The organism is Halomicrobium sp. HArcht3-1, assembly GCF_058933345.1.
The window spans coordinates 113,809-169,249 of the sequence record NZ_JBZYDM010000006.1 but is presented as its reverse complement, the minus strand read 5'-3'; the positions used below and the strand labels follow the sequence as shown (position 1 = coordinate 169,249).

Here is a 55,441-nt window from a genome sequence, read left to right as displayed (position 1 = left end):
CGGAGCGTCTCGTTCTCGCGGTTGCGCACGTGGAGCGTCACGATCTCGGTGTTGCCAGCGGGGACGGTCGTGTTCACGCCCGTGAGGGCGAACTCGTCACGCTGTGGCCCGATCGCGATCGGGGCGTCGATGTCGTCGGTCACCTGCACCTGCTGGTCCTGTCCGCGGTATCGGACCTGCACCGTCAACAGGCGCCGGCCCGGTTCTGCGTCGGCGGTCACGTCGAAACGGAACTCGAACGGTGCCCGGTCGCCGGGTTCGAGTTGTCCGACCGCGAACTCCCGTTCGCGGGGAATCAGTGTCGTCCCCGTCTCTTGGACCGCGACGACGACGCTCTCGGCGACGATATCGCCCGTGTTGACGATCGTTCCCCCGACCAGTCCGGTGTCGTCGACCCGGAGCGTACTCGTCGTGTTCTGGAGTGCGAACGTCTGTTCGGCGGCCACGGCCGTCTGGACTGACAGCGGCCCGCTGGTCCGCGTCTCGTCGTCGCGGCCCTGATACTGGACGACGAACGGGAGCGAACGGCGGCCCGGATCGGCTTCTCTGGGGATGTCGAAACTGTACGACACCCGCGCCGACTCGCCGGGAGCGAGCGTGCCGGCGGCCGACTCGGGCGCCAGTGGCACCAGTCCCTCGCCGGTGTACAGGAGTCGCACGTCGTCGACGGTTCGGTTCCCGGTGTTGCGCAGCGTCAGGTCGACTCGACCGCGTTCGCCGGCCCGCAGCGTCGACGCCACGTCGTCGATGGCAAAGGACTGTTCGCGTTCGATGTCGACCCGGGCGCTGAGCGGATCGCTAGTCCGAACTTCGTCGTCGGCATCACGGTAGTTGACTCTGAAGACGAGCGGTCGCGACCCCGTATCGGCCGTTCGGGGCACGTCCGCGGTCACGGAGAGGGGCGCGGACTCGCCGGGTTCGAGCGTCCCGACGGCGACCTCGCGGGTCCGTGGCTGGATCGCCGTCGCGTTGGTCGCGAACACCACGACGGCGTCGGTGACGGTCTGGTTCCCGGTGTTGACGACGGTGGCGTCGATCGTCCCGGACTCGCCCGCCTGCAGTGTGCCCGTCACGTTACGGATCGAGAACGACTGTTCCGGCCCGATCTGTACGGTCGCGTCGATGGGGTCGCTCTGGCGGATCTGGTCGTCGCCACCGCGATACCGGACCCGGAAGGTGACGAACTGCGGGCCGGCGTCGACGGCCGAGGACACGTCCGCCGGGAACTGGAACTGTGATTCGTCGCCGGGGTCGAGCGTCCCGACGGGGTAGCGCGTCTCTCGGGGCTGGACGGTACCGTCGCTCTCGAAGACGACGACGGCATCGGTGACGGTTCGAGTGCCCGTGTTGACGACCTGCCCGACCAGCGTCCCGCTCGCGCCGACCTGAAAGTCACTCCCGACTGACCGGACCGCGAAGGTCTGTTCGGTGTCGAGCGTGATCGGTGCGTCGACCGCACTGCTGGTGCGAATCTCGTCGTCGGGATTGCGGTACCGAACGGTGAAGGGCAGGACTCGCGGCCCGGCACCCGACTCGTTGGTCGCGTCGACGGTGAACTCGAACGAGGCGTTCGCGCCCGGTCCGAGGGTGCCGACGGCATACTCCGACGCCCGTGGGCGCAGACTGGTCGCGTTTCGCGGGAACAGGACCACCGCGTTCGAGACCGTCTGCCCGCCGGTGTTGACGACGGTCCCGCTGATCGTGCCACGCTGGCCGACCTGTAGCGTGTCGGTCACGTTCGTCATGGCGAATTCCTGCTCGCTGCCGACCGGAACCGACACCGACACCGGTCGGGACTGTGCCGAGATGCCACCGGCCGTCTGGTAGTCGACCGATGCCGTGAGCGGGTACGCACCCGGTGGAATCGTCGCCGGTGCGCCGAGGCGAACCGAGACCGAACTGGACGCGCCGGGTTCGAGACGGTCGAGTGCGACCTGTGCCGAACGACCGTCTCCGGGTCCCGAGAAGGACAGCGGGCTGTCGCCGGCCGCCAGCGTGAGGGTGGCGTTGCTCGCGACATCACCCCCTACATTGGTGATCGTGAACGACCGAACCGTGGTGTCGCCAGCCGTGACGACCGGGCCGGAACTGCTCACTTCGAACCGTGGCTGGTCCCTGACGACGACGGTGAGCCGGCGGGTCTCCCGACGTTGCGTGTCCACGTACACCGGCTCACGGAGGTCGCTGTACTCGACGAACCGGGTGTAGTCATACGAGAGTTCGACAGGAATCTCGTAGGTGCCCGGTTCGACGCCCTCGTCGAACTCCAGTCTGAGCGGAAACGGGCCGGCCGTGCCCTGTGGGACCGATCCGACGGGGACTGTCCCGGTCAGTACGTCGACGTTGCCGGCGAGTCCGTCCGGTAGCTCCTCGGTCAGTACCTCGAAGCGGACGTTGCGTGCCGTCGTGACCCGCTGCTCGTACTGTGCGGGTCCCGGCCGCGTGATCTGGCCGGCGTTGGAGAGAAACACCTCTAAAGACGTTTCTTCACCGCCGACGACGCGATTGTCCGGTGCGTAGAGTTCGATCTGTGGCCGGCCGACGACGACGCCTTCAGCCGCGAGTGCGGGGCCGACGGCCCCGATCAGTGGCACACCGACGACGAGACAGACGAGGGCGACTCGCGCGGCCGTGCCGACCGGACGACCGGAAGACATGTCCGCTGTCCTACGGTTCCTGTCAGAATAAACAGTCGCTCCTTGTACCGACATTGCTGTCGATAACGACGACTTATACCCGTCGTGCGGCCGCACGGATCGATGACAGCCCAGCCGTCGAAGGACGGTGCAATGGCACCCGTCCCGTCGCTATGCCCCTCCTTACCGCTCGAATCGATCGTCCAGAAACTGCCCGAGGGCCGTGTTGAACGCCGCTGGACGTTCGACCATCGCCAGATGCGCCGCGTCGGAGATTACCTCGGTACGCGCGTCGCGAATCTCCTCGGCGAGGAATTCGTGGAACGCTGGCGGCGTCAGGCGGTCGTGTTCGCCACAGACGGCGAGGGTGGGAACGGTGATCTCGTCGAGTCGGTCACGGACGTCGAACCGATGGCACGTCTCGAAATCGCGGCACGTCACCGATTGGCCGACGGCACGCATCGTCTCGATGGACTGCTCGCGCACGCGAGCAGGCGGGTCGTGAAACAGCATGTCGGGTTCGTGGAGCCGGTCGACGGCAGCCTCGAAATCCGTCGCTAGCTGTTCACGCAAGGCTTCGTGGACCGATAGCTTCGCACCGGTCCCGGTCAGGACGAGCGCGTCGGGCGTCAGCTTTCCGTCGAGAACGCCCTGCAGGACGACGGCACCGCCCAGCGAGTTCCCGACCAGCACGTCGGCTCCCGTCTCGTCGGCGACCGCTGCCACGTCGGCGACGTACGCGTCGAGCGTCGCCGGGCCGGCCGCCGTCGCCACGTCGTCGCTCTCGCCGTGGCCGCTCAGATCGAGCACCACTGCCGACCGCGACGGGCGGTCTGGGCCGTACTGTGCGCTCCACAGTCGGTGGGTCCCGCCACTGCCGTGGACGTAGAGTGGCGTCGGACCATCTCCATCCTCGACGAGCAGGGAGGCCGTCGCTCTCCCATCGTGGGCCACGGTGTCCATGACTGTCCAGACGGGAACCATTCGTATAGTACTACGCCCGCACGAGATGTGAACCGCAATTGTACCACTAATTGCTAATCGGAACGCCCTATGGTGTTTTTCAGGGAAAAGTTTATATAGTTGTCTCACTAACTCATAGTTAGCATGACGAGTGAACAGCAGCTCTTCGGCGACGCACCGATGTCCCGCTTCGAGTACGACGACGCCGTCGTTCTGGCGGCGGATCTGGGCGTCGCCGGTGACGCTTCGGTCGATATCGTCGATGGCACGGCCATCGTCGTCGTCGACGACGAACAGTACGACATCGAGGTGCCCGCCGGGGACGCACGAGCGTTTATCCGAAACGGGGTTCTCACTATCGAAATGACCAGCGAGGTGCCCCAGGAATGAAACTCTCTGTCAAACCACTCAAGCAGAAAGACGCCGGTCGCGGACTCGCAGCGGTCGACCGATCGGCCATGGAAGAGATGGACCTCGAAAACGGTGATTACATCGTTATCGAGGGGGACGGTTCTCGGGCCGTCGCGCGTGTCTGGCCGGGCTACCCGGAAGACAGCGGCAAGAACGTCGTTCGGATCGACGGCCAGCTTCGACAGGAGGCCAACGTTGGGATCGACGACCGCGTCATCGTCGAGAAGGCCGACGTGTCCGTCGCAAAGCAGGTCACCGTGGCCCTGCCCCAGAACCTCCGGGTCCGGGGCAACGTCGGCCCGATGATCCGCAACAACCTCAGCGGACAGGCGGTCACGCAGGGCCAGACGGTCCCCGTGAGCTTCGGTCTCGGGCCGCTGTCGAGCATGAGCGGCCAGAAGATCCCGCTGCGGATCGCCGAGACCGACCCCTCGGGGACGGTCGTGGTGACCGACCAGACCGACATCGAGGTCAGCGAGAAACCCGCCGAACAGATCACCGGGGCGGCCCCCGGCGAGAGTGCGGGCGGCGAGGCGACCCCCGACGTGACCTACGAAGACATCGGCGGTCTCGACGGCGAACTCGAACAGGTCCGCGAGATGATCGAACTGCCGATGCGCCACCCAGAGCTGTTCCAGCAGCTTGGCATCGAACCGCCGAAAGGCGTCCTGCTCCACGGGCCGCCGGGCACCGGCAAGACCCTGATGGCCAAGGCCGTCGCCAACGAGATCGACGCCTACTTCACGACGATCAGCGGCCCGGAGATCATGTCGAAGTACTACGGCGAGAGCGAGGAGCAACTCCGTGAGGTCTTCGAAGAGGCAGAAGAGAACGCCCCGGCGATCGTCTTCATCGACGAGATCGACTCCATCGCCCCCAAGCGCGGCGAGACGCAGGGTGACGTAGAGCGACGTGTCGTCGCCCAGTTGCTGAGCCTGATGGACGGACTGGACGAGCGCGGTGACGTGATCGTCATCGGCGCGACCAACCGCGTCGACGCCATCGACCCTGCGCTCCGGCGTGGTGGTCGCTTCGACCGCGAGATCGAGATCGGCGTCCCGGACAAGGAGGGCCGCAAGGAGATCCTGCAGGTCCACACCCGCGGGATGCCGCTGGCCGACGACATCGATCTCGAAGCCTACGCGGAGAACACTCACGGCTTCGTCGGTGCCGACCTCGCGCAACTGACCAAGGAGAGCGCGATGAACGCGCTCCGGCGCATCCGTCCGGACATCGACCTCGAAGCCGACGAGATCGACGCCGAGGTACTCGAATCGCTGGAGATCCAGAAGAACGACTTCAAACAGGCGCTCAAAGGCATCGAACCAAGCGCCCTGCGCGAGGTGTTCGTCGAAGTCCCCGACATCTCGTGGGAGGACGTCGGCGGGCTGGACGACACCAAAGAGCGTCTGCGCGAGACGATCCAGTGGCCCCTCGAATACCCCGACGTGTTCGAGCAGATGGACTTACAGGCCGCCAAAGGCGTCCTGCTGTACGGGCCACCGGGCACCGGGAAGACGCTGCTCGCCAAGGCCGTCGCCAATCAGGCCGAGTCGAACTTCATCTCGATCAAAGGCCCCGAACTGCTGAACAAGTTCGTCGGCGAGTCCGAGAAGGGCGTCCGCGAAGTGTTCAGCAAGGCCCGCGAGAACGCCCCGACCGTGGTGTTCTTCGACGAGATCGACTCCATCGCGGCCGAACGTGGCTCACAGTCCACCGACTCCGGTGTCGGCGAACGCGTCGTGTCCCAGCTCCTGACGGAACTCGACGGGCTGGAGGCGATGGAAGACGTGGTCGTCATCGCGACCACCAACCGCCCGGATCTCATCGACTCGGCGCTGGTCCGCCCCGGTCGACTCGACCGACACGTCCACGTGCCGGTGCCCGACGAGGAAGCACGCCGCGCCATCTTCGCGGTCCACACCCGCGACAAGCCACTGGCCGATGGCGTCGACCTCGACCAGCTGGCCCGCCGGACGGAAGGCTACGTCGGTGCCGACATCGAAGCCGTCGCCCGCGAGGCCTCGATGGCCGCGACCCGGGAGTTCATCAACAGCGTCGACCCCGACGAGATCGGTGACTCCGTGGGCAACGTCGTCGTGACGATGGACCACTTCGAGCAGGCCCTCGACGAGGTCGGGGCCAGCGTCGACGACGAGGTGCGCGAGCGCTACGAGGAGATGGAAGAACGCATCGAACACAAGGAAGCCGGACTGGATCGGGACGACACCGTCTCCCGAACCTTCCAGTAGTACCTTTTTACTGCGTCGGGTTCGAGTCGCGCCTTCGGCGCGCTCGAACCACTCCTTGCAAAAATCTACGCTAAAAACGACCTCCGAGTCGCCGCTTCGCGGCGCTCGGAGCGAACCGCGGCGCGAAGCGCCGCGGATGCCCACGGTGATCAGTACAGCCGAACCACCTTTTTCCGCTGCGGGTGCGCCGGAGGCGCACCACTCGCGCAAAAACGTGGGCGAAAAAGCCCGGCCCTCACTTCGATCGGGCCGGTGAACCGGGCGACCTACCGGGTCCTGACGGACCACTCGGTCGCCCGGATGCCCGTCGGTCAGTACAGAGAAGAGACCTGTCGTTTGAGGCGATAGTATTACGGATTGCGGAAGTTATCATAACACAACAATAATAGTTCTACTTTCTCGAAGCTCAGTATGACTGTGTTGTTCTGGACGCCGCAGAAGAATCTCCCTCCGACGAGTGTGCTGAAATATTATCTCTACAAGTCGACAAAGGCTGTCGAATTTTATCGGCCGGTCATGTATCTCTTCTTTCTCGCGCAAGGCCTCGATTTTACGCAAATCGCTATTCTTGAGGCCATCTACAACCTGACAACGCTGGTCGGTGAGATCCCGACCGGTTACATTGGTGACCGTGTCGGACGTCGTAATAGTCTGCTCATCGGCACAACGCTCATCTCAGTCACGCTTCTCGGCATCGGGCTGTCACATTCGTTCTTGCCGTTAGCTTTTTTGTACGTCTGTTGGTCGATGGGCTACAACTTCCGGTCGGGAAGTGAAGATGCCTGGCTGTACGATACGCTCACGGATGACCTCTCCGAAGATCAGTTCGCACACGTCCGTGGCCGAGGTGAATCCGTCTCATTGGCGATCGGCGCAGGCGCGGCGATTGTCGGTGGCTATCTCGGGAGTATCGACCTTTCGTACCCGTGGTTCGTCGCTGCGGCAGTCACGGCACTCGGTGTTTTCGTCCTCCTCACGGTCGACGAACCGGAGACCTACGAACAAGCCGACACTTCGGAGTTGCACTTTCGTCGTACGGTTTCCATCGTCAGAAAGGCCCTCTCACGACGTGACATCCGGGCATTCGTCCTCTATTACTACGTCCTCTACGCGTCAGTAACGTACCTTGTGTTCGTGTTCCTCCAGCCGATTTTCGAGTCGGTCGTCCTCGATCTCGGTGTGTCCGAGAGCCAAGTAAAATCACTGCTCGGGTGGTTCTACGCGGCGTACAGCCTCTTCGGAGCGGGACTAAGTTACTACACTGGTGCGATACGCACTCGTCTCGGACTACAAACGTGGTTTCTCGTCTTGCCCTTCGTCGTCGGCGGAGCACTGGTGGGAATGTATTTCGTTCCGATTCTCGCTCTTCCGACGTTCCTGTTGATCCGAGGATTGTCCGATGTGACACGGTCATTCGCCGGCCAGTACATCAACGACCATATCGAGACAATGGGACGAGCAACTGTTCTCAGCGCGATGGCCATGATCAGTGGACTCGCAGTCGTCCCGTTCCAACTCGGGAGCGGTGTCATCTCCGACATTGTCACCCCGTCGTTCGCACTCGCCGTGGGCGGTGTCATACTTATTATCAGCTCCATTGGAATCCTGATGTGGGAGTCCCCTGTCAAGCAATAGTGGTCAATACGCACATGCACTGAACACGCAATTCAAACAGTCCACCGAACCAACAACACTCCCCGTCTGAAGCAAAACACATAGAATCCAACGAACAGGGGTTTCGAACCGCAATTTGAAACCGAAGACGGTGTTTTCTCGAAACAATACAGTCGTCCTTAAGGAATATTCTCACGTACGCTCGACATTAGGGAAACGTGTTTTAGTCCCCTCCCCATGTGTACTGCTAACATGGTAGAATGTGACAACTGTAGCAACCACGTACGCGAGGTGTGGCGACATCGTCGCCACGGCGAATCGATGACCCATCGCACTATCGAGTGGCTCTGTCCCGACTGTCATCCGGAGCTTCCGGTGTCACCTGCGGAGCCACCGACGGCCGAGCGGGCCATCGCCGACGGTGGCCGGCCGGCGAACGCGTGCCCGATCTGTTCGGCGGCGACGGCGAACGGACAGGGTCTCTGTGCCTGCACCGAGTGTGGCTGGACCGGGACGCTCTGATTCGCTTCGTCGGCCGACCGCTGTCACTGTCATGGCTCGTGGCCCGCCTTTCGAAGGGCCGCACGGTAACTCCCGCCCCAGTTGGGACGGACCACGTCGGCGACGGTCCAGGGGGTTGCCACCGACGCTTCTCGCAGTCGCTCCGGACTGAACAGCCGAAAGTGAAGAATCTCGCCCGTTTCGCCCTCGTACTCGAAGGTCAGCACGCGGTGTGCCAGTCCGGGCGTCGGATCCGGCCGGTAGCCGACGAGGTCCGCGACGGATTCGACGGTCGGATCGTAGCTGTGGACGACGGCGGTCGCATCCGGCGTCGTCACGTGGGCGAGGTCGGCGAGAAACGACCGGAGACCGTCCATCGAGCCGGCGAGACAGAGCTGGGTGCCGATTGCGAGCGCCGACTGAAAGCGGTCGCGCTCGAACTGCTCGCGGAGCGTGAACATGTCCCCGCGGCGGGCGTCTGTGACGCCACGCTCGCGCATCGTCTCGACGAGTGCATCGCTGACCTCGATGGCGACAGTCTCGAACTGGTCCTGAAAGGACAGTGCGTGTCGCCCAGCGCCAGCGCCGAGGTCGAGCAACGGCCCGTCCAGCCACGATTCGAGCCACTCGCCGTGGTCGGTCGGCTCGAAGTTCTCGAAGTAGAACGACTCGATGGGATGCTCGTCAGTCTCCTCGCCGTCCCGAAGGAGCAGTGGGTTCGCGCGCTCGTTTCGCTGGTGGTCACGGATCGCTCGACCGAAGGGGTCCGACATAGGTAGTGATTGTCGGATTCCAGTAAAGTGTGTTATTGTGACGTGGCAACAAGAGACAATTCAGTCGGAAAGTGGTTTGCACAACAGCCAAACCGATAGCACCAGACCCTGAGATATGGAACTCACTGCCGTCACGGACCACCGTGGCTACGTCGACGATCTGGTCGACTGCTACCGGACCCACGACTGGTGGGCCGGCCGTTCGAGTGACGAGGTCGAACGAGCCGTCGAGAACTCCGACGTGTTCGTCGGGCTAGTCGACAGCACCGACCGCCTCGTCGCGACGGGGCGCGTGCTGACGGACTTCGTCTACTACGGGAAGATATACGATGTCGTCGTCCACGAGGACGTACGTGACGAATCGGTCGGGCGGCGACTCCTCGACGAAATCACCGATCACCCGGATCTGGCCGACGTGGACGTACTCTATCTCTCCTGTGAGGACGACCTCGTCGAGTTCTACGAGTCCTGTGGCTTCGAGAAGCAAGACGCCGCTTCGGAGATGGCGTCGATGCGCTACGAGGGGTGACTACCGGCGGGTCCCCGAGACCTCACGCGAGGTCGTCGAGGATCTCCTCGGCGTGGTCCTCCGGCGACACGCCTTCGTAGACGGACTCGATACGCCCATCCGCGCCGATCACGTACGTGTTGCGAAAGACGCCATCGAACGTGTTGCCGAACATCTGCTTCTCGCCGTAGGAGTCGTACGCGCTGGCGACGCGGCCGTCCTCGTCCGACAGCAAGTGAAAGGGCAGGTCGTACTTCGCGGCGAAGTCGTCGAGGTCCTCGACGGGATCGTCACTGACGCCCAACACCGCAATATCCCGACCCTCGAAGCGATCCCACTCGTCGCGGAATCCCTCGGCTTCGATCGTACACCCTTCCGTGTCGGCCCGCGGGTAGAAGTACAGCACCACGCGCTGGCCGTCGTACTCCGAGAGGGCGACCGTCTCACCGTGCTGATCTGGCAGTTCGAAACCGGGTGCGTCCTCGCCAACGTCGAGCATACCGCCATCTCCTCGCGGCCGGGGCAAAGCACTGGCGCTCCGAGAGCGCAATTCGTTTGTCCGTTCGCTCTAACTGCTCGCCTATGGAACGACTGGTGCGGGAACGGATCGGGGTCGTGACGGCGCTGTTGACGATCGTCTCGCTGGCGCTCGTGTTCGGGGCGGTCCTTCGGGTCGGGCCGTTGACTGCACTCCCTGCCGCGCCTGACGCCGTGCTTGCGGCGATTCCCCACATCAACGCGCTCGTCAGCGCCACAGCAATCGCGACCATCGTCGTCGGCATTCGTGCGGTCAAGCGTGGCGATATTCGACGCCACCAGCGTCTGATGGTGACGACGTTCGGTCTGTTCGTGGCGTTCCTCGCACTGTACCTCTATCGTGTCTCCCTGCTGGGACCGACGGGATTCCCCGAGACTGCGCCGACGTGGATCGAGAGCTACGTCTACTTCCCGATCCTCGGGATCCACATCCTGCTTGCGATCGTCTGTATCCCGCTCGTCTACTACGTCCTGCTGCTGGCCTACAGCCACTCCATCGCCGAACTCCCGAACACGGCACACCCCCGCGTCGGCAAGGCGGCCGCGGGACTGTGGCTCATCTCCTTTACGCTCGGCATCGTCGTCTACGCGATGCTGTACTGGCTGTTCTGACGAATAAAAGAGAAAACGGCGTCAGTCGTCGGCTTGGAGCGTCTGGTCGCCGATGGCCGGCCGATCCACGTCGCGGTCGGTCTCCTCGCCCTCGATGTCGTAGGGGTACTGCCCCGTGACACAGCCGAGACAGAGTTCGTCGTGACCCTTCTCTAAGGTTTCGGCGATGGCGTCGACCGAGAGATAGGACAGCGAGTCCGATTCGATCTCGTCGCGGATCTCTTCGACCGACTTGTCGGCCGCGATCAGTTCCTCGCGTGTCGCCATGTCGATTCCCATGTAACACGGCGAGATGATCGCGGGCGCGCCGATGCGGACGTGGACTGCCTCCGCGCCGGCGTCTTTCAGGAGTTCGATCAACTGCGTCGAGGTCGTCCCGCGGACGATCGAGTCGTCGATGATCGTGACGGTCTTGCCCTCGATGGTCGACTTGATCGGGTTCAGTTTCAGCCGCACCGCCCGCTCGCGCTCGTCCTGCGTCGGCATGATGAACGTCCGGCCGACGTACCGGTTTTTCATCAGTCCCTCTGCGAACTCGATGTCCGCGCCGTCCTCCTGTGCGGCCTCGGCGTAGCCCGAGGCAAAGGCCCGCCCGGAGTCGGGCACGGGGAGGACCACGTCGCTCTGGACGCCGGATTCCTCCCAGAGTTTGCGCCCGAGGTCGCGGCGGACCTCGTAGACCAGATGGTCGTCGATCGTCGAGTCCGGTCGCGCGAAGTACACGTGCTCGAAGAAGCAATGGGCCGTGTTCTCTTTCTCGACGAGCTGATAGGTGTCGAAGCCGGTGCCGTCGTCGTGAAGGACGACGAGTTCGCCCGGTCGAACGTCGCGGACGAGTTCGCCATCCAGCGTATCGATGGCCGCAGATTCGGAGGCCAGCACGTACCCGTCGTCGAGCTTACCGATACACAGCGGGCGATTCCCTTCGGGATCGCGCACACCCATCACGGTCTCGTCGTGCATGATCGTCAGTGCGTACGAGCCGTGAATGCGCGACATCGTCCGCTTGACTGCGCGGACGAGGTCGGCTTCGAGGAGATTCCGCGCCAGATCGTGGGCGATCACTTCGGTGTCGCCGTCGCTGGTGAAGGCGTGGCCGAGGTTCGCCAGTTCGTCGCGGATCTCGCCGGCGTTGACGAGGTTGCCGTTGTGAGAGAGACCGAGCGAACCGGACTTGAACGACACCGAGAACGGCTGTGCACAGCAGGAGTCGACGCTACCGGCCGTCGGGTAGCGGACGTGGCCGATCCCGTTCGGTCCGTTCAGCGATTCGAGATCGTCCTGATCGAAGGCGTCGCCGACCAGCCCCATCTCGACGTGGCTGTGTTGCTGGAAGCCGTCGTGTGTGACGATGCCGGCCGACTCCTGGCCGCGGTGCTGGAGGGCATACAGAGAGTAGTAAAGCGGGCGGGCGGCGTCACGGTCTTCGAGTGCGATACCTACAACGCCGCACTTTTCGTGCATGTTCAGTTTATTCGCCGGATTTGCTCTGCCACTCGTAGCCGCGACGTTTGGCCGATTTACCGAAGCCACACGCCGAACAGACCTTCTTCTTGGTATGATAGGACTTTTCTCCGCAACGACGGCACTTCGTGTGTGTCGTCGTGTTCTTCTTGCCCTGGCTTGGGGTTCCTGCGCCAGTCATGGACTAATCGACACGACGTTATCGCCGCGTATAATCGTTGTGTCTTCGTCCTCGATGACGAGGTTCATGTGCTGGTCGTACCCAGAAAGCTCTCCCTCGTACAGTTCGCCGCCTTTGAGCTGTACGGTGACGGTTTCGCCCAGTGACGCTTCGAGCACGTCGAGCGGTCGTCCACTCATACCCCAAGGGGCTGGCGACGGCTGCTTAAACGTACCGCTTGCGTACGCCTCCTCGTCGATTGGTGAAACTACAGGTCGACGCGGAATGGTGCGAACGAGTCCGCACGCACCGCGAAGCCGGCCAGCAGGTCGGCCAGCGCGTCCAGATCGACCGGATCGATCACTTCGACCGGCGTGTGCATGTAGCGATTCGGCAGGCCGACATTGAGCGACGGGATGCCCCCACGTGTCGTGTAGAAGGCGTCGGCGTCGGTGCCGGTCCTGATGCCCGTGGCCTGTAGCTGTACGTCGATCTCTTCCGCTCCGGCGGTCTCGCGGACGGCATCGACCAGCACGGGGTGGTTCGCGCTCCCACGCGCGACGACCGGACCGTCACCCAGCGCGACGCCGCTGGATTTCTTGCCCGGCGAATCCGGCTGATCGGTCGCGTGTGTCACGTCGACTGCGATGGCGGCGTCCGGGTCGAGGTCGAACCCGACCATCTTCGCGCCCTGCACGCCGACCTCCTCCTGCACGGTCGAGACCGCATAGACGGTCGCGTCAGTCCCTCGCTCTGCGGCCCGTCGCAGCCCCTCGGCGGCGGCCCAGATGCCGATACGGTTGTCCATCCCTCGCGCCGAGAGGAGGCCGTTCGCGAGTTCGCTGATCTGCTGGTCGAACGTGATCGGGTCGCCCCGGTCGATCAGTTCGGCTGCTTCGTCGCCGTCTTCTGCCCCGATGTCGACGTGTTGCTCGCTCACGTCGGGAACCTCGTCACCGTCCGGGTCACGAAGGTGGATCGCCGTCTGACCCACGACGCCGTCGACGGTCCCGTCGGCGGTGTGGATGGTCACGTGCTGACCGCGCGAGACGGTGCTGTCCGAACCACCGATGCGCTCGATCCGCAGGAAGCCGTCGTCGGTGATGTCCCGGACGATAAATCCGATCTCGTCACCGTGGCCCGCCAGTGCGATTTCGGTGTCGCCACTCCCTTCGAGGACGGCCACTGCATTGCCGTAGTCGTCGGTCCGCACCTCGTCCGCGAACTCGCTGACGTAGTCGATCCACACTCGCTGGCCCGCCGTCTCGTACCCAGAGGGGGTGGCAGTCGCGAGCAGTTCGTCGAGAAACGCACGTCGTTGCTCGTCCATGGCACGCCTTTTGACGCCACCCGTGATGAACGTTTGTCTCACATCACCTGACCGAATTCATAAGTGGCGACCCGGTGAAACACGTGTATGTCGAAATTCACGTTCCTGGAACTCCACCTCGACGACGCGACGATCACGAACAACGCGCCCTACAGCGGGGCGGAGCCGACGGAAGAGTCGGCCGACGAGACTGTCGAGGACGACGGTGGCAGCGCTTCGATCCCGGTTCTGGCAGTCCTCGCGCTCGTTCTCTCCGTGGTGGCGGCCCTCGTCGCACGGGCCGTGCTCGGCTGTGACCAGCCCGTGGACCTGATCGACCAGTAGCAGGGAGTGATGGGGCCGGCGACTCGATACGATCCAGTTTGGGTGCGCCATTAAGTAGTAGGCTGACATACACGTCAGTGTGAGCCAAACAGATTCCCCCGAGGAACGGATCGACGAAACGACGACGTGGCCGGAGCTGGCGATCAGCCTCTACGACCGCCTCACCGGCCGAAACGCCGAGATCACCTACGAGTTCGAGGACATGGAAGTCGACGTGCCAAGCGGGACCGGCGAGGACGCGGAACACGCACACTGGCGTCTCGACGGCACGATTCGCGTGACGACCCGTGAAAACGAGTGAGTCGTCGGCGCAGGCACCGCTCGCCATCGACGCGGACCTCACGCTGACACGAGACGATCACGAGTACCGGATCACGGGGACGGGCGACACCGTCACGCTCGATGCGCCCTCACTCGGCGCGGCCGTCTCCTTGTTCCGGTCGCTGCCGACGGACCACCTCGACCGACTCGGGCCGCTTCTGGAGACGACCGGCGTGAGTGTCGTCGTCGCGGTGGACGGGCGGCGCATCGCCACACTCGAACCCACACCTGCGTGGGAGTCCGGCGGTGTCGGGGAGTTCGAAGTCCGGTCCGTCGATGTCCACCCACAGGGTGTCGCGGTGTCGGTCGTCCGAGAGCTTGGTCGCCATCCGGTCGCCGTGGTCGGTGTCGCACTGGTGATCGTCTGGCTGGTGCGACGCCTGCGACAGCGTCGACGTAGCCCGTCGGCACAATCCTGACGACCATCGCCGGAGGGAGAAGGCCTATCCCCTCGCCCCCACTTGTTCGTGTATGGGATTGTATCGCAGTGTACAGGCCGTCGCCGGTGCGTCCGGTGACGGACCGATCGACTGGACCGCCGTCGCCGAGGCGGCCAAGAGTTCGACAGATCCCGGATCGCTGGCGCTGACGGATCGACAGGAGCGAGCCTACGCGACGGACGTGCGCGATGCCCGCGACCGGGTTCGCGAGGTGGCCGACGTTGGGTTCGACCTCCCCGACACCGTCGAGATCCAGAACCGACATCACTGGATCGACGCAAACATCGAGACGTTCGAGCGGGTGATGCGCCCCATCGAGCAACAGGCCGAGATCATGCCCGGCGTGGCACGGATCGCCAACACCGGGTCGATGGCCTTCGCGCTCTCCTTTCTCGGCCGGAACGTCCTCGGACAGTACGACCCGCTCTTGCTGGCCGACGGCGACGAGCACGCGCTGTACTTCGTCCATCCGAACATCGAAAAGGTCGCGGACATGCTCGTGGTCGACGCGGACCGCTTCCGGCGCTGGATCGCCTTCCACGAAGTCGCCCACGCGGCGGAGTTCGGTGCGGCACCGTGGCTCTCGGCACACATGGAGTCGAACATGGAGGAGGCCATCGAGGCCCTGACCGAGGGGTCGATCGACCGCACGTCGCTTGGCGCACTCGACACGACGATGACGGCCGTCGAGGGGTACGCCGAACTCGTGATGGACCGTGCGTTCGACGACGAATACGACGACCTCCGACGGAAGCTCGACGAGCGCCGCGGCGGGCAGGGACCAGTGGCGAAACTGGTCCGTCGCCTGCTGGGACTGGGCATGAAGCGGCGCCAGTACGAACGGGGCAAAGCCTTCTTCGACGCCGTCGCCGACGAGCGCGGCGTCGCGGGCGCGAGCAAAGTCTGGGAACGGCCGGAGAACCTCCCCACCGACGACGAACTCGACGACCCGGCCGCGTGGCTCCACCGAGTCGATCCCTGATCGGAACGGCACAGTCGGGGACGGCGAGGGCCGAGACCGTCCACGGGCCAGCAGGCATATATCGACGGGGGTAAATCCCCGACTATGCGAAAAGCTGCACTTCTACTGACAGTCGCCGTCGTCGCGACGACGGCTGGCTGTGGCTTCATCACCGGAGACCAGGCACTGACGTTCAGCGCAGACCCAGCGCCGGTCGGCGAGGACGCGCTCTCGGAGGCTGGCTACGAAGAAGTCTCGACGGACCGCCAGACAGTCGAACGGAACTTCACCGTCGCGGGCCAGACCCGGACGGTCAACGTCACCAATCAGCTTGCACAGTACGACCGCGGGGTCGAACTGCCGGGCCTTGGCACCCAGCGTGCGGGGCTGTTCGTGACCTTCGCCAGCCCGCAGGTCGAGATCGCGACGCGGACGTTCAATCCGATCGACGGTCTCTCGAACCGCGAGCTTCTCTCCCGGTTCAGTTCCCAGTACGAGGGACTAAGCGTGGGCCAGCAGGTCGACAACCGAACGGCCACAGTCCTCGGACAGGACGCGCCCGTCGAGAAGTACGACGGGAGCGCTCAGTTGGGCGGGACATCCGTAGATGTGTCTGTCCACGTGACGAGGGTCAAACACGAGGGCGACATCGTCGTCGCGATCGGCATCTATCCGAAGGCACTGTCCGGCGAGGAAGCGCGCGTGTTCACGCTGCTCGAAGGGATCGAGCACGCGCAAGCGACCGGGGAGTAGTCCCGGACAGAAACGACAGCCGCCTGCGACTCGACGGCGATTCGTCGACCGTGTGTAGCACCTTTCTGTCAAGGCATCGGCGATATGGGGTCGAGGCGACTAGTGTGGGTGAATGCGTGTCTCGACCATTTTCCTGACGGCCGTCGTGGTCACCGCGACAGTCGCCCCCGGTCTCGTCGCGACGGATGCGGGCACGACCTTCGAGGCCTCGCCGGCGACGGTGAGCGACGAAGCACAGCAGACGGCGGGCTACGAGATCCAGCGAGCCGACTCCCAGCACGTCTCGCGTACCGTCACGTTGTTCGGTCAGACCCAGCGTGTCACCGCGATCAACGAACTGGTACGGTACGACCGCACGCTCGAAGTCGCCGGTCTCGGAACCCGGCGAGCGGCGACGGTCGTCACGCTCGCAAGCCCCGAGGTACGACTGCTGTTTGGCTCGTTCAATCCGATCGCTCGGATGTCGAACGACGAACTCGCCGAACAGTTCGACGCCAAGTTCCGGCGACTGAACGTCAGCGACCGGGTCGGGAACCAGACGCTCGACATCCTCGGTACGACGGCGCTCGTCGACGAGTACGACGGTCGTGCCCGCCTCGGACGGCGGTGGATCGACATCGACGTTCAGGTCACGAACGTCGAGCACGAGGGCGACTACGTCGTGCTGCTGGGAATCTATCCGACGGGTACAGACGGGGAACGCGAGCGAGCGTTCACTATGTTCGAGGGCGTCGAACACGACGGAAATTCGTCGTGAGGCCTCGCTACCGTCGCCGATTATCGTAGCCGAGCGCGATACTGTCGGGGAACACCCACCAGCCAAGCGCGGCCCCGGCTACGGTGCCGCCGATGCCCGCACCGGCCACGAGCGGGAGTGTCGCCTCGCCGTTCAGCGCCACGAGCGCCATCGAGAGTCCGACCAGTAGCGCGAAGCCGATGCGGAACTTCAGCAGGAAGTCCGCACGGTCTTCGTCGGATGTCGTCGGACCGACCATCACAGGTCACCCGGCGTCGAGACGTGCATGCCGACGAACTGCCACGGGGCGTCCTCGGTCGTCGAGCGATCCGCGTTCGCCGTCGGTTCGCCGTCGGCACGCCGTCGTTCCAGCGTCCCGCTCCATCGGGTGTCGAACTCGTAGCGGATCCGTCGTTCGGTGTCGGTCCAGCCCATCGCAACGGTGTCCGCGAACCACGCGTAGTCCCCGCGGTCGGTGACGTGCAGGTCCCGGCTCTCGACGGTCCAGTCTGTCGTCGTCCGGGTCTGCTCTCGCAAGCCGTCTCGGACCGCATCGGCACCGACCAGCCGCTCGCTGATCCCGACTTTCACCACGTCGCCGTCGGCGAAAAACGAGCCGAGTGGGTCCCCCGAACGGAGCGCCGCGTAGTAGGTCCGAACGGCGGACGCGGCCGTACTCGTTCGGTCGCCGCGTGCTCGCCCGTCGCCCCCGTCTGTCCCCATCAGTGGAATCCCCTGCCGACTTCGTCGTCGACGACGTCCTCGAACTCCGCTTCGAGCAGTTCCTCGGCTTCCTCGAACGTGTCGGTCAGGTCGTCCAGCTGATCCGGGCGGTCGTAGTGGTCGAACTCCATCGGGCCGTAGGCCGGCGAGTCGAGTGCGTCCATCACGTCCTCGAACAGTGCGTCCGGGGTCGTCGGCGCGTCGGCGTGCGTTTCGAGGACCGTTTCGAGGTTCTGGACCTTCTCTTTGGCCTCGTCTTCGTCTTCGAGTGGCTGCTGGACACCGAACCCACCACTGCCGCGCTCGGGAAAGAGCGGGTCGAGTTCGTCGTCGATTCGGCGAGCGACCCGCGAGCCGATACCCTGTACGTCGTAGGGGTTCTTCGCGTAGGTCTTGAGCTGAAAGACGCCCACCGACGGGTGGCCGACGTACAGGTCTTCGCCGATCCCCGAGGCCCGATCACCGCCGACGGCGCGCCAGCCACCGGGGTCGGCGTTCGATTCGACGACGTCTTCGAGAATGTCATCCCACTCACGAACGCGCATACAGCGGGGTTGGTGGGGGATCTGAAAATACCTATCGGTCGGCGCTATCGGGGCGCTGTCGCCCGATACGGACTGTCGACGATCTATCCCGGATCAGTCCCACGATCCCGTGCCGTCGGCCCGAACCACGGCGAGGCCGAACCGTCTGATACGGACAGTTGTATGTACTTACCGGAGAGCGTCGCCACGGGTAGACGCTCACCGGTAAATTGCTACAACGTTCCGTCTGAATCGACCGAGGATTTCTTTGCGGGCGACGCCAACACGTACGGTAGAACCGCCGCTGGTCCCCCGGCGTGGCAGTGGTGCCGGTCCGTCACGCCGTCCGGGATCGATCGCTCCCCATACATGTACGAACGCGGCCCCTCCGAACCGACGGCACGCCTCTCGACCCGACAGTTGCTGGTCGTGGCGGTGTGTGCCGTCGGCCTGCTCGTCGCGGCGCTCGCGATGCCGGCGACAGCGCCGAGTCCAGAGCCGCTGACGCTCGATTTTCTGGATCAGGAGTCTGACTGCACCATCTCCCTGTCCGAGACGCCGGTGCCCGGCCAGTCGGTGACGGCGACGATCCGATACGACGGCGAACCGGTCAGCGATAGCCGAGTGTGGTTCAATGGCCGCGCCGTCGGCCGGACCGACGAGGACGGACGAGTCACGGGGACGGTCCCGTACCAGAAGCGCCTCCGTATCGAGGTCGAACTGCCGAGTGGCGGCCAGTGCCAAATCGGCTCCTCGACGGGCGGCGAAGTGTCGCGTCCCGACTCGCAGGGTGTGTCTCCGGCCGGACTCGGTGGCGTCGCGACCCAGCAGGCCCAGCAGGCCGAAAACGGTTCGAGCGAGTATCCCGTCCGTGGGCGCATCGATATCGCCGTCGAGCGCCAGCCCTACCCCGGCGAGACGACGACGGTCCGGGCCACGATGGTCGGCAACCCAGTCCCGAACGCGACCGTGTCGGTCGACGGCCAGCAGGTCGGGCAGACCGACGCCGACGGACGGGCGACGATCCGGGCACCCGAGCAGGGCGACGGGACGCTCCGCGTCGAGGTCGAACGCGGCGCGTTCAGGAGCGTCCGAGCCGTCACCGTCCGCCGACTGGACGTAGCCGTTGAGTCGGTGTCGTTTCCGGCCGTCCCCGGCCAGCAGGCGACTGTCACGGCGACGCTCGGGGACCGACCGGCGACCGACAGCGCCGTGACGATGGGTGGGTCCTCGCTGGGCCGGACCGACGCTGCCGGGACCGTCGACATCCGTCTGCCGGCCGATCCGACCACGCGCGTCACCGTCACGACGGCCGACCAGACCGCCAGCTACCCCGTCGCACTGGTGTACATCCCGACGGCGCTGTTCGCGCTCCTGTCCGTCGTGGTCACCGTCGGTCTGCCCATCGGCGGCTACGCTGCCGGCGGGCGGCGTGGCCTGGCCGCCGGGACCGTCGCCGTCGGCATCATCTACGCGCTCACAGCCGGCTATCTCGTGGGCGGCGGAACCGGTCTGTTGGGTGCCGTCGCGCTCGTCGTGCTCACCGTCGGGCTGCTTTCGTTCCTCAGGAGCGACCGGGACGCCGGCAGTGTGGCACGCTCACTGAAACGAGCGGTCGGCCGGTTCGGGGATCGGCTCTTCTCGGACACGCTGTGGCTCACCGGGCGCATCGAGTCGACGCTGGACGGCATCGTGCGTCGGGTCGAGCGGTTCGAGGACCGACTCGCGAGTGCATCGCTCACGGACGTGCCGTCGTGGCTCGCCGGTCTCCTGGCCCGGTTGATCGCGTTCGTTCGCGGACTGATCACGTCGCCCCGGCGGCTGTTCGGCCGGACGACATCGGGCGAAGATACCGACGGGGAGCCGTCCGTCGACGAGACAGCGGTCGATGCCGACAGGTCGCCGACCGAACGATTCAGGCGCGTCTGGCGGCAGTTCGCCAGACAGGTGATCCCCGACGAGTGGCCCCGCAGAACGGCCGGTGAAGTGTCGCGTCGCGCGGTCGAGCGGGGACTGCCCGAAGCGCCCGTCGACGCGCTGACCGACACCTTCCGGGCCGTCGAGTACGGCGACGAACCGCTCACAGAACGACAGTTCGAGCGGGCACGGACGGCGTTCGAGACCATCGTCGACGAGGAGGAGGAGTACTGATGCGTCCGACGGCCGGTATCGGCGCGGTGTTGGTCTGCCTCGCAGCGGTGGCGCTCGTACTGGGCAGCGGTGGCATCGGCGCGTCGGCGGGATCGGCACTGATCGTCCTGCTTGCGCTGTTCGGTGTGGTCGCTGCGGTCTGGAAACTCCTTGGCTCACCCAGTACCGACGACCAGTCGCTCCTCGCTGCGCCCTGGACCGACGAGGGTGCGCTGTTCGAACAGTCGCCCGAGCGGTCACGCGGCGAGGACGTGCTCTCGGGCGAGTCGTTCGCCGCCGTCCTCGCCGAGGCGGGCGAGCAGGCCCGGGCCGAGCGGTCGCTGGAGGCTGGCTTCGAGATCGTGCGCCCGATCCTCCGGCGTGCGCTCGTGGATGCACTCGCGATACAGTCGTCACGAGACGAGGTCGAACAGGCGGTCGAAACGGGAGCGTGGACGACCGATCCCGTCGCCGCGGCCGTCCTCGAACCGACGTGTTCGTTCCCCTCGCGGTCGCTGCGCCAGCGCATCGAGGCGTGGCTGTTCCCCGAGCGTGTCGTCAGGCGACACCTGCAACGGACCGTGCAGGCGATGGCCGAAGTCGGCGGGGAGTCGATCCCGATCGTGCCCGGACAGAACGCACCGCGGTCGGTCCCGGTGATCCAGCCGACGCTCGAAGACCTCCGGCGCGGCGTCGACGGCCGCGTCCAGCGCGCTGTCGACCCCCTGCGGACGGCCCGCGGACCGCGGCCACCCGGACAGGACGAGGTACCGGTCGACATCGACGGCGAGCGCGAACGAAACACCGAGACGGCCAACGCGAACGGCGCGACAAACGACGGGGCCGACGCGAACGACGCGACCAGCGGCGAGGCCGTGGCGGCCGAGGAAACTGACGACAGTCCAGAGACGCCCGAGCGCGACCGATTCGTGCGAGCGGACGACGGGGGGAGCGAGCGATGAAGCAAGCGTCGACGCGCTGGCGCGGTGCCGTGGCGGCGGCCATCCTCTTCGGAGCCGTCGGCGTCCTCACCCGGAGCGGTGCGCTGTTGCTCGCCGGGGTCGTCCCGCTCGCCTATCTCGCCTACGGCTTGCTCACCAGCGCCCCGAGCGAGGCGACGGTGTCGGTCACGCGCCACGTCGACCCGGACCTGTCGCCGCCGGGGACGCCCGTCCACGTCACGCTGACGGTTACCAACGAGGGTGAAAACGGTCTCTCGGACGTGCGCGTCGTCGACGCGGTGCCGACCGATCTGGCCGTCCTGCGTGGCTCGCCGCGACTCGGGACGACGCTCGAACCCGGCGCGTCGGCGACTGTCGAGTACGTCGTCGTCGCCCGGCGGGGCGTCCACGACTTCGAACCACCGACCGTCCGGGTTCGGAGCCTCGGCGGGACGAGCGTGACGACGGTGCGCCCGGCCGTCACCGGGGAGCGGGAACTGGTCTGTCGCCTCGACGCCGAGGCACCCCCGATCGACGATCACGGCTCGCAGTTCGTCGGGCAGTTGACCACCGACGACCCCGGCGAGGGACTGACCTTCCACTCGACCAGAGAGTACCGCCGGGGCGACGACGCCAGCCGGATCGACTGGCGCAACTACGCCAAGCGCAACGAACTGGCGACAGTCAACTACGAGCAGCGACTGGCGGCGACGGTCGTGCTCGTCGTCGACGCACGCCGGATCAGTCGCGCGGTGCCGGGGCCGGGTCGACCGACCGCCGTCGAACTGTCGGCCTACGCCGCGACGCACGCCGTCGGCGACCTCCTGCAGGCCGGCCACGAGGTCGGCGTCGCCGTCGTCGGCACCGACGGACCGGGGCCGGCGGGACTCCACTGGCTCCCACCGGCGAGCGGTCAGCAGCAACGGTCGCACGCGCTCGACATGTTCGAGACCGCGACGACCGCGACGACCGGCGCGCCCGACACCGACCGGCAGATGACCGAACTTCTGGCGCTGGCACCAGCGGGGGCACAGCTAGCCATGTTCTCGCCGCTGCTCGACGACCGCCCCGTTACTGCTGTGGAGACGTGGCGCTCACAGGGGTTCCCGGGTGTCGTTCTCTCGCCGGACGTGGTGACGGACAACACCGTCAGCGGCCAGTTCGAGCAACTCCAGCGCCACACGCGACTGGCACGCTGTCAGGCGACCGGGGCGCGCGTGATGGACTGGCGTCGCGGGACGCCGCTGCCACTGGCACTCGAATACGCGTTCGCCGCCGACGAGCGCCTGCCCGGGCAGCGACAGGCCGGCATCGACGGGAGGGTCTCGTAGATGGCGCTGTTCGGACCGCGTCTCGACCGGCCGACGGCACTGGGCGACGAGGGGCGACCGCGGGCGACCAGCCTGACGGTCGTGTCGCTGCTGGTGTTCGGGGCGCTGGTCGTCTCGACGACCTGTCCGTGGAACTATGGCCTTCGCTTTGGCGACGGACTCGTACCGACGCTGCTCGTGCCGTCGTGTGCCAGCGTCGGGCGGTTCGCGCTCGGCCTCGCGACGCTGACGGGGCTGGTGACGGCCGGCATCGCGCTGGCGAATCGCGACCGGTTCGCGTCGCTGTTCATCGGCCAGATCATCCTCCTGCCGCCGGGGACCGCCCTCGTGGGTGGTCTCGCGGCCTTGCTGTTCGTTCGGCCGGCCTACGGCGTCTTCTTCACCGGCTTCGCCATCGCCCTGCTCGCGCTGGGAAGCACTTGGACGGACACCGCGTCGGCAACCTCGGTCCGGCCAGCGCTGTTTCAGGAGGGGCTAACCTACGTCTCGATCCTGCTGTGGGGCGTCTTCGGTTCGCTGCTCTATCTCGCGGTGGTGCTGGTCCGGGCGACGGTCTCCGCGACCGATCCGACCGTCGGCCTGTCCGTGTTCCTGCTGTACGTCGGTGCCAGTGCGATCCTCCTCCGGATCGGCCTGCGGTGGATGCCGATTCGACAGCTCGCACCGCGCCACCGCCGGCCGACCGTCGACGCCGTGCTGGCCCGCGTCCGGCGGATCGACACGATCCTGCTCGTCGGCTCGGTCGTCGCCGTCGTGCTGGTGCTCCCGCTCTCGTTTTTCGGCGTCTTCACGACGCTCTACCGAGTGGCACCGTTCGTCCCGACGGTCTTCCGCCTGCTCGTGGCCCCACCGGTCGTCGCCGTCGTCCTCGGTGTCGGTCTTCTCGCCGTCCTGCTCGGAGTGGTGGCGCTCGGATTACGGCGACTGACGCGCCCAGTCGAGACGCGCGCGAATCGCTCGCTCGCGCCCTTCGTGGCCGGACTGTTCCTCACAATGGGCATGCTCCCGTTCACCTTCTCGCTGCTCCCCGTGCCGCTGCCGGTGTCGGTGCTGGTGCTCGTCGTGCTGTTCGGTCCGATCGCACTGTACTTCGTCGGCGGGGCGCTCGTCCTCGCGGAGTACGCCGGGATGCTGCCCGCACGTGCCGGCGGGCCGGCGCTGGCCGCGTTCGGGATGGTCGTGGCGACGGTCGGGGCGGGACTGCTTGGCTTGCCGGGACCGGTCGTCGTGGCACTTGCCGCCGCCGCGATGATCGTCTGGGACGTGTCGGCGTTCGGACTCGGCGTCACCGCCGAACTGGGCCATCTCCCGGAGACGCGGCGGCTGGAACTGTTTCACGCGGTGATCTCGGTCGCAGTCGGCGTCGTGATCGTCCTCGTCGTCGGCCTGCTCGATCTGGTACGGACGACAGCCGTCGGTGACCGGACCGTCCTCGTCGCGGCGGGGATGGCCGTGTTCGGCGTACTGGTCCTGCTACTGGGCGTTCGTGGCTACGCCGGCGGTGAAGCCGTGGATTGATGGGGCCACACGACAACACGATCACATGGTCGATCAGTCGCGGGACTTCGCCGTCGACGACGGGGCCGAGGCGTGTGTCGCTGTCGCAGAGCGCATCGAGTCGGCCGCCGTCGTCGAACGGACCGTCCTCCACGAAGTGCTCTCGGCAGTCCTCGCGAAGGGCCACGTGCTGCTCGAAGACGTTCCCGGCACCGGGAAGACGGTGACGGCTCGTGTCCTCGCAGAGGCACTGGGGCTCGAATTTACGCGCATCCAGTTTACCCCCGACTTGCTGCCGGCCGACGTGACCGGGTCGAACGTCTACAACGAACACGAGCGCAGTTTCGAGTTCGCCGAGGGACCGATCTTCGCCAACGTCGTGCTCGCCGACGAGATCAATCGCGCGCCGCCAAAGACCCAGTCGGCCTTGCTGGAGGCGATGGAGGAGGGACAGGTCAGCGTCGACGGGACGACCCACGACCTCCCCGAACCGTTCGTCGTCGTCGCGACCCAGAACCCGATCGAACAGGAGGGAACCTTTCGACTCCCCGAAGCCCAGCGCGACCGTTTCAGCGTCAAGACATCGCTTGGCTACCCCTCGATCGACGGCGAGATGGACCTGCTGGACCGGCGGGCAGGTCGCCGAACGCTGGCCCCGAGCGTCGAACCAGTCGTCGACGCCGAGACCGTACTCGCCCTGCAGGACCTCGCCGAGGACGTGATCGTCCGCGAGCCAGTCCGGCGCTACATCGTCGACATCGCCCGCGAGACCCGCGCCGACGAACGCTCCGAGGTCGGCGTCTCCCCCCGCGGCGTCCAACGGGTCTTCGAGGCGGCCCGGGCCAGCGCCGTCATCGCCGGTCGGTCCTACGTCGTCCCCGACGACGTGAAGCGACTCGCCGTCGCGACGATGGCCCATCGGATCGTGCTCTCGACGAACGCCACCGTCGAGGGCGTCGATGCGGCCGACGTGGTCCGTGACGCACTCGACCGGGTCGAGGTCCCGGCCGTCTCGCCGGACGCCCCGAACAGCAGCGGGTCGAGAAGCGAAACCGGCCAGTCGGAGCGTGGCGACCGCACTGCCACCGACGGCGAATCGGCGGTGACCGGCGTCGCCAGCGAGGGCGTGACGCCGGACTCCGTCACGAGTGACGGCCGATCGGCCGACTCGTCGGACACGGACGCAGCGTCGACCGATCGAACGGACGCGGCCGACGACGCCGATCGGTGAGCACGCGTCGGGCCGACCGACAGCGTTTTTCCCCGCCCGCTCCTGACTCTGGGCGTGCAATTACGCGGCGTCGCGGTCGAGGTGGGCGAGACCAAGACCGTCAACACACAGTACGGCGAGAGCGACCTCTGTGAGGTGACCGTCCGGCCCGACCGAGGGGCCGGTGAGCCAGTGACGGCGACGCTGTGGGGCAAGTGGACCGAGACCGGCGACGTGCTCGAACCGGGAATGGAGCTGGCGATCTACGACGCCGAAGAGCGCGAGTATCGCGGCGAGACCCAGTACTCCGTCGGCGGCGACGCCGCCGTCGTCGTCGAACCGGACTTCCTCGTCGACGTGACCGACGTGCGCTCGTGGGTCCAGTGCCCGCGGATGTACTACCTCAACAAGCTCTCGGGGACGCCACAGGCCTACCCGGTCGTCAAGGGGACCATCGTCCACGAGGTGTTCGGCGACCTGCTCCGCGGGCGCGACGTGGAGGAGGCGGTCACCGATCACGTCGAGAAGGCGGGCCTCGATCTGGGGCTGCTCGGCCGCGACGCCGATGAAGTCGAGACCGAGGTGAGCGATCACGCGACGGCCATCGACGGGTGGCTCAAGCAAGGGACTTTGACGGAAGCCGACGAATGGCGCTCGGAGATGACGCTGATCTCCGACCGGTACGGCATCAAGGGACGGGCCGACGCCGTCCGCCGGGGGATGCCGGTCGAACTCAAGACCGGGAAGAACACTCGCCGGGAACCGCGTTTTCAGGACAAGATTCAGGCGGCCTGCTACGCCCTGATACTGGGCGAGCGCCGCGACGAAGCGCCCGACACCGGGACCTTGCTGTACACGAAAAACGCCGCCGTCGAACGAACTGAGGAGTCGGGCGATCTCTCGCCGGCCAAGGAGTTCTCGATCAACGACGGCCTGCTGAACTTCGTCGTCCGCACGCGCAACGAGATCGCAGCGATGGAGTACGACGCCTCGGTGCCGACGGGCTACGAGGCCGACGCCAAGTGTGAGTACTGTTTCGAGCAGGACACCTGCATGGCCGTGTCGGGGCGTCTGGATCAGGAGTCCAAGGCCGGGCAGATCGGCACGCCGATCCCCGAGGAGGAGCGCGACTACTTCGAGCGGTTCTACGAGGCAATCGAAGCCGAGCGCCGGGCAGTCCACCGCGAGTACGCCAAACTCTGGGACCAGACCCCCGAGGAGCGGGCCGACGACGACCGCGCGCTGATCGACCTCGAACCGACCGGCCGGCGACAGCTCGACAGCGGGCGCTGGGAACTCCGGGCGCGCGGAACCGACGCCGTCTCGAAGATCCGCGAGGGCGACATCGCACTGGCGAGCGACGGCGACCCGGTCAGTGGGGACTCCGAGATGGCGCGCGTCGAGCGCCTGGGGCGCGAGGACGAACAAAGCGAGTCCTCGGGACGGGCGAGCGGTGGAACCGCGAGCCGCGAGGACGCCCGGCCAGAGATCGTCGTCACGACCGACGAGCCGGTCGCTCTCCGCCGGCTGGACGTGTACCCCTCCGAGATCGGAACCGATCGGATGCTGACGGCCCTGCACGACGCCTTGCTCACCCAGCCCCCCGAGCAGAAAGACGTGCTCTTCGGCCGGCGCGCTCCCGAGTTCGACGACGTGTCGGAGACGTTCATCGACAACAACGACGCCCAGAACGAGGCCGTCCAGCTATCTGTAGGGGCCGAGGACTGCGCGCTCGTCCACGGCCCGCCGGGGACGGGCAAGACCTACACGCTCGCCCGGATCGTCAGGGCGCTCGTCGAGGGGGCGGGGCAACGCCCCGCCGAAGAATCGAGCGGGGAGCAAAGCGACCCGAGAGAGAGCGGCAATCGGGTCCTCCTGTCGGCCTTTACCAACCGGGCGGTCGACAACTGTCTCGAAGCGCTCGAAGACCAGGGCTTTACGGATATCGTCAGGCTGGGCACCGAGAGCGGCGTCCGCGAGGACATGCAACACTATCGGCTGGAGACCGCCGGTGACCCGGACGACTGCGTCGGGCGACTCGAAGACGCCAGCGTCGTGGCCGCGACGACGGCTTCCTGTGGCTCGCGGGTCGCAAAGACCCAGTCGTTCGACGTCGCCATCGTCGACGAGGCCGGCCAGCTTACCGAACCGGGGACGCTCGCTGCCACGACGCTTGCCGACCGATTCGTCCTCGTCGGCGACCACCAGCAGCTACCGCCGGTCGTCCAGTCCGAGGACGAGACCCTCTCACAGTCGCTGTTCGAACGCCTCATCGAAGCCTATCCCGACGCCGGGGTCCTGCTAGATCGTCAGTACCGGATGGCCCAGCAGATTCAGGCCTTCGCCTCCCGTGAGTTCTACGACGGACAGCTACGACCCGCCACAGGGGAGGTAGCAGCCCAGCGTATCGACGACCTCGCGGGCGTCGAACGCGATGAACTCCCCGAGCACCTCCGGGACGGCGTGAACTTCGTCGACCCGGACGGCCACGTCCAGGGCAACACGAACCCCGAGGAGGCCGCCGCCGTCGCCGACGTGGTCGAATCGTATCGGGCAGCGGGCGTCGACGAGGCGGACATCGGCGTGATCGCGCCCTACCGCGCGCAAGTCGCCCAGATCAACAAACACGTGTCCGAGAGCGTCGCTGTCGACACGGTCGACCGGTTTCAGGGGTCGAGCAAGCCCGTCATTATCGTCTCCTTCGTCGCAACTGAGAGCCTCGACGGCCCGATCTTCGAGGACTATCGGCGGATCAACGTCGCGCTCACGCGAGCAAAGAAGGCACTCGTCCTCGTGGGCGACGAGGGTGCGCTCTCGACCGACGATCTGTACGCACGGATGGTCGAGTGGGCACAGTGAGTCGGGCGCTCACCCGTCCAGCGATTCGATCCGGTTCATCCGGCACACGGGACAGCAGACGACCGTCTCGTGTTCGGGCACGCCGAATCGTACCTCACAGGTCCGACAGCGGTAGTCGATCCGGTCGGTGGTGGTAATCTCGGTCATAGAACCACCACCGATTCCGTCGATACGTTCGCTCCTGCACTCGGCGGTTCGTGACTCGGGAAAGCGACCATTTTGTACCCTCTTGTGCATACAGTTTTGCTCGGGGCAAGGCTATCAGTTATTGCCAGCTACCCACGAAATCGGTGCCGAGCGGTGCCGATCTGTTTAAGTGATGGTGACGAGACGAGTTCGCTATGTTCCGACTCGCTGGACTCTCACGCGAGATCTGGGCGGCGGTGCCGGCGTGGCTCGTCGATCCGATGGGCGTGATCACGGCTTTCGGCGGTGCGACGGTGCTGCTGTTCGTCCTGTCCGTGCTGTACTGGCTCGGCGAACGCCGGTCGACGGCGACGGTCGTCAGCTACGCTTTCGTCGCACTGGCGACGGTGATCCTCGTCAAGACGGCGCTGGGACTCCCGCGGCCACCCGAGTCGGTGCGGCTGATCGCGCTGGAAAACGATCCCTACGGCTTCCCGAGCGGCCACGCCGTCGCCGCCGTGGTCGTCTACGGCGGGCTTGCGACGGTTCGGGACCGACTCGACGACGCCCGCGTCGTCGTGGGCGTCGCCCTCGCGGTCGCGCTGATCGCGCTCTCCCGGGTCGTCCTCGGCATGCACTACCTCGGTGACGTGCTCGTCGGGACGCTGTTCGGGCTGGCGATCCTCGCGGCCTGCTGGCACGTCGTCGGAAAACGGCCCGCCCGAGCCTTCACCGCCGCCGCGGCCATCGCAGTCGGTGCCGTCGTCGTCACCGGCGCGAGCGAGGAGGCCGTACTCGCGCTCGGCGGGAGTCTCGGGGGCGCGGTCGGCAGTCGCTGGATCGACGCCGCCGGTACCCTGCGCTCGCGCCTGGAAGGGGGCGTGCTGGTCGGCGTCGGTGTCCCGTTCGCACTTCTGGTCGATCAGGCCGGTGATGCCGTCGCCCCGCCCATCGCAGCCTTCGTCTACGCCTGCCTCGTGACCGGCATCCTCGTGCTCCCCATCGCGGTCGCACGCGTGCCCTTCCTGCCCGACCGGACGACGACCGCATAGCGCCGGGACAGAAAGGCACACGGCGCTGGCCGTGCAACTGCGAGCCATGAGTTACCACGTCGAGTACGGTCGAGACGGGCTTTCTTTCTCACTCCCGGACTGTTCGGTCACCGTTGGGACACCGTCCGGTGGCGAGGCTGTCGATCCCGCCGAGGCAGCCAGCGCCGCTCTCGCCGATCCACACGGCCCACCGCTTTCTCACCGGGTCGACCCGGACGACACCGTCGCAATCGTCGTCACCGACGTGACGCGAGCGACGCCCGACGGCGTGCTACTGGACGCCTTACTGGCCGAACTGGAACGCGCTGGCGTCTATCGCGAACAGGTAACCGTCGTCGTCGGACTGGGTCTCCACCGGCCGATGACCGACGCCGAGATCGAGCGCGCACTGGGCGACCACGCCGATCTGGCGATCAATCACGATCCCGACCGGACCGTCGCCGTCGGCGAGGTCGACGGCGTCCCGATCGAGATTCACGAGACCGTCGCGGCCGCCGACCGGATCGTCTCGACCGGGATGGTCGAGCCACACCAGTACGCCGGCTTCTCCGGTGGTGCGAAGACCGTCGTCGTCGGTGCGGGCAGCGAGTCCCAGATCCGGTACAGCCACGGCCCGGCGCTGCTGGGCGAGGATGGCGTGCGCCTCGGTCGCGTCGACGGGAACCCCTTTCGGGACTTTCTCGACCGTGCCGGCGACCGCGCTGGCGTCGACTTCTGTCTGAACGTCACCCACGGCCCCGCGGGGATCATGGACGCTGCGGCGGGCGACTCGCGGGCCGTCGTCCGCGACCTCGCAGCGACCGCCCGAACGGCCCTCTCCGTCGAAGTCGACAGCGAGTACGACGCGGTCGTCGCTGGCGTCGGCGCACCGAAGGACGCGAACCTCTATCAGGCGACGCGGGCGGCGACCTACGTCGCGCTGGGTGATCGGAATCCACTCCGCCCCGGCGGTCGGATCGTCGTGCCGGCGACGCTCGCGGAGGGCGCGGGCGACGGGACCGGCGAACAGCGGTTCTACGAGTGGCTCTCCGGGGCCGACACTGCGTCGACACTGTACGACGAGATGGCCGCGGGCTACGAGGCGGGCGCACAGCGGGCCTTCGTCGTCGCCCGCGTCCTGCGCGACTACGACGTGTGGATCACGAACAGTCAGTCATCCGACGTGGTCGAGTCCTGTCTCATGCACGCCGCCAACAGCGTCGAGGCGGCCATCGAACCCGGCAGCGACGTGCTCGTCGTCCCCGAGGCGTTGCACACGCTGCTTTGCTGACTGTCGGCCTACTCTTCGAGCGGCGAATCTTCGCCCGATTCCGTTCGCCCACTCGACGCGCCGGGGCGTTGCTCGTCGCCCGGATCACCCGGTGACTCGTCAGCCGGGTCGTGAACTTCGCCGGCCTGCTCGGCGAGGTAGGCCGCCAGCGCGTGCCCGCGGTCGCCCCGTTCTCTCGCCCTGAGATCAGCCATCAGGTTCGACCGAAGGGTACCGTGTAGCTCACGTGCGGTCGCGTCGTCCACGTCGTGGGCCGTCGCGTCACCGCCGATGAGACTGGCGGTACTGGCCGTGTCGGCTGTGACACTTGCGAGTGCGAGGCGACGCTGAAACACGGTCCGTGAGTCGATCACCGTCTGGACGCGGTAGTACGGGACGAACCGCGTCGCCTGAACGAGGACGCCGCTCCGGGTGGCAAAGAGGTGATCGAGGACGGCAAAGCCACGGTGCTTCCACGTCAGATGGCCGGCGACGACGGTCAGCGGGAGTAGGACCAGTGGCGCGTACCAGTACGGAATCGACACCGCGACCGAGGGACCGCCCGGAACCGGGATGGCGACCCCGTCGACGACACCGAGGACGGCGGTGATCGCCAGCGGGACGAGCGAGTACCGGACGGCGTACCGTCGTCGCGACCGGGTCGGGAGCGACTCCATGGCCGGCGTTTCGGCGTCGGTCAGCGCCTCGGCGAGTGCCAGCACCGTCTCACGGTCGTCCAGTGGGATCGCCGTGTTGCTGGCGTCCTGACTGCCCGATCCCGGCGCGTAGCCGGCGGTCTCGACCGCGAGTGCCGCGTAGCCCAACTGCCGCATCAGGACGTTCTCGCGGACAGTCACGGTCTGGATCTTCGCCAGGGGAATCGACCCGCTGTACTCCTGTATCAGTCCCCGACGATAGCGCAGATCGTCACCCACGTAGTCGATCTGGAATCCGTAGTACTCCGTGATGGTGAACGCGGCGCTGAGGATCCACGCGGCCAGCACGAACTGCGCGGCCGCTACGATGCCGACCAGCAATGCCTCCGGCGTCGAGTAGGTCGCCAGTCGTTCGAGCGAGACCGTCGCCGGGCCGCCGACCGCTTCGACCGTCGCCGAGAGCACGCGGAGTGCGTACTCCTGTGCGAACGGGACACTGAAGAGGACCACCGCGGGCGCGGCCGGCCGGAACGAGACCAGCGCGAGTGTCAGCAGATCGCCCGTCGACAGTTCGTACAGGCGCTCTTCGGTCGGTTGCTCGATCGACCGCTCGCTCGCCGTCTCGTCGGCGTCCGTCACCGAGGCCGCGCGCTCGCCCTCAGCGGAGCCGTCGGTCGTCTCGGAGCGGTCAGACTCCGTCTCGCGCTGGCGATAGCGGGCGACCTCGGACTGGAGGTCGCTGGCTTCCTCGGCGGAGACGGCGTTCAGCGTCGCCTCAGTCGCGCTTCCCCCCGCCGTCTCGAACTTCACGACGGCGAGTCCGAGGAGTCGCTGGAGCGGCCCACGCTCGATGTCGACGTTCTGGATCCGACTGAGCGGAATCGCCCGCTCCTGCCGGTCGAAGACACCGGAGTTGACCGACAGCGTGCCCCCGGAGAGTTCGTAGGTAAAGCGGTAGTAGCGAGCGACGCCGTAGGCCGCTCCGATCAGTGCACCCAGTGGCGCGAGGACGAAGACGGCCACCAACGGGACGAGATCCAGCGGCCCCGACAGCATCATCCCGACGAAGAAGCCGAAGGCACCGATACTGAGCGCTCGATTGAGGACGTTGCCGACGGCGCTGATCGGGTGCAGGCGGTTCATCGTCGCCTCCGCCGACGCTGGGTCGGTCGCGCCCTTGGCGGTTTGGCGTGGCGAACGACGATCATACCGCGTCGGTACCCTCGCTCTCGGCGGCGAGTTCGCGCAGTTGCTCGCGCAGTTCCGTCGCTCGCTGGGGTCGCAGGCCCGGAATCCTGATGTCGGCACCGCGAGTGCCGGCGGTGTAGACGACGACACTGGAGAGACCGACCAGTCGCTCGATCGGCCCTCGCTGGGTGTCCGTGTGCTGGACCCGGACGTAGGGAACTGAGGTGTCGACCTGTGTGATCACGCCGCGGACCAGATAGAGCGCGTCGTCCTGAATTTCGAACCGCCAGCGACGAAATCGAAGGACTGCGTGAACGGTCCCGGCGAGCGCGATCACGAGGAGGAAGCCGCCGACGGCCACCGTTCCGATCGGCAGGGCAAATCGATCGACGGCGGCCGCGACAGCACCGAGGACCGCCGCGAGCACGACGGCGCGTCCGATCCAGAGGACCTGCACGCGGGGATTGATCGTCTCCATGCTCGAATTCGGGACCGGTGCGATGAAAAGCGTTGGTGTCAGATCGGCCCGCACATCGTCACCCCTCGGCAGGGCGACGTTCGTCGTCGATTGTCTCGATCACGCGCTCGTGGAACGCCTGCAGGACGGCGCTCTCGTCTTCGGCCAGCACCACATCACTCGCCAGCAGCGTCGCCAGCCCGAAGGCACGTGGCGACGGCGAGTCGACCCGGACAGTCTCGACGTCGATGTCGCCGCACTGGATCGCCCCGGTAACGTCCTCGATGGCGGCGACGTTGAGCTTGTCTTCGAGGATCTCGCGGTACGTCTCCTCGACGACGGCGAACTCGCCGAGGTCCTCGGCGAACGAGAGCAGCATCTCGGCGTTGACCTGCTGCTCGCTGGCCGATTTCTCGTAGCCCTTGTAGCGCTTGAGGATCATCAGGGCACGGGTCGCGTTGATACGGAAGTATCGCTGGAGGAGGTCCGTCCCGTCGAGGCTGGCCCGGAGGTCCGCGCGGACCTCGGTCGGGTCGATGTCCTCGACAATGCCGGTCACGTCGACTTTGCGGTTCAGCGGCATCGAGAGCGTGAAGCCGTTGTCGGCGACGGCGACCTGTACGTTCGCGCTGGCGCGCTGGGCGACGTGGTAGGCCAGCAGGCGCGAGAAGCCGTCGTTGAAGCGCCGACCGTAGCCCGAGTGGACGTAGTAGCGGCGCTCGTACTCGTCGTGGTCCAGTGCCTCCTCGACGACGAGTCGCTCGTCGGTCGCGACGCTCGCCGAGCCGGCGTAAGCGACCTGTTCGGCGAACATCCGCGTGATCGCCCGGACCGTGTTCTCGTCGAGCGGTAATTCCCGAAGCCACAGGCGGACCTCCGGCGGGCCGCCGGTGGCGAGTCTGTCCAGCAGTTCGCGCTGAAACGTGAGTATCTCGCGGCCCAGATCGTACGAGAGGGGGAGGCGTTCGGAGAACCACGAGGGGACTGTCGGGCGCGCGCTCGTCCGGTCGACGTACACCTTCGAACCGCGACGATAGCGGTACTCGAAGTGGTCCCCACCGAGGACGAACACGTCGCCGGATTCGAGCGTGTCGAGGTACTGCTCGTCGAGTTGGCCGACCCACTCCTTGCCCGAGCGGGTGTACACGTCACAGGTGAACGAATCGGGGATCGTCCCGATGTTGGTCATGTAGATGACGCGGGCCATCCGCCCGCGCTTACCGATCAGGTGCTCGCCAACGTCGTACTCCTCGTAGTGGTGCTCACCGTCGGGCCGGTCGTTGGTATCGCGCCAGATCTTGGCGTAGACGTTCTTCTCTTCCATCCCGGGGTAGTCGGCGGTGAGATAGCGACACAGCTGTTCCCACTCGTCGTCGGTGTAGTGCCGGTATGGGTAGGCCCTGCGGAGGATCGCCTTCACGTCGGCTTCCGGCCGAATTCGATTGATCGCCATGCCGTAGACGTGCTGAGTCGCCACGTCCTGTGCACGCTCGGGGACGAACACCCGGTCGACGAACCCCTCCTCGGCCTTCTTGAGCATGACGGCACACTCGACAAGTTCGTCCCGGTCGAGCGCGACGACGCGGCCCGTCACCGTCTGGCCCAGTTGGTGCCCCGCCCGGCCGACGCGCTGGAGCAGAGCAGCGACGGACTTGGGCGAGCCGACCTGCACGACGAGGTCGATGTGGGGCATGTCGATCCCCAGTTCCAGACTCGTCGAGGTCGTCACCACGTCGAGCGTGCCGTCCTTCAACTGTTCCTCGATCTCGTGACGCCGTTCTTTCGAGAGGCTGCCGTGGTGACAGCCCGAATTGTCCTCGCCGTAGGCGTCGTAGTCCTCACGAAGATTGTGCAGCACTCGCTCCGCTCCCGAGCGCGTGTTGGTGAACACGAGTGTGTTGGTGTGATCCTGTATCAGGTCGTGAAGCTGACTGTAGAAGCGGCCCTGAATCACGTCCTGTGGCGTGTCGATGAGGTCGTCGGCCGGCGTCGTCAGCTTCATATCGAACTCGCGGGCGAAGCGGGCGTCGACGATTTCGCAGTCCCGCGGAGTCCAGCCGTCGTCTCCGTCGGCTGTCGCCCCATCGTCCGAGGCGGTCCGTTCGCCACCGACGAGGAACTCGGCGACCGTATCGAGCGGTTCGACCGTCGCCGAACAGCCGATCCGGGTCGGTGACTGCTCGGCCATCGCCTCCAGTCGCTCCAGTGCCACCGCGAGGTGGGTGCCGCGTTTGTTCTCGGCGAGGCTGTGAATCTCGTCGACGATGACGTACTCGACGGTCCGAAGCTTCTCTTTGAACTTCGGACTGTTGAGCAGGATGGCGAGGGTCTCGGGCGTCGTGTTGAGGATGTGTGGCGTCGTCGAAAGCATCCGCTGGCGCTCGCTGTCGCTCGTGTCGCCGTGACGGATGGCGTGGCGAAGGTCGACCGATTCACCCCGGTCGTCCAGCTTTTCGGTGATACCGTCGAGTGGCACCTCCAGATTCCGGTGGATGTCGTTTGCCAGTGACTTCAGCGGCGAGACGTAGAGGCAGTAGACGCTGTTGTCGAGGTCGTCGTCGCGGGCTTTCGCGAACAGATCGTCGATGATCGCGGTGTAGGCACTCAGGGTCTTGCCGCTGCCCGTCGGGGCGGCGATCAGAGCGTTCTCGCGGTCGTCGATCAGCGGGATCGCCTCCTTCTGTGGCGGCGTGAAGAAGCCGCCGTTCTGGGGGACGTACTCGCCGAACTGTTCGATCCACCACTCCCGAACGACGGGTGCGAGCCGTTCGAGCACGTCACCGTCGTCGATGTCGACGGTGTCGGGATCGAAGTCCGGGTCGACGCTCGCGAGTCGCTCCCGTGTGTCCATTGCTTGCCGGGGAGTAGGACTGCGTGGGCAAGTGCCTTCGGACCGCAGCGGGTCCGTCGAGTCGATGCCTGGTCCGACCGGTGACGCGCTGTCACCCGCGGCGATTCATCGGTTCGGCGTCCAGTCCGACCGCAGTACCGAAGCGTGATCCTCGGCGGCGAGTTCGTACAGACGGTCGACTGTCTGTGGATCGGTCGTCCAGTAACTGTCGTAGGTTCGGTGCTCGGACGACGCGGTCGGTGGCACCGAGTCGCGCTCACGCTGGTCTGTGACCGTCGCCTGTGGGTCGGTACACTCCTCCGAGACGAGCGCCGCGTTTCGAGTCGGCTTCCCTGCGCCATCGAAGAGGAGGAACCAGTAGGATTCGAGTTCTCTCCCGGTGTCTTCGACGACGGTAAACGACACCCCGGAGAGGTCAGTGTCTGGATAGCCGTACACGATCACCTCGACGCCGGTTTCGGCGAGGCGTTCGTACACCTCGATGGTCCGTTCGGAGTGTGCGACAGCGGAGAGACGCTGGAATCCGGCGTGGATCACGCCGTCACCGGTTCGCCAGGCCCGGCGCTCGAACTCCCGAGAGATCCGCACCATGTCCTCGATCGAACGGCCCGGTTTGACGGTCGTGCGCTGGTCTGTCGACAGCACCTCCGGGAGCGCCGTTTCGTCGCTGTCGTCGGCACTGAGACGGGCAGCCAGTGACGACACCGAGACGACATCCAGCAGTTCGTCGCCCTCGTGGAGGAGACCGACGTTCGTCGGTGTCTCGTACTCCGGCGTGTCCGCTCGCAACTCGACACCGTAGTTCCCGAGGCGCTCTGTAAGCGTCTGCCACTGCTCGTCCGTCCCGTCGAAGTTGTACACGGTGAGTGTCACCGTCTGGTTCCCGAGGTAGTCGAGGAGGCTTCTCATTATTTCCCCCCGGCCTTAGTTGGGTCGTAGTCGTACCAGTCGGTTTCCCGTTCGCCACGGCGTCTGAACGTCGTCGTGCCGTCTTCGATCCGGACCTGGATCACGCGGTCGAACAACTGGAGGAGTTTCATCAGCGTCGTTTCGTCGATTGCGTCGTCGTCGAGCACGGAGACGATGGCCCGGTTCGACTCGGCGGCGCGACGGTTGAGGTCGTCGACGAACCGAAAGACACGGTCGAAGTCGGTGTAGATCAGCAGCGTCGTGAGGGTGTCGACGAGGATGTACTGCCCGCCGTGTCCGATCGCTTCGAGGCGGTCGAACCCCTTCGAGAGGGCGATCCCGATCCCGGTCAGATCCGCCGGCGAACCGACCGAGACCGTCCATCCGTCGGTGATACCTTCCGACTGGGTGACGTCGCTCGCGTCGATCAGGAGGGTTTCGTCGGCGGACGCTGCCGTCGGCAACAATGGTTCGAGGCGCTCGCGGCACTGGGCCGCCGTATCGCTCGTCGTGACGATGATCGGAGTCTCTGGGACACCGACTGCGCCGGCCACGGCCGCCATTGCGAGACTGCTCTTGCCACTCAGTGCTGGTCCGTACACGAGTGTGTTCTCGTCTTCGCTCTCGTCGGGGAAGATGACCGTCGCGGGATCCGCGCTGGTGACCTCCGACCGATCTGTGTATTGGTCGCGTCGCGCCACTTCCTCAGCATTCGCGCCCAGAGATAATAGCTATTCGTCTCCACAGGTCCCAAAACGCTAACCCGATTACGACCGGTGGGCCTGTATGGACTACAGCGTGGGCTGTCCGATCGTAACGCCGTTCGACGACGACGGACGACTCGACACCGACTCGCTCGCGGCGCTCGTCGAGGACCTCGTTTCGCGCGGTGTCGACCGACTCGTCCCCTGCGGGACGACCGGGGAGTTCGCGGCGCTGACGGACGCGGAACGACAGCGTGTGATCGAGACGACAGTCGAAGCCGCCGATGGGCAGACGACGGTGATGGCCGGCGTCGGCGGCACTGCGGTCGCGGACGTTCGCGACCGCATCCAGTCGGCCGCTGACGCCGGTGCCGATTCGGCCCTCGTCGTCGCACCCTATTACGGCGGACAGGCCGCACCCGAGGGCAACGAGCGGTTCCTCGACGCCGTCGCGGCCGGTGGGTCACTGCCGCTGTATCTCTACAACATCCCGTCGGCCGCCGGGCAGTCGTTCGCGGTCGAGACAGTCGCCTCGCTCGCCGACCGGGGCCGCTACGACGGGATCAAGGATTCGAGTGGCGACCTGACGTACTTCGACGAGGTCGTCGACCGCACGCCAGCGTCGTTCACAGTCCTGCAGGGCTGGGACGCCCAGTACGTCCCTTCGCTCGTGATGGGCGCCGATGGCTGTATCGGTGCTGTTACGCACCTGCTCGCGGAGACGTTCGCTGATGCGGGGACAGCGGTCACAGCGGGCGACATCGACGCCGCGCGCCGCCACCAGTCGGCGCGGATCGACCCGCTCTTTCGTGCGTGTCTCGACCACGAGTTCGCGACGGTCTGTAAAGCCGTGTTGGCCGAGCGCGGCACCATCGCGAGCGACGCCGTCCGACCGCCGCTGGTCCAACTGTCCGAGACGGAACGGGAGGCAGTCCTCGACACCATCGACGGCTGAGCGGGCACCGCCGTCTCGCCCGTTCGCACCGATCGATGATTGAAACTCGATTTTCAGCGAACGAACTGACAGATTTCGGCTGCCGGTCTCACAGGGCCGGCACTGTCGCCGGGAAACAGGAAGCGAAAGGCAGTAACTGTACTCTCTATCCCCTCTACCGCCGTTTTTCGACATCTCATCCCGTCGATAGCAACGGAACGGGATCGGTCAAAATTCGATCGCACACTTCACGAGATTCATAACACTGGACGTTTGTGATACTGGTATGTCACTGCTGCCCTCCAGAGGCCCGGATACGAGTACGTCACAGGAGGGGGAGCTTCAGGTCGTCGGTGTCGACGACGAGGTGGCCCCGCTACTCGACGCGCTCAACTCCGAGACCGCCCGGGCGATTCTGAACGAGATCTATCGCGAGCCGGGCACGCCCTCCGAGATCGCCGATCGACTCGAAATGTCGATCCAGAAGGTCTCCTACCACATCGACAAACTCGAAGAACAGGATCTGATCAGCGTCGCGGGGACACAGTACTCAGAGAAGGGTCAGGAGATGACCGTCTACCAGCCACCGGAGGAACCGACGGTGCTGTTCGTCGGAACCGAGGAACGAAAGCGCTCGCTGACCACGATGGTCAAGCGCCTCCTCCCCATCGTCGGGATCCTCGCGCTCGGTAGTCTCGTCATCGAACAGCTGTTCGGAAGCCTCCCGTCGCTCGGGATGGGCGCGCAAAGTGCGAGTGAGTCCGGCGGTTCGGGCGGCGACAGTGGACGCTCGGGTGTCGAGACTGAATACGACGCCGCCTCCGACGGGGGCAACGCGGCCGGGACGACGGCGACCGAGACGGAAGCGGCGACCGAAACACCGACTGCGACCACCGATAGTGGCGGTGACTTCGGAGTCATGGAGGTCGAGTCCAACGAAACCGGAACGACGATCGACACCACCGTGGAGACCACGGCGGCGACCGAGGAGCCGATGGCGACGGCGACCGAGACAGCAGTCGAGACGACGACCCCGACCGAGACGCCCACACAGATAGCCACCGAAACGACGACCCCGACCGAGGCATCACAGGCCACGGAGCTAGCCCAGACGCCGACCCCCGAGAACGATCTGGCCGTCGACACGACGGCACAGGCGACCGAGATCGTTTCCAGCGGCGGTCTCGACATCTCCCCGGGTGTCGCCTTCTTCCTCGGCGGACTGACCGTCCTCGTCGTGCTCGTGGTCTGGCGAGCTTACCGAGGCTAAAAATCGGTTTTGAGCCAAGGGTGAGTCTTTATTTGTCCCATCCATTGGTGTACTTGCGCCGCCGGCGGCTGGACCAGCCGACATGAGCCACGGCCTGTCGTCCCCGTTGGCGGTCGCCGCCTGCCCGCCCACCCGCCACGATCCAGCGGGTCCCCGGTCCCACTGACGCGGACGGCTCGATGCCCGTCCACGCGACACAATCGCTTTGGCCCTCCACCCCGAGCGACCCGACATGCGCGTTACGTTTCTCGGTACCGGCAGCGCGATGCCCTCAGGCCACCGCTTCCAGACCGGTCTCTTGCTCGCAGACGGTGCTGACCGACTCCTCGTCGACTGTGGCAGCGGCGTCCTGCACGCACTCGAACGGACGGAGACGGGCTACGAGGGGATCGACGCAGTCCTCCTGACACACCACCACCTCGATCACATTTCAGATCTTGACGTGCTGCTGAAAGCCCGCTGGCTGGCCGGCGCGACCGAACTGACGATCGCCGGCCCGCCGGGGACCACAGACCTCGTCGATGGCCTGCTCGATCTGCACGACTACTTGCAGGGACGGCTCGACCTCACGATCCGGGAGATCGGCGTCGATGGCTTCTCGCTGACCGGGTTCGACGTGGCCGCGACGGAGACACGCCACTCGATGCAATGTTTCGCCTACCGATTCAGCCACGGTGACGGCCCCGCCGTCGTCTTCAGCGGGGATACGGAGGCGTTCACGGAGCTAATCGAGTTCGCCGACGACGCTGCCGTGTTGATCCACGACTGCTCGTTCCCCGACGAGGTGGACGTGTCGAACCACCCGACCCCGTCCGCACTCGGACGCGTACTCGACGACGCCGACGCGAGCGTCGGGCGCGTCTATCTCACGCACCTGTATCCACACACCGAGGGCCGCCACGAGGCGATGCTCGACTCGATCGCACAACACTACGACGGCGACGTGCGCTTTGCCTCCGACGGACTCACCGTGACCGTCGACGCTACCGACGGCAAGGACTGATCGCGGTCATGCCCGCTGGAGTCGCACGCGAAACGCCGCGCCACCCTGTTGGCTCTCCGTGACGGTCACGTCGCCGCCGTACGACTCCGTGAGCGCGCGGACGAACCCGAGACCGAAGCCACTGCCGCCGCTTTCGGGCCCTTTCTTGCCCATCTCGAACAGCGTGTCCCGCACTGCCGGATCGATGCCCGCACCGTCGTCCGCAAAGACCACGACCACGTCGTCGACGCCCGCATCGAGGGTGACCTGCACCGTCACCGGATCGTCGTTGTGGACCACCGCGTTCGAAAGGATGTTGGTAAACACCGACCCGAGCAGATCGCCGGCGTACACGATCTGGTCGAAGTCGTCGGAATCGAACTCGACCGTGATCGCGTCGTACTGGGTCTCGACCTCCCTGACGACGCGTTCGAGGACAGCCGCCAGATCGCGCGGTTCCGGTTCTCGCTCGTTCTCGATCGTCGAGACGATGGTGCCGACGCGCTGGATCAGATCGGACGAACTTCGCGCAGCCTCGTGGATACGCTCGGCGTAGTGTGCGTTCTCGTCGTCGATCATATCGACGAGTGCCTCCGAAAAGCCCATGATGACCTGCAGATCGTTGCCCAGATCGTGGCGCAAGAGCCGATCGTACAGTTCGATCATCTCTTTTTTCGTCTCCAGATCCTGTCTGGCGCGTTCGAGACGCTCGCGCGAACGGATATTGCCGATCGCCGTCGCGGCGTGCGAGGCGAGGATCTCCAGTGGCCGAACGTACGTATCGTCGAACGGTTCGCCGTTTCGCGAACGCATCACGAGGACCGCAGTCACGTCGTCGACGACCGCCGCCGGGACCGCGAGAGACGGAGTCGTCTCGGTGTCGCCGTCGGTCTCCGCGTCGGAGTCGTTCCGAATCACGGTCTCGTGGCGCTCGAACGCCTCGCGTGCAACCTCGCCGGGCGGATCGCCAGCGGCGCGGTCCGGGTCCGTGCTGTGGACGACACGGAGTTCGTCGTTCCGAACCTCGACGAAGGTCGCGTGGGCCGTTTCGAACAGGAGCGACATCGCTTCCAGTGTCAGCGAGACGACTTCCTCGACGGTTTCACACTGATTGAGTGCCTGCCCGTATTTGTTCAGATCGGCGACCTGGCTGGCGAAGTCAGCCTGCTCTTTGAATGACATTATAGTGGTTCTCCCGACCCGTACCCACTGCAAGTAACAGATAGTTGGTGGCTCGTCTGAAAACCGTTTCGGCGGTTCAGCGGGATCGAACGCGAACGAAACGCGTACGGAGTTTCGTCGATCGAGACGGGATCAACCGCACAGGGTGTGCGGTCGGCCGGGAAAACGGCGACGCTACTCCGTATCACTCCAGCCTGTACCGGAGCAACGCAGCGATACCGCCGAGATTCTTCAGTTGACGGCCGGGATCGAACTCGTTGGAGAAGACCGTCACGTCGCCACCCTTCTGCTCCGTGGTCGTGACGATCTCGTCGACATCGACGGACCACTCGCCCTCAGTGCTTCGTTCCGCGCGCAGTTGCTCGTCCAGCACGAGCAACTCCTCGATCGCGCCAAAGTCGGCGGCCTCGGCGACTGCATCGGGGCCGTAGGCGACTTTCGCCCCGGTCGCGATCCGCTCCATCAGTTCGTCGATCAGTTCAGCCTCCTCGGCGATCCGGGTCTGGGTCTGGACGTCCTCGACTGCGCCCCGTTTGAGCACTTCGTGGACGCCCCGGTCGCCGACCGCGCTGGTGTCGACCATCGTGATTTGCTCGGCGATTTCGGGAATCTCGTCTTGCAGGTACTTCAGGGCGTCCTGCTTCGTGAAGCCGGGACCGGCGAGGATGTAGGCGTCGACGTCGAGTCGCTTGAGGACTGTCGCGAGTTCCGCGAACAGTTCTTCGCGCGGCCGGGCGTAGTCGCCTTTGCCCGTCGTCGAGGTGATCGACGCCCGCGACTCGGTGCCGTACTGGGCGACGGTGTGGACGTGGGCTTCCCCCTCCTCGACGGTGACGATCGCCACGTCTGGCTGGTCGGTTGCCTCCGTCGCCTCCTCGACGCGCTCCAGTTGGTCGGGCTTCCAGACCTTCTCGATCTCGATCTCGTCGTGTTCTTCGACGTTGAAGGTGTGGTGAAAGTCGAGCTGATCCTCCCGGGAGCAGTCGACGATCTCGCCGCCGACACGCAGACGGTTGGCGAACTTCGCGAACTCCACATCCGTGACCTCGATCGCCAGCCACATCGGTTCGCGTTCGCCGCCGGTATCGCGTAACTGGTCGTCGTCACGCTGGATTCGCCGGGTCGTGTCGCCGGCAACGCGGTCGCCCGGCTCGATCACGTAGGTGAGGTGCCACAGGTCATCGAGGGTCTCGGGGACGAGCGTGATCCGCTCGCGCCCACCCTCGACCCGCTGGCGGTCGGCGATGCGCATGCTCGACAGTCGGCCTGTCGGCGGTAAGTGCCCTCCGGTTTCAGCGGGACGGGCGCTCCTCGCGGTCGCCGTCATCGACGCCGTCCACCGCTTCGTGGTCCTCGCCGTCGGCACCGATCGCCAGCCCCAGTTCCTCCTGAACCAGTTCGACGGCGTTCTCGACGGCACCGATACTGCCCAGATAGCCCGCGCCGACGGATGTCTTGAGCGCCAGTGCCGCTCGCCCGGTCAGAACTGTACCGCCGACCTGTGCGACCGCGCCGTCGCCAACCGAGACGAGCCATCCCGGCGAGTCGAAAGCGTAGCGGTCGAGTCGTGGCTCGAAGCCGCCTGCGCCCTCGGTGCGGTGCCTGACGAGCTTCGTGATGTTCCGTGCAGCGACGCGGGCCTCCCTGATCGCCGTCTGGGCGCTGGCCGGGGCTGCATCGCCGTCCGCATCGACGACGCGGCCGGCATCACCCACGAGGAACGTGTCGCCTGCCAGTCGGAGGTCGCTCCTGACGACCGGTCGCTCGTCCTGAAGTGGCGTCGGTCCGCGGATACCGCCGGTCCAGATCAGCTGATCGTAGGCGAGTGTCTCGCCCGTCGAGAGATCGACCACGTCCGCTTCGACGGCCTCGACAGCCGTGTCCGTGCGCACGTCCACATCGCGGTTGGTCAACTGCTGGTGGACGGCCCGCTGGAAGTTCTCGGGAAAGCTCGGGGCGACGCTGTCGAACTGTTCGAGCAGGACGATCTCGGTGTCGTGGTCGTCGGTGTCGTCGTCGACTCCGCTGTCCGACTCGCTCGATTGCGATTCGACTCCCTCGGCACCATCGTCGTGGTCGTCGATCGTGATCCGAACCGGGCCAGTGTCTTCGCAGTCAGTTGACGCTGCATCGCGGCGGGTCCGATCGGCGCGCATCGCGGCCAGCTCACCGGCGACCTGTACGCCCGACAGCCCCGCCCCGCCGACGACGACGCGCCCGCCGCTGTCGAGCACGTCGAGATACTGCTCGCGGATCCCGTTGGCGTGTGCAAGTCGCTTGAGTGGCGTCGCGTGCCCCTGAAGTCCGGGAATGTCGTAGAAGTCGGTCACCGCGCCCAGACAGATCGCGCCCACGTCGTATTCCAGATCGGGCGCGCCGTCGAGAGACGCTGTCCCCGCCTCTGGGTCCACGTCGGTCACCGTCGCCCGCCGGATCTCGCAGTCGAGTACGTCCGCGAGGGGCACCGAGATGTCCTCGGCGATCGACGGCCGCCGGATCACACGGTGGAGTTCGTGCTGGACGACGTGATCGGCGGCCTCGTCGACGACGATCAGATCGGCGGTCTCCGGGAGGGACGATTCGAGCTTTCGGGCGAGGGTCAGGCCGGCGTATCCGGCACCGAGTACAGCGACGCGCATACCCACGGTTAGACCTGACAGCGTATAAACGTGGGTCGCGGTCGACCAGTCAGAACAGCGCTTCGGACTCGTCGAGGATCCGGGCGGGACCGCCGACCTCCCAGACGCGGGTGTCGACGCCACAGTCAGCGACGGTGGCTTCGACGCGGTCGACGTAGTCGGCGGTCGTGTTGATGTAGACACTCGCACCCGTGTCGACCGAGAAGTACACCGGCACGTCGTCCTCGCGGAGTTCGCGGACGGCGTTGAAGATTTCGAGGGTGCGGGGCTGCCAGTACACCCAGCCGGCAGGTCCGGTCATCGTCGTTGCGGCGAGCGACAGCGAGTCGTGTTCGGCCAGTTCGAACGTCCGATCGAAGTCACCGTCGTGGAGGGCATCGCGCATCTCTGCGATCTGGCCGTGAATGTGAGCCATCCGCCCCTCGAACATGTGGCTCTCGGCGGCTTCCTTGTGGGCCGCTTCGGTCTCCTTGTAGGATGGTACCATCCCGGCGACGATCCGCAGGTCGTCTTCGAGGTCGGTCTCGATGCGCTCGGAGCGACAGTCCTCGTCGTTCAGGCCCGTTCGAAGGTGCGAGAACGCGCCGGTGACGGCGCGGGCGGCAGAGGAGGAGCCACGCCGTGCGACCGTCGAGACTTCGGGGCGAGTCATATCCAGCCCGGCGGCCTCGACCAGCGCCATCGCTGCGGCCGCGAAGCCGGACGAGGACGACCCGAAGCCGATGTTCGTCGGGAAGGAGTTCGTCGATTCGAACCGCACGCGGTGGTCGATCCCCGCCAGATCGCGGACGTGGTCGACGACGGCGTCGATCCGCTCTGCACCGCGGCCCTCGACCGGTTCGCCGTCGATGACGTACTCGTCGGCGTCCAGTGCGGGGTCGAACTCGGCGGTGGTCTTCGAGTGGCTCGGTGCCGTACAGACGCTGATACTGTCGTGATACGGGAGTCGCAGTTCCTCGTCGCGCATCCCGTGGTACTTCACCAGCCCCTGAATCGGGTGTGCCTTCGCGGTCGCTTTCATACCTCCCCCTCCCGGCGACCCCACTTTGCAGTTGCGAACCGTCGCGGGAAAACGAGGCGTCTTTGGTCGTGGGGTCCCGAGGGCAGGTATGGACCGCCGAGCCTATCTTCGGGGTGTCGTCGGGGTCAGCGCCGTCGGCCTGAGTGGCTGTCTGAGCGCCAGCGGGAGCGCAGAGCACGACATCGGGATGACGATGCACGCCTTCGAACCCCAGCAGTTCACCGTCAGCGTCGGCGACACGGTCGTCTGGCGAAACACGAGTGCCCACGCCCACACGGTGACGGCCTACGGCAAACAGCTCCCCGAAGACGCCGCCTTCTTCGCCTCCGGTGGCTTCGAAGAGACGGAAGCCGCCCGAGAAGCGTGGAGCGACGGGACTGCCGGCTCGCTGTATCAGGGCGACACCTTCGAACACACGTTCGAGGTCGCCGGCGAGTATCCGTACTTCTGTATTCCACACGAGCGAAACGGGATGATCGGACGGATCGTCGTCGAGTAGCCTACGCGATGTCCTGATCCGCCAGCGCGAGCCGCCACGATCCCTGAGTCGGGTCGACGCCACCGATCTCGAAGCTCCCCGTGTCGTCTACCGCCGTCGAGCGCACTGCCAACGATGTCCTGTTCGACAGTGCAGACATAGGGAACGCGTCGTTGGCCCGGAAACCGAACGCCCGAAGCACGGACTCGGGGATCGGTCCGGTACCGACTTTCACCACGTCGGCGTCTGCCGCGTCAGCGACGACCGGACCGAGCAAGGCCCTGAACGCATCCGGTTCGACAGTGCCGTCGCGTGGGACCGTATCGAGGAGCGCGGTCGTCAGGAGGTCGCCCCGTCGTTCGGAGCAGACGACACAGCCCGCGACCGGTTCCCCCTCGCGGCGAGCGACGTACGTCGTCGTCTCCCAGCGTGGATTCGCGAAGCGCCACCGGTAGTACGCCTCGTCGCGGACGACGCACATCACGTCCGCATCGTCGTCCTGCCGTGCCATCGCTGCCAGTAGATCGGCCGGGATCGAGTCGTGACGCCGGACCGAGTAGCCGTCCACACTCCGGCGGAGTCGGTCACGTGCGCGGAGGTACCCCCGTGTCAGCGGGGCGGCCACGCGACCGAGATTGCGGGAGGCGATCGATCGGAACTCGCGTTTCGACCCCGTTCCGTGCTCGATGACGTGACCCGGCCGCTGGATTCGGTAGTACGTCGTCGGGCCGTCCCGGATCGTCCAGTCGAACTTCTCTAACCCCGGGACGAGTACGTCGTTGGGGAAATTGAAGTACAGCGCCGCCGGCCCGTCGTCGTATCGTTCGAGGAGTCGGTCGGTCATCCCCGAGAACACGCCGCGCTTTCTGTGGTCGGGATGGACGGCCCAGTCTGCCGGCTGGAGCGCCAGAGTCGTCGCTGCACCCACCCGGAGCCTGAACGCCAGACACGGTTCGGCACCGACGACCTGCCCGTCGCGCTCGGCGACGACCATCGCCGTCTCGTCGAGATACGGATTGTCCTCGAAGCGCCACTGGAACCACGCTGGGCGGCGTTCGTGACCCCACACCTCCTCGTGCAGATCGAGAAACCCTGATCGATCCCCGGATTCGATCAGCCTGTAGTCGTACCCTGGCTGCTGTTCCAGTTGGCTCATACGCTGTGGGCGGATTGGCCGAGCTTACCCTTAGTTTGGCTCCGTCTACGGTGCGGTAAGCGAGTGCTACGGCTGGCGGTCGGTGACCGGCGAAGAAAATCGCGGTGAAAACGGCCTTACTCCTCGACGTCCACCGAGGCCTCTTCCTCGGCGGCGACCTCTTCGGGACGGGCTTCCAGCGTCGTCTTCTGAATCTCGACTCGTCGCAGCGGGTAGATCTCCTTGCACTCGCCGTAGAGCGCAGAGGAGAGTCGACCCTCGACGATGGAGTCGATGAGTTCTTCGAAGGTACGGTCTTCGGCCGTCTCCTCGACCAGGTCGATCATCGTGCGGCGGATGGCCTTCTCCTGGGAGGCGTCGGCTTTCTTCGTCGTCAGTGCGACCGGCTGGATCTGGACGCGGTAGTCGTCCGTCGTCAGCACGGTGATGTAGGCCGCGATCTTCGAGGAGCCACGGCGGACCAGCGAGCGCAGGTAGTCTCGGGTCAGCTCGTGCTTGATGAACTCCGTGTAGGCGGAGTCGGATGCGACCTCGTTGATCTTGAAGGTGAGTTTCGTGTTATTCTCGCTGGCGTCGTCCTTCAGTTCGCCCAGCGTGGTCTTGATGGTGCGACCGAGCACCTTCTCTGCTTCGTCTGCCGTGGTCTCACCGAGTTCCTCCCGGTCGAACTGCTCGGGAGCGAGCACGGTGTACCACCGCTTCTCTTGCTTCTGTCGGGATACGGATCGTTCGCTCATGATGTGTGTGTTGTCGATTGGTCGGATAGCTGTGCTGCAACCCTGAGGTTGACGACGTAGTCGTCGACCGTCGAGTGGAGTCCACCGGTCGTTTCGCGTTCGATCGTGGTGACGATCTGTGCGCCGTCGACGCGCGTGCTCATCTCGTCGGTGTTGTCCGGGGACAGCGAACGGGCGATCCGCTCGGCCGTGGCGTCGTCGCCGTGACTGGTGCGGATGGTCGCCGTTCTCATAGTGCCTCCCGGAACTGAACGAGGAAGTCCGCCTGATCACCGTCGAAACGTGCTCGTGCCCGCGACCCGTGGCCGACCGCCGCGCCGGCAGTCGCACTGGCGGCCGCGGACATCGCCGTCGCCACGTCGCTGTCGTCGGTCGCGTAGACTGCGGCCGCCCCGTCGGTGACGACGAGCGTCACCGGTTCGGGGGCGCGGAACTGCGCGACCAGTCGGGCAACGGTGCCGACCGGCATCGCGTCGCCCCGGACGACGAACAGGCCGTCGTAGCGTCCGGTTTCGGCGGTTCGGATGCCCGTGTGGGCGCGACTGGCGTGGGTGCGCCAGGCTTCGAGGGCCTGCTCGCGGACGCCGTCGTGACCGAGAGCGAGTGCGACGCCGACGCCGGGTCGTTCGCGTGCGACCGCGTCGAGCACGTCGCCGTAGCCACCGATCGTCGCGAACGGTCCGCCGACGTACGGGTGGAGCGCACCTTCGATCGCCTCGCTGGCCCGATCGCTCGCCGTCTCGTCGCCCGCGATGGTCAGTGCGACCAGCGAGGCGATCCGACGGTGCGCCGTCTCGTCGCGGTCGTCGGCCAGATCGAGCGCCCCGATGGCGTCCTCGACCGCCGCCCGCTCGCCGGAGAACGGCGCGTGCAAGAGCGTCGAGTGGGCAAGACCGTCGGCGTAGTCGCTGACGGGGATGGCGACGCCGGGTCGGCGCTCGAAGCCCGCTTCCTCGGCGAGCGTGCCGCCGGCGCTCCCGTCACGGTCGCCCGCGACGGTGGTGCCGGCGAGTGCGAGCGCGCGGTCGGGCGTCTCGCCCAGCGCGCGAACTGCCTCGACGGCGGCGCTACTCACAGGATCGTCCGCGAGCGTCGCGTCGGCAGCGTCCGTGGTCGTGCCGACGGCGACGGTCACGTCGGCGTCGGTCGCTCGCGTCGTGTCGTCGAACGACCGCGCGACGCTCGCCTGGAACGGCGTGTCACGGGCCGAGAGCGCGCGTGCGAGCAAGCCCGTGGCTGCCAGCGCGTCGCCGTCTGCGCGCGCGACGAGCCGAACGAACTCGGCTCCGTCGAGGGCGGCGGCGACATCGCTGGGCGGCGTGGCAGGCACCTGATCACGACCGGCTGTGGACATCGATTACTCGAGCAGTTGTTTCGCTTTGTCGTAGCTGTAGGTGAAGTCGTCGTCGAGTTCGTCGCCGCGGTAGTAGTCGACGAGGCGACGGATCTTCGACTGGGTGTTCTGCAGGGCGCGCTTGTTCTGGTGGTCGCCGGGGTTGTCGTCCATGTGCTCTCGCAGACGGACGGCCCGTGCCATCAGATTGCGCAGGTCCTCGGGCAGGTCGCCCTCGGCGTCGTTGTCTTCGAGGATCTCGGTGATCTTCTTGCCAGTCGCGAGCGAGACGTCGGGCACCGGCGTGCCCTGAACGCCTTCGTCGCGCAGTTTCAGGCCGATCTCGCTGGGCGAGTGGCCCTGCTCGGCGAGTTCGACGACGCGCTCAACGATTGCGTCTTCGTCTACGTCACTCCACTCCGGGGGTTCGTCTGCCACCGGCTTGTCCGAGTCGGACGAGCCACGGCGGCGGGTGTGCATTCGTGCCATTGTCTGAGTTGGAACGGCACAGACCGCTACGTGCTGCTGGTGCAGCGCGAGCGTGTGGTGTCGAAACACCGAACACGGCCGCAATCCCAGAGCCACGGAATCCCGTGGCGAGTCAGATTTGCGGTCGTGCTGTTCCCATCGGACGTTCGCCACCGGGCGCGTAAAACCGTTTCTACTCCGGCCGGTCCCGTGTTTCGCTCGCACCCACGCCGCCCGTTCTCATACTGTCGGCTGTCACTGTTTCAAGATATTCGCGACCCGGGGTCGCGAAATTATTCACAGACGGACAGCCGGCAGTATTAGCAGTGAGTCCGGGAGCCACGGCGACAGTGCGGCCGAAAGTCTTGGTACGGCCGGGTCCGGCGTGGCGCTATCACGGTTGGTACTGCGGCCACTCGGCTTATGTCGGAGTAGTGTCCACGTTGTACCCAATATGGGGACGCATCGAGGAGCCAACGGTCGCGCCCAGAGCAGCGTTCTCGGGGTCGTGCTGGTCCTCGCGATCGTCGTCGCCGGATCGACGTTGACGATCGCACTGGGTGCCGAGGCGTTCGCCGCGACGAACGATCAGCTCCAGAGCGACCGCGCGGCCCAGTCGATGACTCAGCTCGATTCACAGATCGCGATGGTCGGACTCGGCAACTCCGACCTCCAGCGCGTGGAACTGGCGGGATCGAGCAGCGACTACAGCGTCCAGAACGGCTCGGGGACCATGACCGTCTCGTACACGAACCTGACCGACGGGAGCGAGACGACGATCTTCGAGGAGGAGATGGGCGCGATCGTCTACGAGAACGGCGAGACAGCCATCGCTTATCAGGGCGGCGGCGTCTGGCGGCGCTCGCCGGGCGGCGGGACGACGATGCTCTCGCCGCCGGAGTTTCACTATCGCGACGCCACGCTGACGCTGCCACTCGTCACAGTCGGCGGTGACGAATCGCTGCGTTCCAGCGCCGCCGTCCGCCCCAACAACACCACGCGGTACTTCCCAAACCGAACGATCGATCCGGACTTCCAGAACCCACTGTCGGGGAGTCGCGTCGAAGTGACCGTCCAGAGCGAGTACTACGAGGCGTGGGGCGGCTACTTCGAGGAACGGACGGACGGTGAAGTCAGCTACGACCACCCAAGCGAGGAAGTGACGATCCAGCTCGTGACGCCACTCGAAGACACGAGCGTGACGCGGGCGTCCGCGAGCCTGTCGGCGAGCGGGACGTTCGTCATCAAAGGGAGTGCGATCGAGACCTGCGGACTGAAAGTGTACTCGAACAGCTACAACTCCAGTGGGACCGGCGACGACTACTGCGATCAGGTCACGGACGGGTCGTGGGGCCACGAGGGCGACATCGTCTACGGAGACGACATCGACATCAGCAACGGTGCCGGCGGGTCGTACATCTACGGAGACCTCGTCTCGGGCGGTCTGGTGAAAGTCTCAGGCAGCAACGGCGGCGGCCAGCCCTACGTCTATGGCGACATCAACTATTCGACGAACTGTCAGACGAAGGATGGGCCGCCCCACACCGACTGTGCCGATCGGATTCAGGACCCCGACGGTGAGGTCAATCAGATCGAGGACGTGCCGACGACGGGACCGATCGACACGCTCGTCGTCGACACCGTTACGGAGTACGCGACGCCGTCGAACAACGACAACGCCGGGAGTCCCAACGTTACGGGCGACCGCCTCGATTTCGGTGCTAACGGTGCCAGCGACGAAGTCTGGCTGAACGACGGCACCTACTACCTCGAACGGATCGACCCGTCCACTGGCGACGACATCGTACTCGATACCAGCGATGGCGACGTGTACATCGGCGTTCGCGAGGCGGTCCACCTCGATGGCAGCGACGTGACGGTACTCGGTGACGGACGCGTCCACCTCTACGTCCAGGGATCGGGCAGTCAGGCCAACGACGTGCGTCTGTCCGGTGGAACCGAGATCACGAACGACGGCGACGACGCGCCCCAGTTTCGCCTCTTCGGACGCAGTAATCTCACGGCGCGACTCAGTGGGGGCGCGAAGTACGTCGGCGTGATCTACGCCCCGCCCGGCCAGAGCGGGACCGGCAGCGTCACCTTCGCGGGTGGCGAACTGTACGGCGGCGTCGTCACGGGGACGACGACCATCGAGAGCGGGAACGGCGGGAGTCTCCACTACGACGAGGCCCTCAAAAACGAGCAGATGCTCACCCGCGGCACGAACGTCGTCCGCGTCACTTATCTCCACGTATCGACCAACGACGTGATCGTCGAGAGCGGCTGAACGGCACAGTGTGGCCCGCTCGATCGCCCTGTTATTATCGCTGATAGCGCCGGACAGCCACTACTGGCACGCCTGAGTCGAGGTCTCAACACAGATACCACCGCGTTCGCGCCGTGAACGATCCCGAACTGCCGCGCGCTTTATCAGTACTGATTCGAATTGTCGAGGTATGGGTCAGGTACGTCGGGGTCACCAGCACCAGCGGGCACAGACGGGACCGCTGGCGATCGTGCTGGTCTTCGCCATCGTTCTCAGCGGCTCGCTACTGGTCGTCACACTGGGGTCCAATAGTTTCTGGGACACCCAGCAGACACTCGACGCAGACCGGGCCGAGCAGACACTGACACAGTTCGACTCCCAGACCGCGATGGTGGCGCTGGGCGAGGCACAGACCCAGCAGGTCGTCCTCACGCGAACCGGCCCCAGCGGCTACGAGGTCGTCGACGACGCCGGCTGGATGCGGGTCGCCGTCACGAACGAGAGCGGCGCGACGCAGACGATCATGAACGTCACGCTGGGCGCGGTCGTCTACGAGAACGGCGAGACGGCCGTCGCCTATCAGGGCGGGGGCGTCTGGCGGCGCTCGGCGGGCGGCGGGACGACGATGCTCTCGCCGCCGGAGTTTCACTATCGGGACGCCACACTGACGCTGCCACTGGTGACGGTCACCGGCGACCGCTCGCTCTCCGGGCCGGTCAGCGTGACGCGAAACGGCCCGAATCAGCAGTACTTCCCCAACGCGACCGCCGACGAGGACTGGATCAATCCACTCGAACGCGGACAGGTCAACGTCACCGTTCAGAGCGACTTCTATCCCGCGTGGGCACGCTTTTTCGCCGGCCGAACCGACGGCACCGCTGTCGTCGACCACGAGAACGAGACCGCAACGTCGACACTCGTCGTCCCAACCGGACCACAGACGGTCAGCAGCGCCATCGCGGCCACGTCCGCGGCGGGCGAGATCAAACTCGCCGGCAGCGGGAGCGCCACGACCCGGACCGACAGCTACAACTCCACGGTCGGGACGGGCACCTACGCCGACACACGGACCAACGCGGGGACGATCCGGACGGCCGGGGACGTGACAGTCAAGGGCAACAGCGAAGTGAACGGATCGGTCGAATCGGGTGGCTTCGTCACGGTGAAAGGCTCGGGCGAGGTGACCGGCGACGTGGACTACGCCGACGGCACCAAGATCACCGGAACTGTCGGTGGCGATCTCGAACAGATCTCAGAAGTCGAGGGCGTCGGGCCAGCAGACTCCTACGTCGGCCGACGATACCGGGCGATCGACGCGTCGAACAACAACAGCGACACCGGTGTCCCGATCAGCGGCGACACACTCGACAGCGGTGACCAGACGCTCGGACCCGGCAGCTACCACCTCGACAGTCTCGTCGTCGACGGTGATACGCTCACGCTCGATACCGGGAGCGACGGGAAGATCGAGATCGCCGTTCGTGACTACGTGCAGGTGCAGAACGACGGCCGAATCGAGATTCAGGGCACTGGCGAAGTCCGAGTGTACCTCGACGGACAGGCCACGACCGCGAGCGGTCATCACTTCTCGATCGAGAGCAGTGGTGGCGAAGTCGACGTGCAGGACGCCCAGAACGCCCGACAGTTCTGGCTCTACGGCCGCAGCGACTTCCGGGCACGGATCGATGGCACGTCGAGTGACACCCACCGATTCGAAGGGATCTTCTGGGCACCGGCAGGCACGCTCGGTTCGAGCACCGTCACCGTCGAGAAAGGCGACATCTACGGCGGTGTCGTCGCCGGCAGCGTCAGTATGGAGAACGGCGGCGCGGTCCACTACGACCGCTCGCTGCGGACCGTCCGTGCGATTCCGCCCGAAGAGAACATCGTCCGGCTCACCTTCCTCCACATCTCGGAGAACCCGGTCGAAGTCAACGACGGGTGATCGGTACCCACCGGCTACAGTTCGATCTCTACGTCGAGAGCGTGCACCGGGACGTAGACACGCGCCGGGCCGCCGTCGGCGAAGCACGTGGTGTACGTCTCCCCGTCGGCGTCGACACCGTCGGTACACTTGTCCAGTCGCGTCGTCTCGAAGTACGTCCGCCAGAGGTCGCTACGTGGTGACGTGACGTTCACGGAGACGTTGTCGACCGAGTCCTGTGCGCCGCGCTTGATCGGCAGGGTCGTCGCCTCGGTGCTTGCTCGCACGAGCACGGTCGTCCCGCCGACGCTGCGTGTGTTCCCGACCCGGGTCTGGACGATCGGGACGAGCATGCGATCGGAGCGGGTCACGACGGGCGGTGCGTGGTCGATGCGTCCCCCGTCACGAGTCGTGTGAAACACCGCGCCACCCTCGTAGATCAGTGCCCGATCCTCGTTGCCCTCGTAAACGATGGGCGTGACCTCTCTGGTAACGCTGACCCGGCCGGAGCCAGCGGAATCGTAGACGCTGACGTTGATGGTCACGTTGTCGGCGGTGTACAGCTGTGCGTTTTCGAGGCTGATCTCCGTCGCACGGCTCGGTGCGCCGCGCTGGTGGAGGTCTGCCAGATTGTCCGCGAGCACGTCGTAGGCTCGTTTTGCGTTGTTGAGCTGTTCCGCATCACGAGTGTCCTGCAGCGTGTCGAGCCCAGAGACGGAGATGATCGCGACCGAACTGATCACGAGGCCAAACACCAGTGCGAAGCTCAGCACTTCGCTCGCGGCCCGGCTATCCATTCGTGATCACCAGTTCGTCGCTCGTCCCCGTCCGATTGCGAACCACGACGACACCGCTGTCGGCGAACGACGACACCAGCGTCTGCTCGGTCCTGACTCGAACTGTGACCCGAACCTCGGGATCGATCGAGGCGAGCACGAGTTGCCCATCGCCCGGGTCTAACTGAATGCTGTAGCCTGTCCCCGTAATCTGGGCGGGGAACGACTGACCGATCTGAACGCGCGTGTCGCCGCGGCCGGCCGATAGCAGCCTGTCGGCCCGGTTGATGTCCGAGGCGACCTGCTGACCGATCACGCCCAGTTCCGACCTGATGACCTGCTTCTGGCGATCCTCGACGAAGGTCCCGCCAGCGAGCAAGAGTCCGGTGACGAGCAGGGTCGCGATCGAGAGGCTCAACACGTAATTGAGCGTCGAGGAGGTGGCCCGGTCGTTCATCGTGGCTCACCCGGTGCGACGCGGACCGTGGTGTCGTAGACGATGGCCGGCCCGTCGTATCGATACTGCACCTCGACCGCGTAGATGGCGTTGCTCGTGTACGGATCGGTGTCGG

The 55,441-nt window shown here is 65.9% G+C and carries 55 protein-coding genes (2 of these 55 running past the window's edge); 26 read left to right on the top strand and 29 right to left on the bottom strand.

The genetic code is table 11. The features are described 5' to 3' along the window. Both AC5FRW_RS12095 and AC5FRW_RS12090 read right to left on the bottom strand, forming a co-directional pair. Positions 1-2,657 carry the 5' portion of a COG1361 S-layer family protein gene (locus AC5FRW_RS12095; protein ID WP_493568716.1) on the bottom strand. 349 nt of this gene lie to the left of the window's left edge, so only the first 2,657 of its 3,006 coding nucleotides appear in the window; its start codon is at positions 2,655-2,657; its stop codon lies beyond the left edge, outside the window. Between the two features lie 162 nt (positions 2,658-2,819). After that, the gene (locus tag AC5FRW_RS12090) at positions 2,820-3,599 is read right to left on the bottom strand and encodes an alpha/beta fold hydrolase (protein ID WP_493568715.1); all 780 of its coding nucleotides are present in this window, start codon (positions 3,597-3,599) and stop codon (positions 2,820-2,822) included. Positions 3,600-3,743: 144 nt separating this feature from the next. On the opposite strand from AC5FRW_RS12090, the gene AC5FRW_RS12085 reads away from it, so the two are divergent. From AC5FRW_RS12085 to AC5FRW_RS12070, 4 genes are all read left to right on the top strand, one after another. Beyond that, positions 3,744-3,989 carry a DUF7127 family protein gene (locus tag AC5FRW_RS12085; RefSeq protein WP_493568714.1) on the top strand — a complete coding sequence of 82 codons (246 nt, stop codon included), beginning with the start codon at positions 3,744-3,746 and terminating at the stop codon, positions 3,987-3,989. Further along, positions 3,986-6,262 carry a CDC48 family AAA ATPase gene (locus AC5FRW_RS12080; RefSeq protein WP_493568713.1) on the top strand — a complete coding sequence of 759 codons (2,277 nt, stop codon included), beginning with the start codon at positions 3,986-3,988 and terminating at the stop codon, positions 6,260-6,262. Before AC5FRW_RS12085 ends, AC5FRW_RS12080 begins: the two co-directional genes overlap by 4 nt. Before the next feature lie 516 nt (positions 6,263-6,778). Then, the gene (locus tag AC5FRW_RS12075; RefSeq protein WP_493568832.1) at positions 6,779-7,897 is read left to right on the top strand and encodes an MFS transporter; all 1,119 of its coding nucleotides are present in this window, start codon (positions 6,779-6,781) and stop codon (positions 7,895-7,897) included. A gap of 231 nt (positions 7,898-8,128) precedes the next feature. Continuing rightward, positions 8,129-8,398, top strand: coding sequence for a hypothetical protein (locus tag AC5FRW_RS12070; protein ID WP_493568712.1), 270 nt, complete (start codon positions 8,129-8,131; stop codon positions 8,396-8,398). Between the two features lie 29 nt (positions 8,399-8,427). On the opposite strand, the gene AC5FRW_RS12065 is transcribed toward AC5FRW_RS12070, so the two are convergent. Next, on the bottom strand, positions 8,428-9,150 hold the full coding sequence (locus AC5FRW_RS12065) for a class I SAM-dependent methyltransferase (RefSeq protein ID WP_493568711.1): 723 nt from the start codon (positions 9,148-9,150) through the stop codon (positions 8,428-8,430). Positions 9,151-9,265: 115 nt separating this feature from the next. Here AC5FRW_RS12065 and AC5FRW_RS12060 point away from each other — a divergent pair, with 115 nt between their 5' ends. Continuing rightward, positions 9,266-9,679 (top strand): GNAT family N-acetyltransferase, encoded by a 414-nt coding sequence (locus AC5FRW_RS12060; protein WP_493568710.1) that lies wholly within the window; start codon positions 9,266-9,268, stop codon positions 9,677-9,679. Between the two features lie 22 nt (positions 9,680-9,701). Here the strand turns inward: AC5FRW_RS12060 and bcp are convergent, their stop codons facing one another. Then, positions 9,702-10,157 carry a thioredoxin-dependent thiol peroxidase gene (gene bcp / locus AC5FRW_RS12055; RefSeq protein WP_493568709.1) on the bottom strand — a complete coding sequence of 152 codons (456 nt, stop codon included), beginning with the start codon at positions 10,155-10,157 and terminating at the stop codon, positions 9,702-9,704. An 83-nt stretch (positions 10,158-10,240) separates the two neighbouring features. Between bcp and AC5FRW_RS12050 the strand changes: the two genes are divergently transcribed. Further along, on the top strand, positions 10,241-10,807 hold the full coding sequence (locus AC5FRW_RS12050) for a DUF420 domain-containing protein (RefSeq protein ID WP_493568708.1): 567 nt from the start codon (positions 10,241-10,243) through the stop codon (positions 10,805-10,807). 21 nt (positions 10,808-10,828) lie between these two features. On the opposite strand, the gene purF is transcribed toward AC5FRW_RS12050, so the two are convergent. The 4 genes from purF to AC5FRW_RS12030 all read right to left on the bottom strand — a co-directional run bounded on the left by purF (position 10,829) and on the right by AC5FRW_RS12030 (position 13,761). Further along, positions 10,829-12,271 (bottom strand): amidophosphoribosyltransferase, encoded by a 1,443-nt coding sequence (purF, locus tag AC5FRW_RS12045; RefSeq protein WP_493568707.1) that lies wholly within the window; start codon positions 12,269-12,271, stop codon positions 10,829-10,831. Positions 12,272-12,278: 7 nt separating this feature from the next. After that, on the bottom strand, positions 12,279-12,452 hold the full coding sequence (locus tag AC5FRW_RS12040; protein WP_493568706.1) for a 50S ribosomal protein L37e: 174 nt from the start codon (positions 12,450-12,452) through the stop codon (positions 12,279-12,281). Further along, positions 12,449-12,631, bottom strand: a complete 183-nt coding sequence (locus AC5FRW_RS12035) for an LSM domain-containing protein (RefSeq protein ID WP_493568705.1) — start codon at positions 12,629-12,631, stop codon at positions 12,449-12,451. Before AC5FRW_RS12035 ends, AC5FRW_RS12040 begins: the two co-directional genes overlap by 4 nt. A gap of 68 nt (positions 12,632-12,699) precedes the next feature. Next, complete coding sequence (locus AC5FRW_RS12030; protein ID WP_493568704.1) at positions 12,700-13,761, bottom strand: zinc-binding metallopeptidase family protein; 1,062 nt, start codon at positions 13,759-13,761, stop codon at positions 12,700-12,702. An 87-nt stretch (positions 13,762-13,848) separates the two neighbouring features. Between AC5FRW_RS12030 and AC5FRW_RS12025 the strand changes: the two genes are divergently transcribed. The 6 genes from AC5FRW_RS12025 to AC5FRW_RS12000 all read left to right on the top strand — a co-directional run bounded on the left by AC5FRW_RS12025 (position 13,849) and on the right by AC5FRW_RS12000 (position 17,317). Beyond that, entirely contained in the window at positions 13,849-14,085 is a 237-nt protein-coding gene (locus AC5FRW_RS12025; protein ID WP_493568703.1) for a hypothetical protein, read from the top strand. A gap of 79 nt (positions 14,086-14,164) precedes the next feature. Then, complete coding sequence (locus AC5FRW_RS12020; protein ID WP_493568702.1) at positions 14,165-14,386, top strand: hypothetical protein; 222 nt, start codon at positions 14,165-14,167, stop codon at positions 14,384-14,386. Further along, positions 14,373-14,825 (top strand): hypothetical protein, encoded by a 453-nt coding sequence (locus tag AC5FRW_RS12015; protein WP_493568701.1) that lies wholly within the window; start codon positions 14,373-14,375, stop codon positions 14,823-14,825. The genes AC5FRW_RS12020 and AC5FRW_RS12015 overlap by 14 nt, the downstream gene beginning before the upstream one ends. A gap of 52 nt (positions 14,826-14,877) precedes the next feature. Then, a complete protein-coding gene (locus AC5FRW_RS12010; RefSeq protein ID WP_493568700.1) occupies positions 14,878-15,828 on the top strand; it encodes a zinc-dependent metalloprotease in 951 nt (316 codons plus the stop codon). An 84-nt stretch (positions 15,829-15,912) separates the two neighbouring features. Beyond that, positions 15,913-16,560, top strand: a complete 648-nt coding sequence (locus AC5FRW_RS12005) for a DUF6517 family protein (RefSeq protein WP_493568699.1) — start codon at positions 15,913-15,915, stop codon at positions 16,558-16,560. Between the two features lie 112 nt (positions 16,561-16,672). Continuing rightward, positions 16,673-17,317 carry a DUF6517 family protein gene (locus tag AC5FRW_RS12000; RefSeq protein WP_493568698.1) on the top strand — a complete coding sequence of 215 codons (645 nt, stop codon included), beginning with the start codon at positions 16,673-16,675 and terminating at the stop codon, positions 17,315-17,317. A 7-nt stretch (positions 17,318-17,324) separates the two neighbouring features. On the opposite strand, the gene AC5FRW_RS11995 is transcribed toward AC5FRW_RS12000, so the two are convergent. From AC5FRW_RS11995 to AC5FRW_RS11985, 3 genes are read right to left on the bottom strand one after another with little or no spacing between them, the layout of a single operon-like run. Further along, a complete protein-coding gene (locus AC5FRW_RS11995; RefSeq protein WP_493568697.1) occupies positions 17,325-17,555 on the bottom strand; it encodes a DUF8527 family protein in 231 nt (76 codons plus the stop codon). Next, entirely contained in the window at positions 17,555-18,019 is a 465-nt protein-coding gene (locus AC5FRW_RS11990; RefSeq protein WP_493568696.1) for a nuclear transport factor 2 family protein, read from the bottom strand. The genes AC5FRW_RS11995 and AC5FRW_RS11990 overlap by 1 nt, the downstream gene beginning before the upstream one ends. Beyond that, positions 18,019-18,564: a hypothetical protein gene (locus AC5FRW_RS11985; protein ID WP_493568695.1), complete on the bottom strand. Its 546-nt coding sequence runs from the start codon at positions 18,562-18,564 to the stop codon at positions 18,019-18,021. The genes AC5FRW_RS11990 and AC5FRW_RS11985 overlap by 1 nt, the downstream gene beginning before the upstream one ends. A 348-nt stretch (positions 18,565-18,912) precedes the next feature. Here AC5FRW_RS11985 and AC5FRW_RS11980 point away from each other — a divergent pair, with 348 nt between their 5' ends. Genes AC5FRW_RS11980 through AC5FRW_RS11955 form a run of 6 tightly spaced genes read left to right on the top strand, consistent with a single transcriptional unit; the run spans position 18,913 to position 28,511 of the window. Continuing rightward, positions 18,913-20,694 carry a DUF4129 domain-containing protein gene (locus tag AC5FRW_RS11980; protein ID WP_493568694.1) on the top strand — a complete coding sequence of 594 codons (1,782 nt, stop codon included), beginning with the start codon at positions 18,913-18,915 and terminating at the stop codon, positions 20,692-20,694. After that, on the top strand, positions 20,694-21,635 hold the full coding sequence (locus tag AC5FRW_RS11975) for a DUF7269 family protein (protein WP_493568693.1): 942 nt from the start codon (positions 20,694-20,696) through the stop codon (positions 21,633-21,635). The genes AC5FRW_RS11980 and AC5FRW_RS11975 overlap by 1 nt, the downstream gene beginning before the upstream one ends. Beyond that, entirely contained in the window at positions 21,632-22,945 is a 1,314-nt protein-coding gene (locus AC5FRW_RS11970) for a DUF58 domain-containing protein (RefSeq protein WP_493568692.1), read from the top strand. The genes AC5FRW_RS11975 and AC5FRW_RS11970 overlap by 4 nt, the downstream gene beginning before the upstream one ends. Continuing rightward, positions 22,946-24,463, top strand: a complete 1,518-nt coding sequence (locus AC5FRW_RS11965) for a DUF7519 family protein (protein ID WP_493568691.1) — start codon at positions 22,946-22,948, stop codon at positions 24,461-24,463. Between the two features lie 25 nt (positions 24,464-24,488). Then, on the top strand, positions 24,489-25,673 hold the full coding sequence (locus tag AC5FRW_RS11960) for an AAA family ATPase (protein ID WP_493568690.1): 1,185 nt from the start codon (positions 24,489-24,491) through the stop codon (positions 25,671-25,673). A 54-nt stretch (positions 25,674-25,727) separates the two neighbouring features. After that, entirely contained in the window at positions 25,728-28,511 is a 2,784-nt protein-coding gene (locus tag AC5FRW_RS11955; protein WP_493568689.1) for an AAA domain-containing protein, read from the top strand. Positions 28,512-28,520: 9 nt separating this feature from the next. Here the strand turns inward: AC5FRW_RS11955 and AC5FRW_RS11950 are convergent, their stop codons facing one another. After that, positions 28,521-28,658: a hypothetical protein gene (locus tag AC5FRW_RS11950; protein ID WP_493568688.1), complete on the bottom strand. Its 138-nt coding sequence runs from the start codon at positions 28,656-28,658 to the stop codon at positions 28,521-28,523. A 194-nt stretch (positions 28,659-28,852) separates the two neighbouring features. Here AC5FRW_RS11950 and AC5FRW_RS11945 point away from each other — a divergent pair, with 194 nt between their 5' ends. Beyond that, the gene (locus AC5FRW_RS11945; protein ID WP_493568687.1) at positions 28,853-29,689 is read left to right on the top strand and encodes a phosphatase PAP2 family protein; all 837 of its coding nucleotides are present in this window, start codon (positions 28,853-28,855) and stop codon (positions 29,687-29,689) included. A 46-nt stretch (positions 29,690-29,735) separates the two neighbouring features. Further along, the gene (locus AC5FRW_RS11940; RefSeq protein WP_493568686.1) at positions 29,736-30,959 is read left to right on the top strand and encodes a lactate racemase domain-containing protein; all 1,224 of its coding nucleotides are present in this window, start codon (positions 29,736-29,738) and stop codon (positions 30,957-30,959) included. Between the two features lie 8 nt (positions 30,960-30,967). Here the strand turns inward: AC5FRW_RS11940 and AC5FRW_RS11935 are convergent, their stop codons facing one another. The 5 genes from AC5FRW_RS11935 to AC5FRW_RS11915 form a co-directional block, all read right to left on the bottom strand. After that, positions 30,968-32,737, bottom strand: a complete 1,770-nt coding sequence (locus tag AC5FRW_RS11935) for a PH domain-containing protein (RefSeq protein ID WP_493568685.1) — start codon at positions 32,735-32,737, stop codon at positions 30,968-30,970. 61 nt (positions 32,738-32,798) lie between these two features. Further along, a complete protein-coding gene (locus AC5FRW_RS11930; RefSeq protein WP_493568684.1) occupies positions 32,799-33,260 on the bottom strand; it encodes a PH domain-containing protein in 462 nt (153 codons plus the stop codon). 58 nt (positions 33,261-33,318) lie between these two features. Then, entirely contained in the window at positions 33,319-36,090 is a 2,772-nt protein-coding gene (locus AC5FRW_RS11925) for an ATP-dependent helicase (protein ID WP_493568683.1), read from the bottom strand. 105 nt (positions 36,091-36,195) lie between these two features. Further along, positions 36,196-36,999 (bottom strand): DICT sensory domain-containing protein, encoded by an 804-nt coding sequence (locus AC5FRW_RS11920; protein ID WP_493568682.1) that lies wholly within the window; start codon positions 36,997-36,999, stop codon positions 36,196-36,198. Then, positions 36,999-37,700, bottom strand: coding sequence for a DUF7504 family protein (locus AC5FRW_RS11915; protein WP_493568681.1), 702 nt, complete (start codon positions 37,698-37,700; stop codon positions 36,999-37,001). Before AC5FRW_RS11915 ends, AC5FRW_RS11920 begins: the two co-directional genes overlap by 1 nt. A gap of 85 nt (positions 37,701-37,785) precedes the next feature. Here AC5FRW_RS11915 and AC5FRW_RS11910 point away from each other — a divergent pair, with 85 nt between their 5' ends. From AC5FRW_RS11910 to AC5FRW_RS11900, 3 genes are all read left to right on the top strand, one after another. Next, complete coding sequence (locus tag AC5FRW_RS11910) at positions 37,786-38,658, top strand: dihydrodipicolinate synthase family protein (RefSeq protein WP_493568680.1); 873 nt, start codon at positions 37,786-37,788, stop codon at positions 38,656-38,658. 265 nt (positions 38,659-38,923) lie between these two features. Beyond that, entirely contained in the window at positions 38,924-39,907 is a 984-nt protein-coding gene (locus AC5FRW_RS11905) for an ArsR/SmtB family transcription factor (RefSeq protein WP_493568679.1), read from the top strand. A gap of 232 nt (positions 39,908-40,139) precedes the next feature. Then, entirely contained in the window at positions 40,140-40,910 is a 771-nt protein-coding gene (locus tag AC5FRW_RS11900; protein WP_493568678.1) for an MBL fold metallo-hydrolase, read from the top strand. Positions 40,911-40,916: 6 nt separating this feature from the next. Here the strand turns inward: AC5FRW_RS11900 and AC5FRW_RS11895 are convergent, their stop codons facing one another. The 4 genes from AC5FRW_RS11895 to mvaD all read right to left on the bottom strand — a co-directional run bounded on the left by AC5FRW_RS11895 (position 40,917) and on the right by mvaD (position 45,731). Then, entirely contained in the window at positions 40,917-42,071 is a 1,155-nt protein-coding gene (locus tag AC5FRW_RS11895) for a sensor histidine kinase (RefSeq protein WP_493568677.1), read from the bottom strand. A 184-nt stretch (positions 42,072-42,255) separates the two neighbouring features. Then, positions 42,256-43,323: an mRNA surveillance protein pelota gene (locus AC5FRW_RS11890; protein ID WP_493568676.1), complete on the bottom strand. Its 1,068-nt coding sequence runs from the start codon at positions 43,321-43,323 to the stop codon at positions 42,256-42,258. A 40-nt stretch (positions 43,324-43,363) separates the two neighbouring features. Continuing rightward, positions 43,364-44,710, bottom strand: a complete 1,347-nt coding sequence (locus AC5FRW_RS11885; protein ID WP_493568675.1) for an NAD(P)/FAD-dependent oxidoreductase — start codon at positions 44,708-44,710, stop codon at positions 43,364-43,366. Between the two features lie 49 nt (positions 44,711-44,759). Then, a complete protein-coding gene (gene mvaD, locus AC5FRW_RS11880; RefSeq protein ID WP_493568674.1) occupies positions 44,760-45,731 on the bottom strand; it encodes a phosphomevalonate decarboxylase MvaD in 972 nt (323 codons plus the stop codon). An 88-nt stretch (positions 45,732-45,819) separates the two neighbouring features. Here mvaD and AC5FRW_RS11875 point away from each other — a divergent pair, with 88 nt between their 5' ends. After that, a complete protein-coding gene (locus tag AC5FRW_RS11875) occupies positions 45,820-46,230 on the top strand; it encodes a plastocyanin/azurin family copper-binding protein (RefSeq protein ID WP_493568673.1) in 411 nt (136 codons plus the stop codon). 1 nt (position 46,231) lies between these two features. Here AC5FRW_RS11875 and AC5FRW_RS11870 read toward each other — a convergent pair whose 3' ends face one another. The 5 genes from AC5FRW_RS11870 to AC5FRW_RS11850 all read right to left on the bottom strand — a co-directional run bounded on the left by AC5FRW_RS11870 (position 46,232) and on the right by AC5FRW_RS11850 (position 49,924). After that, positions 46,232-47,365, bottom strand: a complete 1,134-nt coding sequence (locus tag AC5FRW_RS11870) for a GNAT family N-acetyltransferase (RefSeq protein WP_493568672.1) — start codon at positions 47,363-47,365, stop codon at positions 46,232-46,234. A gap of 116 nt (positions 47,366-47,481) precedes the next feature. After that, entirely contained in the window at positions 47,482-48,102 is a 621-nt protein-coding gene (locus AC5FRW_RS11865; protein WP_493568671.1) for a 30S ribosomal protein S3ae, read from the bottom strand. Continuing rightward, a complete protein-coding gene (locus AC5FRW_RS11860) occupies positions 48,099-48,335 on the bottom strand; it encodes a KEOPS complex subunit Pcc1 (RefSeq protein ID WP_493568670.1) in 237 nt (78 codons plus the stop codon). Before AC5FRW_RS11860 ends, AC5FRW_RS11865 begins: the two co-directional genes overlap by 4 nt. Then, complete coding sequence (locus AC5FRW_RS11855) at positions 48,332-49,456, bottom strand: hypothetical protein (protein ID WP_493568669.1); 1,125 nt, start codon at positions 49,454-49,456, stop codon at positions 48,332-48,334. The genes AC5FRW_RS11860 and AC5FRW_RS11855 overlap by 4 nt, the downstream gene beginning before the upstream one ends. Before the next feature lie 3 nt (positions 49,457-49,459). After that, positions 49,460-49,924, bottom strand: a complete 465-nt coding sequence (locus AC5FRW_RS11850) for a 30S ribosomal protein S15 (protein ID WP_493568668.1) — start codon at positions 49,922-49,924, stop codon at positions 49,460-49,462. A gap of 433 nt (positions 49,925-50,357) precedes the next feature. Here AC5FRW_RS11850 and AC5FRW_RS11845 point away from each other — a divergent pair, with 433 nt between their 5' ends. Together AC5FRW_RS11845 and AC5FRW_RS11840 are read left to right on the top strand one after the other, a co-directional pair. Next, complete coding sequence (locus tag AC5FRW_RS11845; RefSeq protein WP_493568667.1) at positions 50,358-52,190, top strand: DUF7289 family protein; 1,833 nt, start codon at positions 50,358-50,360, stop codon at positions 52,188-52,190. 169 nt (positions 52,191-52,359) lie between these two features. After that, positions 52,360-54,114, top strand: coding sequence for a DUF7289 family protein (locus AC5FRW_RS11840; protein ID WP_493568666.1), 1,755 nt, complete (start codon positions 52,360-52,362; stop codon positions 54,112-54,114). A 14-nt stretch (positions 54,115-54,128) separates the two neighbouring features. Here the strand turns inward: AC5FRW_RS11840 and AC5FRW_RS11835 are convergent, their stop codons facing one another. The 3 genes in view from AC5FRW_RS11835 to AC5FRW_RS11825 are tightly spaced (each overlapping or abutting the next) and all read right to left on the bottom strand, a layout consistent with a single transcriptional unit that may run on beyond the window. Further along, positions 54,129-54,890, bottom strand: coding sequence for a DUF7289 family protein (locus AC5FRW_RS11835; RefSeq protein ID WP_493568665.1), 762 nt, complete (start codon positions 54,888-54,890; stop codon positions 54,129-54,131). Next, positions 54,883-55,326, bottom strand: coding sequence for a DUF7266 family protein (locus tag AC5FRW_RS11830; protein WP_493568664.1), 444 nt, complete (start codon positions 55,324-55,326; stop codon positions 54,883-54,885). The genes AC5FRW_RS11835 and AC5FRW_RS11830 overlap by 8 nt, the downstream gene beginning before the upstream one ends. Next, on the bottom strand, positions 55,323-55,441 hold the final stretch of the coding sequence (locus AC5FRW_RS11825) for a DUF7261 family protein (RefSeq protein ID WP_493568663.1). The gene runs 814 nt beyond the window's last position; only the last 119 of its 933 coding nucleotides appear in the window; the start codon falls outside the window, past its right edge; the stop codon is at positions 55,323-55,325. The genes AC5FRW_RS11830 and AC5FRW_RS11825 overlap by 4 nt, the downstream gene beginning before the upstream one ends.

Coding starts and splice junctions, on each gene's coding strand:
- AC5FRW_RS11935 (WP_493568685.1), bottom strand. CDS start 32,737: ATGAACCGCCTGCACCCGATCAGCGCCGTCGGCAACGTCCTCAATCGA.
- AC5FRW_RS11920 (WP_493568682.1), bottom strand. CDS start 36,999: ATGAGAAGCCTCCTCGACTACCTCGGGAACCAGACGGTGACACTCACC.
- purF (WP_493568707.1), bottom strand. CDS start 12,271: ATGCACGAAAAGTGCGGCGTTGTAGGTATCGCACTCGAAGACCGTGAC.
- AC5FRW_RS11860 (WP_493568670.1), bottom strand. CDS start 48,335: ATGAGAACGGCGACCATCCGCACCAGTCACGGCGACGACGCCACGGCC.
- AC5FRW_RS11905 (WP_493568679.1), top strand. CDS start 38,924: ATGTCACTGCTGCCCTCCAGAGGCCCGGATACGAGTACGTCACAGGAG.
- AC5FRW_RS11830 (WP_493568664.1), bottom strand. CDS start 55,326: ATGAACGACCGGGCCACCTCCTCGACGCTCAATTACGTGTTGAGCCTC.
- AC5FRW_RS12000 (WP_493568698.1), top strand. CDS start 16,673: ATGCGTGTCTCGACCATTTTCCTGACGGCCGTCGTGGTCACCGCGACA.
- AC5FRW_RS12035 (WP_493568705.1), bottom strand. CDS start 12,631: ATGAGTGGACGACCGCTCGACGTGCTCGAAGCGTCACTGGGCGAAACC.
- AC5FRW_RS11965 (WP_493568691.1), top strand. CDS start 22,946: ATGGCGCTGTTCGGACCGCGTCTCGACCGGCCGACGGCACTGGGCGAC.
- AC5FRW_RS11845 (WP_493568667.1), top strand. CDS start 50,358: ATGGGGACGCATCGAGGAGCCAACGGTCGCGCCCAGAGCAGCGTTCTC.
- AC5FRW_RS11875 (WP_493568673.1), top strand. CDS start 45,820: ATGGACCGCCGAGCCTATCTTCGGGGTGTCGTCGGGGTCAGCGCCGTC.
- AC5FRW_RS12065 (WP_493568711.1), bottom strand. CDS start 9,150: ATGTCGGACCCCTTCGGTCGAGCGATCCGTGACCACCAGCGAAACGAG.
- AC5FRW_RS12030 (WP_493568704.1), bottom strand. CDS start 13,761: ATGGACGAGCAACGACGTGCGTTTCTCGACGAACTGCTCGCGACTGCC.
- AC5FRW_RS11960 (WP_493568690.1), top strand. CDS start 24,489: ATGGTCGATCAGTCGCGGGACTTCGCCGTCGACGACGGGGCCGAGGCG.
- AC5FRW_RS11870 (WP_493568672.1), bottom strand. CDS start 47,365: ATGAGCCAACTGGAACAGCAGCCAGGGTACGACTACAGGCTGATCGAA.
- AC5FRW_RS11885 (WP_493568675.1), bottom strand. CDS start 44,710: ATGCGCGTCGCTGTACTCGGTGCCGGATACGCCGGCCTGACCCTCGCC.
- AC5FRW_RS11930 (WP_493568684.1), bottom strand. CDS start 33,260: ATGGAGACGATCAATCCCCGCGTGCAGGTCCTCTGGATCGGACGCGCC.
- AC5FRW_RS11890 (WP_493568676.1), bottom strand. CDS start 43,323: ATGCGCATCGCCGACCGCCAGCGGGTCGAGGGTGGGCGCGAGCGGATC.
- AC5FRW_RS11910 (WP_493568680.1), top strand. CDS start 37,786: ATGGACTACAGCGTGGGCTGTCCGATCGTAACGCCGTTCGACGACGAC.
- AC5FRW_RS11865 (WP_493568671.1), bottom strand. CDS start 48,102: ATGAGCGAACGATCCGTATCCCGACAGAAGCAAGAGAAGCGGTGGTAC.
- AC5FRW_RS11990 (WP_493568696.1), bottom strand. CDS start 18,019: ATGGGGACAGACGGGGGCGACGGGCGAGCACGCGGCGACCGAACGAGT.
- AC5FRW_RS12080 (WP_493568713.1), top strand. CDS start 3,986: ATGAAACTCTCTGTCAAACCACTCAAGCAGAAAGACGCCGGTCGCGGA.
- AC5FRW_RS11945 (WP_493568687.1), top strand. CDS start 28,853: ATGTTCCGACTCGCTGGACTCTCACGCGAGATCTGGGCGGCGGTGCCG.
- AC5FRW_RS11840 (WP_493568666.1), top strand. CDS start 52,360: ATGGGTCAGGTACGTCGGGGTCACCAGCACCAGCGGGCACAGACGGGA.
- mvaD (WP_493568674.1), bottom strand. CDS start 45,731: ATGAAAGCGACCGCGAAGGCACACCCGATTCAGGGGCTGGTGAAGTAC.
- AC5FRW_RS12090 (WP_493568715.1), bottom strand. CDS start 3,599: ATGGACACCGTGGCCCACGATGGGAGAGCGACGGCCTCCCTGCTCGTC.
- AC5FRW_RS12025 (WP_493568703.1), top strand. CDS start 13,849: ATGTCGAAATTCACGTTCCTGGAACTCCACCTCGACGACGCGACGATC.
- AC5FRW_RS12085 (WP_493568714.1), top strand. CDS start 3,744: ATGACGAGTGAACAGCAGCTCTTCGGCGACGCACCGATGTCCCGCTTC.
- AC5FRW_RS11975 (WP_493568693.1), top strand. CDS start 20,694: ATGCGTCCGACGGCCGGTATCGGCGCGGTGTTGGTCTGCCTCGCAGCG.
- AC5FRW_RS12050 (WP_493568708.1), top strand. CDS start 10,241: ATGGAACGACTGGTGCGGGAACGGATCGGGGTCGTGACGGCGCTGTTG.
- AC5FRW_RS11850 (WP_493568668.1), bottom strand. CDS start 49,924: ATGGCACGAATGCACACCCGCCGCCGTGGCTCGTCCGACTCGGACAAG.
- AC5FRW_RS12060 (WP_493568710.1), top strand. CDS start 9,266: ATGGAACTCACTGCCGTCACGGACCACCGTGGCTACGTCGACGATCTG.
- AC5FRW_RS12075 (WP_493568832.1), top strand. CDS start 6,779: ATGTATCTCTTCTTTCTCGCGCAAGGCCTCGATTTTACGCAAATCGCT.
- AC5FRW_RS11855 (WP_493568669.1), bottom strand. CDS start 49,456: ATGTCCACAGCCGGTCGTGATCAGGTGCCTGCCACGCCGCCCAGCGAT.
- AC5FRW_RS12040 (WP_493568706.1), bottom strand. CDS start 12,452: ATGACTGGCGCAGGAACCCCAAGCCAGGGCAAGAAGAACACGACGACA.
- AC5FRW_RS11985 (WP_493568695.1), bottom strand. CDS start 18,564: ATGCGCGTTCGTGAGTGGGATGACATTCTCGAAGACGTCGTCGAATCG.
- AC5FRW_RS11940 (WP_493568686.1), top strand. CDS start 29,736: ATGAGTTACCACGTCGAGTACGGTCGAGACGGGCTTTCTTTCTCACTC.
- AC5FRW_RS11895 (WP_493568677.1), bottom strand. CDS start 42,071: ATGTCATTCAAAGAGCAGGCTGACTTCGCCAGCCAGGTCGCCGATCTG.
- AC5FRW_RS11835 (WP_493568665.1), bottom strand. CDS start 54,890: ATGGATAGCCGGGCCGCGAGCGAAGTGCTGAGCTTCGCACTGGTGTTT.
- AC5FRW_RS12005 (WP_493568699.1), top strand. CDS start 15,913: ATGCGAAAAGCTGCACTTCTACTGACAGTCGCCGTCGTCGCGACGACG.
- AC5FRW_RS12070 (WP_493568712.1), top strand. CDS start 8,129: ATGGTAGAATGTGACAACTGTAGCAACCACGTACGCGAGGTGTGGCGA.
- AC5FRW_RS11980 (WP_493568694.1), top strand. CDS start 18,913: ATGTACGAACGCGGCCCCTCCGAACCGACGGCACGCCTCTCGACCCGA.
- bcp (WP_493568709.1), bottom strand. CDS start 10,157: ATGCTCGACGTTGGCGAGGACGCACCCGGTTTCGAACTGCCAGATCAG.
- AC5FRW_RS11925 (WP_493568683.1), bottom strand. CDS start 36,090: ATGGACACACGGGAGCGACTCGCGAGCGTCGACCCGGACTTCGATCCC.
- AC5FRW_RS11970 (WP_493568692.1), top strand. CDS start 21,632: ATGAAGCAAGCGTCGACGCGCTGGCGCGGTGCCGTGGCGGCGGCCATC.
- AC5FRW_RS11950 (WP_493568688.1), bottom strand. CDS start 28,658: ATGACCGAGATTACCACCACCGACCGGATCGACTACCGCTGTCGGACC.
- AC5FRW_RS12010 (WP_493568700.1), top strand. CDS start 14,878: ATGGGATTGTATCGCAGTGTACAGGCCGTCGCCGGTGCGTCCGGTGAC.
- AC5FRW_RS11900 (WP_493568678.1), top strand. CDS start 40,140: ATGCGCGTTACGTTTCTCGGTACCGGCAGCGCGATGCCCTCAGGCCAC.
- AC5FRW_RS11995 (WP_493568697.1), bottom strand. CDS start 17,555: ATGGTCGGTCCGACGACATCCGACGAAGACCGTGCGGACTTCCTGCTG.